Here is a 57,671-nt window from a genome sequence, read left to right as displayed (position 1 = left end):
TCTATAATCTGATTTTTTACGATAGAAATAGGATGACGGGAACCAATAATTACCGGTTCTGCAGCACGTGTTAAATCGCCAAAAATTCCTTTTGTTTCTTCTTTGCTTTCAAGTTCTTCCTGAATAACTCTTACTTTTTCTTCAGCAACAGCTTTTAACGTATTTATTACTTGTCCAAAGTCTTTTTTCTGGTCGTTTGGAATATTTTTAAATTCAGTAAAAAGTTCTTTCAATAAACCTTTACTTCCTAAATATTTAATACGGAATTGTTCTAACGATTCTTTATTTTTCTCATTAAAGGCTTTAGCTTCCTCTATATGTTGTTTGATCTTATCTATCATTTTCCTTCGATAATTGAGAGTACAAATTTAGTGTTTTTAGTTTAAAGTATACAGTCGCAGTCGCAGTTTTCGGTTTTCAGTTCAATCGACTGAAAACTGAGACTGCGACTGCAAACTAAAAATTACTCTATTAGTTTTCTTTCTAAAAAATAATTTACAATTGCTTCTTTCATTAAAACAGATTGTTCTCCGGCTTTTAATGCAGGCAATTGTTCTTTTACTTTGTAATGCGGCCAGCCTTCGGCATCAAAAAAATCAAATTCATAAAATCCATAAGGCTCAAGCAATCTACAGATTGCAATATGCATTAAGTTTAATTTTTCATCTTTTTTGAATTCACGGTGCACTTTTCCGAGTTCCTGAACTCCAATTAGGTAAATTATGGCATCTAAATCTAAATCTTCGCCTTGCGAAAATTGATTTGAAAGTATATCGACGAGCTTTTCCCAGCGCTCTTTTAGTTGTGTATCTCTAGACATTTTTATTTATGATTTTAGATTTTAGATTGCTGATTTAAAATCTAAAATCTGCAATCTGAAGTCTTAAATTAGAGCTGCAAAGATACACAGTTCAAATTTCAATCATACCAAAAATAAAAAATATAGAATTTTAAAATAAATATTACAGGAAGTCTGCTTTTTTATTGATATTCAATAACCGTTTTTGAAATTACAAAGTTATTTTGCTTTGCAATCTTTTTTATTTCTATTGGAAAGTCATCAGCATTATATGTTATTTCAAAATTATAATAAACAGGAGTTTCAGCAGTAACAGGATAATAATACTCTCTTGATGTAACATTATTATTAGATATTCCGTCAAAGCCTTCTGTCTCAAAAACAAGTCGATAATATTTATTCATAAATTTCATCGGATTGTTTTTATTATCATAAAAATATTTGCTTTTAGAAATTGTTTCAGGACCAAATAAAGAGGATCTCTCTGTAATTTCCGTCACATTTTTATTTTGATCAAAAGTATATACTGATTGTTCTTGAACTACAAAATTTTCACCCGTTAAGTAACCTGATTTTTGTAAAGCAAGAATTCCATCTTTATACCAATACTCAGTTCTCTCATCTTGATTTGCTCCTGATAAAGTATATTTTAAAAGATCTCCATCATAATTAAATGTTGTAGAACCATTTGCAATATCATTTTTAAAATAATTTACCTTACTGATTTTATCTCCGTTATATACAAATTCAGATCTGTTTTTACCAGAAGTAACACTTTTTAAAACATTATTTTCGTATGAAAAATTTAATGTTTGGGTTTCAGAATCGTTCGAAAAATAAATGGTTTCAGTTATTTTTTTTATCAGAATTGATTTTGGATCAACTGTATTATCTTTGTCCCCATTGTCGTTTGAACAAGATGTAAATAATATAACAGCTAAAATTTTGATTAACAGGTTTTTTCTCATTGTGGTATTTTTTACAAAAATAGAAATATAATCCATTTCATAACCTTACCATGAGTTTTTTTGATATTATCGTTGCCGCGCTTTTAATTTATAGTCTTTATAAAGGAATTAAAAACGGTCTTTTTGTAGAAGTTGCTTCTTTTATTTCACTGTTATTGGGAATTTATCTTGCGATTAAATTTTCTTCTTTAATAGCTGGCATGATTTCAAAACATGTTTCGTGGAATCCCACTAATATTCAAATTACGGCTTTTATACTAACTTTTATTCTGGTAGTAATTGGTGTTTATTTCCTTGCTAAAATATTAACCGGAATTGCTGATTTTGCAATGCTGGGCTGGATGAATAAGTTAGGCGGAGGATTTTTCAGAATCTTAAAAACAATCCTGATTTTAAGTATTTTTATTGCTCTGTTTGAGAAAATCAATTTCAATAATACTTTTGCCAAAAAAGAAACTTTAGATAAATCTATTTTCTATAATCCGGTGAAAAAAGTGGCTGCTTTTGTTTATCCTTCTATTGAAAAATGGTACGAAACTTTTAAAGAAAAACAGGCTGAAAAATCTGAAGAAGAAAAAAATACTTCTAAAGAAGAGTAATATTCTTTGTAAAAATAAACCCGACAGGTTTTTAAAACTTGTCGGGTTTACTCGTTTAAATGGGGCTTCGACTTCGCTCAGCCTGACATTCGTTTTCACAATAATATCTAGAATTTTACCTCTATACTTTCTCCTTTTTTCAGGATAATATCTTGTTTTTTATCTCCAAAAATTAAAGTTGTTTTTCCTCCTTTTTTCGAAGAAATAATAACTTTATTTAGATTTTTATTACTCCAAGTAATTTCTAATTCAAATCCGCCTCTTGCGCAGATTCCTTTTACGGAACCTTCTGACCAGGCATCTGGTAAAGCCGGAAGCAATCTAATTTCGTTTTCATTAGATTGTACTAACATTTCGGCAACAGCTGCGGCACCTCCAAAATTTCCATCAATTTGAAATGGCGGATGCGCATCGAATAAATTCGGATAAGTTCCTCCGCCTCTTCTTGGTTTGTCTGTTTTCTTTCCGTCCGGATCAACGTAACGCAATAATTCACGGAACATTTTATAAGCGCGGTTTCCGTCCCAAAGTCTTGCCCAAAGATTAATTCTCCAGCCTTTTGACCAGCCCGTTGTTTCATCGCCTTTTATTTCGAGTGTTTTTCTCGAAGCTTCGGCTAAATCTGGAGTTTTTAAAGGCGTAATATGATCTCCCGGAAAAAGTCCGAACAGCTGTGATTGATGACGATGTTTCGGATCATTATCTTCCCAGTCAAAATACCATTCCTGAAGGTTTCCTTTTTTACCAATTTGATACGGATACATTTTTGAAAGTGCTGTTTCTATTTTTTTTCTGAATTCAGCATCAACATTAAGAACTTTTGAAGCTTTAATGGTTTTATCAAAACATTCACGAATCATAGCTAAATCGGCAGTTCCTCCATATAATGTAGCACCGACAAAACCATCCGCTAGTTTATATTGATTTTCTGGTGAAGTTGATGGCGATGTAATTAAATTTCCATTTTTATCTGTTACCATCCAGCCCAAACAAAATTCGGCTGCACCTTTCATCAACGGATAACCTTCTTTCCTTAAATAAGCTTCATCCTGAGTAAAAATATAATGTTCCCAAATATGTGTACTCAGCCATGCGCCTGCTATTGGCCAGCAAGCCCACATTGGTTCTTCTTTACCGAAGTTTCCAACGGGGTTTGTCATTGCCCAAATATCAGAATTGTGCGCCGCCGCCCAGCCTTCGTTAACTCCATAAAAGGTCTTTGCTGTCACTTTTCCGGTTACCGAAAGATTTTTTATAAAACTCAAAAGCGGCAAATGCATTTCTGAAAGATTCGTGTTTTCTGCCAGCCAGTAATTTTCTTCGAGATTAATATTCATCGTATAATTACTGCTCCAAGGCGGATTCAAATACGGATTCCAAATTCCCTGCAAATTCGCCGGAACGCCCAATGTTCTTGAAGAACTGATTAACAAATAGCGTCCGTAATTAAAATAGAGAATCTCCAGGTTTTTATCTTCTTTCCCGTCAGCGTAGCGTAATAAACGTTCGTCTGTTGGTAAATCTGGTGCTGTGGTTTTGCCTAAATCTAACGTTACACGATTGTAGAATTTTTGATAATCGGCAATATGAGATTCTTTTAATTTATCGAAAGGTTTTGCAAACGCCTTGTTCAAATTTTGCAATGCAATGTTTACATCATCAGGACCTTCAGTTGCTGGATTTTTGTCAAAACCATTAAAGCTTGTGGCAACAGAAACATAAATAATCGCTTCCGTCGCATCTTTTAAAGTTAGTGTTTCTCTCGAACTTGTAATTTGTCCGTCCGTTTTTTTGATTTGGACTAAAGTCGTGAATTTTGTTCCTCTATCTTTTATTTCCAGATATTTTGGTGAAACAGTATATCCGGGATTTTCATGAATGGGGGCAGAACCGGTCATTACCAAAATATTATTTCTTACCTCTACATTTGACTGTAAAAGGCTTTTTAAATTGATATCAAAGTTTAAAGCTCCTTTTTGATCGGATGTTAATTTGATTGCCATAATTTGATCCGGAGCTGAGACAAAATATTCACGTGTATATTTTATTCCGGCCATTTCGTAGCTTACTTTCGAAATGGCATTCGAAATATCCAGTTCTCTATGATAATTTACCGCTTTTCCTTTTTCAGCATTGTTGATTTCTAATGTTCCTAAAGGTGCATAAGATTCTGAGTTTTTTCCCTGAACTTTTTTATTTAATTCTTCGGCTAGTTTGTAATTTTCATTTTTTAACGCTTCGCGAATTGCCGGAATGTTTTTATAAGCTTCCGGATTCATTTTAGCATTCACAGGTTCTCCCGACCAAAGCGTCGCATCATTCAAATAAATTTTATCTGAATTTGCACCTCCAAAAACCGTTGCACCCATTTTACCGTTTCCTAAAACTAAGCTTTCTTCAAAGAAATCTGCCGGTTTATCGTACCATAAAACATGTTTCGATTGTGCCGAAATGTTTGTGTAGTAAGATGTAAAAAGTAAAAGGAGAAATGTTTTTATGATTTTTGGATTCATAGGCTTATTGTTTTTGATCATGCTTTTACATTTGGTATTTCTGCAATCTTGTCATTCCTAGGAACGAGGAATCTTCGCAAGTAACTCGACAAAGATTGAGGATTTACTTTACGGAGTTTCTTGCGAAGATTCCTCGTTCCTCGGAATGACAAAACTATCGTGTTAGTCTTGCCCTACCAAGTAATTATTTACTCACTTTGTAAACTTCATTCGCCGTAATCATTTCCCAATTATCAGTTCTAAATGGCGATGCCGGAAATTTTTCTTTATTGAAAAGATTAATTTCGGTATCGTCATCTGCCCAGCCGTAATGAACCGCAACGGGATTTTGAACCTGATCGCTGGAAACAATTATTTTGTTGTCTTTTATTATCGCTTTCGCGGAATGAAAAACTTTGTCTGCACCTGCAATTTCGAATCCTTTTAGGTTTTCTGAATTATCTGAAGCCGTTAATCCCGAACCAATATTATCGAAAGTCAAAATAATTTGATTTCCTTTTATTTCTTGCGATTTATAAGTTGGTCCGCTGTAAACTTGTTTTTTGCCATAAATATTATTTAAAGCAACTGCCGCCAAACGCAATCCAATATCTTGTTTGTTTGTTGGATGAATATCTTTTGCATTTCCAATATCCGTCGTAACAGCCATTCCTGTATTTGGCAGTTTTAAAGTTTCAGACTGTGCTTCGCGAAGTTCTGCCCAGCGGCTTCCTGTTTTACTATTTCCATTAAACTCATTGAAAGTTGATAATTGAACAAAATAAAAAGGAAAATCACCTTGTTTAAATTTTGTTCGCCAATCAGTAATCATTAACGGAAATGCTTTTTTATACTGATTCGCTCTCCAAACATTGGCTTCGCCCTGATACCATAAAACGCCTTCAATAGCATACGGAACCAGTGGATTAACCATAGCATTGTATAACAACGACGGATAACTGTTTGGTGATAATGCTGTTTTTACAGTAATAACTTTGAATTTCCATTTTCCGTCAAGCGGAATATTTTTAGTTCCGAGAGCTAATTTTAAATCTGCAGATTCGCCGTAGATTCCACCGCCGCCGCCATTATCTACAATTCTAACCGAAATTACATTTTTTCCTTCTTTCAAAACATTTGACGGAATTTCATAAATACGTTTGAAATCGTATTGTGAGTTTTTACCAACTTCAATTCCGTTTACATACGTAATGTCTTCGTCGTCAATTTTTGAAAGATAAAGTGTTGCTTTGTTTTTAATATCTTCTGCAGAAAGTGTAATCGTTTTTCGCATCCAAACAACGCCGTCTAAATCACCTAAAGGCTGATTTTCCCATAAACTCGGCGTATTCAGTTCACCCCAAGATGAATCGTTGAATTCTGAATCCTTAAAAGTATTTTCATTATCTGTACTTACCGGAGTTCCCTGAATTTTTTCGACTCTTTCTTTCATGTTTTTGGCGTACAATTTCGAGATCGAATCTACATTTAGCGAAGGAACTTCAGCAATCATAGATTTGAAATCGTCGCTTTTTTGAAATGCTTCACGACTTGTCCAGGTTTCAACATTGGTTCCGCCCCAGGAAGTATTAATAATTCCAATTGGGATTTTTAATTCAGCATATAATTTTCTGGCGAAATAATATCCAACTGCTGTAAAATTACCAACCGTTTCTTTATTTGCTGCTTCCCATTTTCCGGCTTTTAAATCGTCTTTTGGTTTTCCGCTTAAATCTTGTGCAACTCCAAAATGACGAATCATTGGATAATCAGAATTTGCAATTTCTTTTTCAGAATTCATCGTTTTAAAAACCTGAAATTCCATATTCGATTGTCCGCTGCAAATCCAAACTTCACCAACCAAAACATTTTTGATCGTGATTTTATTTTTTCCAATAATGATTAATTCAAAAGGTCCGCCGGCTTTTTCAGAATTCAGATTTAAAGTCCATTTTCCGTTTTTATCGGCAGTTGTTTTTTGTATTTGTTTGTTAAAATGAACCTCTATTTTTTCATTTGCATCGGCAAAACCCCAAATCGGAATTTTTTTGTCACGCTGCAATACCATTCCGTCAGAAAACAACAAAGGCATTTTGACATTTGCATTAGCTAAAACATTTATTATCAGAAAAATAAATAAGATACTTTTTTTCATTCTTTCTAAATTTAAATTGTTTAAACCATATAAGTGATATAAGATAATTTAAGTTCAGTATCGACAAAAAACTTAATTTTACTTATATCACTTATATGGTTTATAAAAACTTTTTTACTGTAATCCTTCTTTCAAAGCGGTTAAGGCCTGAGTATCGAAAACGGTATTATTGGTTCTGTTAAAAATTCCAAAACCATTATTTCCTATGCTTCCTTCGTCCCAATAAAAAGGTAATAATCCATTTGCTTTTGCTGTTTTTACAACTGTTTTTAAATAATACGCTCTCGAAGCTAAATGTAAAGTTAAGGCATCTCCGGTTAAAGTCGTTCTGCGAATTGCTCCAAATTCTCCTAACAAAACCGGAATTCCTTTATCGACAAACTGGGTTTTCATTAATTTGAAATTTTTCTCTAAATCGGCTTCTTCTCCATAAGTTGCATTTCGTTCCGTATCTGTTGTTGAGTGATAATTTGCTCCCCAATAATAGAACATTTTTCCCCAGGTTTCATCTTTAGTTAATCCACCAAAATTCCACGGAGCATAATAATGAACCTCAACCATCATTCTGCTTGTCGAAGAATCTGTTGGCAAAGTAGTCATTAATTTGTTTGTTTTTTCGATATCTGTTGTTGGACCCTGAACTACTAAAGTACGATAGGCATTTTTTCCTCCCGTAGAACGAACTGCATTGATAAAAGTTTGATGATACGATGTTAAAACTGCCATTTGTACGGCATCTTCAACTGCTGGTTCGTTGGCACTTGCAAAAAGTAAATGTTCATCAAATCCGCGTAAATGTGTTGCGATTTGTTCCCAAAAAGCTTTTTGTTTGGCATTGTTTTCTACTTTTTTGGCTTCGGTAATATTATTTTCCAGCCAGCCGCCGTCCCAGTGAATATTCACTACAACGTACATATCATTGTCTACACAATACTGTACCACTTCTTTTACTCTGTCCAGCCATTCGGTTTTGATTTTCGCAGTTGAAGCATTTTCCAAATATTGATTCCACGAACAAGGAATTCTTATCGCATTAAATCCGTTTGCTTTTACAGCATCAATCAACGCTTTCGTAACTTTTGGATTTCCCCAAGCAGTTTCTCCTCCGGTTGCTTCTAAAGTATTACCGATATTCCAGCCCAATTTTATTTTTGCTGCTAATTGTACAGCGGTGCTTGACATTCCGGATTGATCTGCCGTAATTGGGTTTGTATTGTAACTTGGATATAAACTCGTAACAACCGTTGCGCCTGCCTGTGTAACTGCAATTTGTACAGATGGAGTTTCACCTGAGTTAATTGTAATTGTTGCCGTTCTTGCTTCGGTACTTGTATTTTCCAGAGCTGTTATTTTAACGGTAATAGTTCCCGAAGTTCCTCCCGCCTGACTTAACTGAAGCCAGCTTGAATTTGGGTTACTAATTGTCCACGCCGTAACATTTGTATTTATTTTTACGCTGGCTTCACTGCCTTTGCTTACAAAATCAATTTTATTGGTATCGATTGTAAGTGTTTTTGCCGCTGCTTTTTCTTCTTCTTTATCAGAACTGCAAGCCCAAATACTTAAAAATGAAAAGCATAAAAGCGTACTTAAAAAATAAGTTTTAATTGTGTTTTTCATCTTATTTCATTGTTACAGGAATTTCTTTTTTAATATCTCTTGAAGAATTCCCCACTTTTAAAGTGTATTTTCCTGGCTCAACTGTCCACTTTTTCGCAGCAACATCATAATAAGCTAATTCTTTTACAGGAACTTTAATAGTAACGGTTTGTGATTCTCCAGCTTTTACCAATACTTTTGCAAATCCTTTTAATTCCTGAGCTGCACGGGTAATTTTAGAACCTGATTTTGAAGCGTATAATTGAACGACTTCTTTTCCATCCACTTTTCCTGTGTTTTTTACTTCAACAGAAACTGAGATTGTTTCATTTTGAGCATAATCAGTTTTATCTGCTTTAGCATTTTCAAAACCAAATGTTGTATATGATAATCCGTAACCAAAAGGATATAAAGGCGCAATATTTTTAGTATCAAACCAACGGTATCCTATTAAAATTCCTTCGGCATAATTTACTGTTTTTCCTCCGGGGAAACTGTTTGTGGCGTGCGCAGGAGAATCCATAATCGCTTTAGGCATTGTCCAAGGTAATTTTCCAGATGGATTTACTTTTCCTAATAATACATCTGCTAAAGCATTTCCTCCTTCAGAACCGTTAAACCAAGACCAAACTACAGCTTGAGATTTTTTGCTGATATTTTCAATTTCAAAAGGTGCTCCGGCAACAAAAACTACAATTGTTTTTGGGTTTACAGCCAATACTTTCTGAATTAATTCTTCTTGTCCAAAAGGCAAATGCAAATCTCTACGGTCTGAAGCTTCTGTTTCGTAATCACGGTTTGAACCTGCAAAAATGATGGCAACATCAGAATTTTTAGCTGCTTCAACCGCTTCCTGAACTTTTGCCGGATCTAACTGATCGATCGTTACAGGGCCATTTGAAGTTATGTTTCCTAAATTTCCTTTATTTTTTTCGTCGTAACGCTCTAAATAACCTTCGGCATAATTGATTTTTATGGATGATGGAAGTCTGTTTTTTAAACCTTCAAGCGGTGTAATTTCTCTTTTTGTTTTCACTCCGGCACCAAATCCGCCAAGAGCGTTTTTCTTTGTGGCGTTGTTTCCAATTACGGCGATTGATTTAATTCCGTCTAGTTTTAAAGGTAATGCGTTGTTATCATTTTTTAATAGAACTACCGCTTCTGCAGCAATTTTGTAGGCATCTTGATAATGTGCTTCGGTTGCGATGCTTCCTTTTGCACGTTCGCCGCCGCCCATTGCTTTAACTTGGAATAAAACTCGTAAAATACGTTTTACATGAAGATCAATTTCTTTCTCAGAAACTTCTCCAGATTTAACCGCAGCAATTAATTTATCGGCTAAGAAAAATTCATTGAACGGTTTTGGTGTTCCCATTTCAATATCTAAACCATTTTTCAATGATTTTGCTGTAGAATGCACCGCAGCCCAGTCTGAAACCACAATTCCTTTAAATCCCCATTCATCACGAAGGATTTTATTGAGCATATAATCGTTCTCACATAAATATTCTCCTCTAAATTTATTGTAAGCGCCCATTATACTGTAGGCTTTGGCTTCTTTTACAGAAGCTTCAAAAGCAGGAAGATAAATTTCGCGAAGTGTACGCTCGTCAATTTGTACATCGACATAATCGCGATTGGTTTCCTGATTGTTTGCCGCAAAATGTTTTACACACGCCATTACATCTTTTTCCTGTAAACCTACAATTAAAGGCACGGCGATTTTTTTATTCAAAAACGGGTCTTCAGACATGTATTCGTAAGTTCTTCCTCCAAGCGGCGTTCTTACCATATTGATTGCCGGAGAAAGTAACATGTCTTTATCTCTCGCACGTAATTCTTCTCCTAAACTAGTTCCGAAAGTATGCGCCATTTCTGCATTCCATGTTGCTGCCAGAGCGCCGCCTGCCGGATAATAAGTTGCAAAATCGTTTGTCCATCCCGCCGGAGCCCAATTGTCACGAGAAATTTCTTCACGAACACCAAGCGGTCCGTCGGCCATTTTTAATTCCGGAATTCCTAAACGTTTTACACCTGTATTAGCGAACATACTATTACCGTGCAGCATTCCAATTTTTTCCTCAAGTGTCATTTGAGAAATTAATTTATCTATTTCGGCATCATGTTCTGTACCGATTTCTTTTCCTAAATATTCTTTCTGAGCTGATTCAGCATCTGAATTTTGTACTTCATTTTTGCACGAAACAAACAGCATCACTGCCAATGCTGCTGAGAAGTATATAAATTTGTTTTTCATTGATTGTGGTTTTTTAGTTTTTAGATTTTATAGTTAGTTTACTGTTTTACAAATCTAAACATATAAACATCATTTTCATTAATTGAAATATCTCTATTGAAGGTTCCTTTTGAATCTATTTTTATTTTTTCTGTAGAAAGCAGACAATCGTTATTTTTATCTTTAAGCAATTTTACCTGTTCTTTACTTAACTGTTTTGGACTTTTCATTCCCAGATAATCGGCATAAACATCGTGTGTTTTATAACCTACTTTATAGATTTCCAGATTATATTTTCCTTTTACCAGATTGTCTAATTCGATTTTTACAATTCCTTTTGGTTTTGATGGTAAATCCTGTAAATAATAGGTTTGATTTAAAACTTTATCGCCCGGATGTGTATTGGTAAAATCCCAGAATAAAAGCTGTACATCACCTTTTTCATTTTTAGTTATCCACGAATTTTTATCTGTGTTTTGAAGTTCTGTTTCTCCTAATTTGTTCATCAAATAATACGAGAAATAGGCTGGCTTTTTAATTCCCTGCGTATTCAATAATCCGAAACCGCCGTGAAAAGGTGTAAATCTTGGCCCGGCTTCTTCAAAAATATCGGTAAAAACCCAATACGACATGGAGTTTGCTGCATTACCAACTTGTTTTATTTTCTGCAAAATATACGCTGCGGAATGATAACTGTCGTGAATTGGATCTGCCGGAGTATATGAAGTGCTCCATTCTGTATAATGCAATTCCAGATTTGGTTTTGCCGAAGCTGCAATTTGTTTTCTTGAATTTAAAATATCTCCGCTTACGCTGAATTCATCCTGACTTAAAATTGTTCCCGAAGTTCCGAATTCATCCAAATATCCGTGTTTTACGCCATAAGTATGTGTTGAAATAAAATCGATTGGAACGTTATTCTTCGCACAAAAATCAATTGTTTCATGAACCCACGCCGCTCCCGCAGTAGCGGGACCGCCAACTTTGTATTCTTTATTTACATTTTTTACTGCACGCGCCGCATATTCATATAATTTGAAATAGTCGGCTTGTGTTCCTGTCCAGAAACCCGGTGATAAATTCGGTTCGTTCCAAACTTCAAAATACCATGTTTTTACTTCTTCTGCTCCGTAACGTTCTGTAAAATGCTGGGTCAAATTTTGAATTAAATCTTCCCATTTTTTATAATCTTTTGGAGGCGTTACATTTCCTTTCCACCAAAAAATGGTTTCTTTTCCGCTTGCTAAAGCATTTGGCATAAAACCTAATTCTACAAAAGGTTTCATTTTTAAGCTTACAATATAATCGAACAAAACATCGACATATTGAAAATTGTATTCGGGATTTCCTTTTTCATCTTCTCGATAAACGGCCATGTCATCGGTCAATAAACCGTGCATTCGGATGTATTTAAAATCGCATTCTTTTTTAACCAATGCTAATTGCTGCTGCCAGTCGGCACGTAAACCTTCGTTTGCTCTTCCGGCGCCGATGCATTCTTTAAACATGGTGTTTAATTTTCCTGCTTCTTTATTGTAGTCGACTTTTATGATTCGGTTTTCAGTATTGTTATTTTGTCCAATAATTTGGATTGAATGAATTAAAACCAGTAGTATAAAAATTCTTTTCATATCTGTTCGGAATTACGTTGTGTTAGACGCTGCTGTGCGTCTCTACGAATTTCGTTGCGTGTAATCGTTGTGTTGATAATGTTGAGTAAACCCGACAGGTTTAATCCCGATGCATCGGGAGATATTCTATATCTACAAATTACAGTTTTTTAAATCGAATTGCTGTTCCGCCCGCTCCGCCTAATTTTAATTTTAGCGAATCAGACGCTTTTACGGTTTTCTTCGAAATTGCTACTGCTTCGGGATTGTGTTTTTGATCTGTTCCTTCTGCATCAGCATAAATCTGAGCTTCGTATGTGGCGTTTTTATCTAAAAATGAAAGCGAAATTTCCAATTCTCTTGGATTTTCATTTGTGATACTTCCTAAAAACCAATCAGCGCTATTTCTATCTTTACGAGCAGTTGTGATGTATTGACCAATTTCTCCGTTTAATACTTTTGTATCTTCCCAATCTGTTGGAACATCTTTTAGGAATTGTAAAGCTGGTTTCCCTTCATAATTTTCAGGTAAATCTGCAAGCATTTGAATTGGAGAATAAGTAGTTACATAAATCGCCAATTGCTGACCAACTGTTCCCTGAATTCTTTTTCCAGGATAACCTTGTTTTACCTCAACATCAAAAATTCCCGGTGTAAAATCCATTGGTCCAGAAAGTAATCTTGTAAACGGAATGATACTTAAATGATTCGGTGGATTTCCTTCGCTCCACGCATTGTATTCTTGTCCGCGCGCTGCTTCTCTAGAAACCATGTTCGGGAAAGTTCTGCGTTCTCCGGTATCTTTTATCGATTCGTGATATAAAACAGCTAAATCATATTGTGCCGCTTTTTCTAAAATATATCTGAAATAATTTACTCCAAACTGCCCGAAGTGCATTTGTTTCATATTTAATTTTGAACCTACGTGACCAATTTTAACGGTATGAATTCCTAATTTTTTGTATAAAGCAAAACCTTCGTCAACTTGTTTTAAGTAATTAATCAGGTTTGAACCTGTTTCGTGATAACCAATTAATTCGATATTCTTTTTCTTTCCGTATTCAACTACTTTTTCTAAGTCAAAATTGTCTGCGTTTTGGGTAAAACTGAACATGTGCATTCTGTTTTCATACCAGCCCGGCGTCCAGCCTTTGTTCCAGCCTTCGATCAATAAATGATGGAACCCTTCTTTTGCCGTAAAATCAATATATTCTTCGGCGTGTTTTGTGGTTGCGCCTTGTTTATCGCTTTCCCAAAAAGTATATTTCCCAATATGCATTCCCCACCAAATTCCTAAGTATTTATAAGGTTTGAAATAGCTGTTTGTGTTTTTTAATTTGTTTGGTTCGTTTAGATTTAAAATCAAATAAGACATAATTAAATCTGCTGGTTTTTCACCAATTTGAATCGTTCTCCAAGATGAAGTAAAAGTATCTTTTACACGAACTTTTACACCGTCTGCCCAAGGAACTAAATCTGTTTTTAATTGTGTTCCTTCATTATTTACCAAAGTTGTGCTGGCATAATCAATCAAATTGGCTTCGTGAAAACTTAAGGCTAATCCGCTTTTGCTTTCTATTGTAAGCGGAGTTAAGACCGTGTCCAGTTTGCTAACCGGTGCAGCTTCAAATAAATATTCGTCACGGTTTTCTCTGTTTGCCGGAATCCACCATGCTTTTCCATCTTCTTTTAAATTAAAAGTCGTTTTTTCATCCATAATGAAAATACTGTCTTTTACATTTTGTTTTGGATATACATATCGAAAGGCAACTCCGTCATCGAAAGCTCTAAACTGAATTTCCAGTTTACGTTTGTTTCCTGTTTTTTGCTGTAATTCTACAGAAAGCTGATTGTAGTGATTCCTAATATTTTTCTTTTCTCCCCAAACTTGTTCCCAGGTTTCATCAAAAGTGGAGTTTTTGACATTTTTAATTTCAAAATTGGTACTAAAATCTTCATTTCCTTTCAGTAAAAATCCTAAATCTGATGGTGTAATAACTTCGGTTTTTCCGTGTGAAACGGCATATTTCGGAGCATTTTTTACTAACTCAAATTTGATTTTATTTTGCCCATTTGGCGATGCTAGTTCGTACGCATTTTTATTTTTCTGACTGTATCCAATCGAAACTGAAAGTAATAAAGCGGGAAGAATCAGGTGTTTTTTCATGATATTTTTCTTAATTCATTTTTTAATAAATCGGGCGTTGGCAAGGCTTTCGCCCGATTTAGAAACTCAACAAAAACTATTTTTATCCCTTGTTGGGATTGTTTTTTAGGCCACTCCCGATAGCTATCGGGATTCACAGATTAAAATGATTTTTTTTTAATTCTTTGTGTTTATTTTTTCACGCAGATTCTGCAGATTTAAACAGATTTTTTAATTCTTCTAATTTGTGACTGTTTTTTGCCACGAATTACACAAATTATCACAAATTTAATTCGTGGAAATTCGTGTAATTCGTGGCAAACTTTTTATTTTATCCACTCGGTTTTAAAAGTGGTTTTTCCGTTTAATGGGTTTGCAGTTACGTCAAAATTGTTTCCGTTTTTGGTCACTTTTATTTCCTGAACTGCTGTGTCATTTGGTAAAAATACTTTGGCTGTCGCCGAAGTTGTTTTGTCGCTTGCATAAACTTTCAACGTTAATTTACTCCAGTCCATATCTTTTGTAGACTGTGCTAAACCAATGTGAGGCAATGCTGTTCCGTCTTTTACCAAAACTACGATTGGCACTTCTCCGGCTTTAATTTTATGCCACCCAGATTGGTACACTTTTTTAGTTTGATAATCGATCCAAGTTCCTTCCGGAAGATAAACGTCTCTTTCCGTTACTTCTTCAAAAAGCGGAGCAACCAAAATACTTGAACCGAATAAATATTCATTATCCACTAACCAAGCTCCCGGATCGTTTGGATATTCTACAAATAAAGCACGCATCATTGGTAAACCTTTTTGAGAACTTTCTTTTGCCTGAGCGTAGATATACGGCATTAATTCGTAACGCATATTATCTGCTTTTCTAAATCCTTCTAAGAAATCTTTGCTGTATAACCAAGGCTCGCGCGGAGGCTCTCCGTGGCTTCTTACGTGTGAAGTAAACATTCCGAATGGTGCCCATCTTCGGTATAAATTCTCCGGAGATTTTGTAGCAAATCCTCCAACATCATGGCTCCAGAAACTGAATCCGCTTAGACCTAATGAAAGTCCACCGCGTAATTCTGCCGACATTGCTCCGTTTGAAGTTTCGGCATCTCCTCCCCAATGTAACGGATAACGCTGCGATCCTGCCCAAGTACTTCTTGCCCAGATTAAAGTATATCCTTTTTCTTTTTGTGTAATTTCGGCGACAGCCTTATTATATCGTAACGGATATAAATTGTGTTCGTAAAAACCTGTTCTTCCTGAATGGTAAATTCCGTCTGGTGGAGCTGCTTCTCCAAAATCAACTTTGAAAACTGAAACTCCTTCGTCAAATAATTTCTTCAATTTTCCCTGATACCAACTTACAGTTTCCGGATTTGAGAAATCTAAAACAGCATCTTCATAAGGAAGATTTCCTTTTCTATCTCTTACCGCAAGGTTCTTGTCCATGATTTCAGGGAACAAAGTATTCTTTGGTGTGAAATAAGGCAATTGCCATAAACACACATGAAAACCATCTTCTTTTAAATCAGACATCATTTTTGTTGCATCCGGGAAACGTGCTTTTGCAAACTCATAATTGTTTCTCCAGTCAACATCAAACCAACCTGTATCAAAATGAATTACATCGGTTGGGATTTTGTATTTACGCAAATCTTTAGCAACTTCTCTTCCTTCTTTTTCAGAGAAATAAGTAATACGGCTCATCCAAAAACCAAATGACCAAAGTGGCGGCATGGCAGCTTTTCCGGTTAAATTGGTGTATTGATCTAAAACGTCTTTTGGTTCTCCGATGAAGAAAAACAAATCAGCTTCGTCATCACCAATGTACATTTCGTTGGCACTTCCAAAATATTTTCCAAAATCAACTGTAATTGGTGTGGAATGATGCATGAAAACGCCGTAACCGCGGCTGCTCATGTAAAACGGAATTGGTTTGTACATGGTTTCATTCTGGATTCCGTTAGCATCATCTGTCCATAAAACTACTTTTTGTCCGCGTTTGTTGAATTGGGTAAATGATTCTCCACAGCCAAATATTTTTTCGTCTGGTTCTAAGCTGAAAGCTGCGCCCATACTTCTTGAATAATCGCTGTTTCTGCGAACGTAAGAAAACGGAAGTGTTGGCGTATAACTGTTTTTAAAATCAGTATCGTGAAGTGTGCTTGTCAGCAATTTTCCGTTTTCATCGTAGATTTTTACGTGCCACGGTTTGGTCAAAATTTCAACTTTTCCGTGTTTACTTGTGTAACTATGTCCGCCTTCGATTTTAGAATATTTCCACAATTCAGGATGATTTGGCGCAACGCCGTCAACTAGCATCAAGGATTCTTTTTGTGGATGAAACTGCGGACCCGAAGTAGTTTTTATTCTGATGGTTCTGTCTGAAACAAACTGGATTTCGAATGGTAAAATAGGAGATTCTTCATATTCTGTTGTTGGAAATTCGTTTGCTTTTTCCACATCTGGTTTCATCATCATGTTGTTGAAAGCCTGACGTGTTTTATAATTATATCTCAAATATTTTATAGTTCCTTTTCCAGTTGCAGGATCGAAAGAAGCCAGTTCATCGGCAAAATAAAACGTGTTCAGGTAATTCTGAAAGTCTTTGCTGATATCTATTGGAGCGTTTAACACATCTGCATTTTGGATTTGCGCCGATGCTTTTGGCATGACAAGAAATCCAAACATAAACGCAGAAAGTAATGTGGTTAGTTTTGAGTTTTTCATTGGTTACTTTATTTTTTGCCACAGATTAAAAGGATTAGAAAGGATTTTTTTTCTTTTCTCTTACAGATTTAAATCTTTTTAATCCTTTTAATCTGTGGCTATATTTAAAATTTCAAAAATTTATTCTGTTGTGATTACGATTGTTGCGGGTTTTAATCCGTTTGCTTTTGCTGTCAATTCCAGCCTTCCGGTTTTATCGCCAGACTGAACAATTACCAAACATTTCCCAGCCAAAGCAGTATGTTTATTTCCTTTGTACGATTCGTGACTTACTGGATCTCCGCTGCAAACTCCAACAATTTTTCCGTTTCCTGTTAATGAAAAGTTGATTTCGTTATTGGCATTTGGAACCAGGGTTTCTTTATCATCTAAAATATCTACGGTCACAAACGACAAATCATTTTTGTCAGCTTTAATGGTACTTCTGTCTGCAGTTAGTTTTAATTGGGAAGGATTTCCAGCTGTTTTGATTTCTTTTTCTAAAACTGTTTTTCCGTTTTTACGAGAAACTGCTTTTAATGTTCCCGCTTGAAAAGGAATTCTCCACATTACGTGTAAATCGTCTCCTTTTTTGCTTCTTTTTCCAACTGATTTTCCGTTTACGAAAAGTTCCACTTCATCGGCATTATTATAATATGCCCAAACGTCTACAGTTTGTCCGGCTTTCCAGTTCCAATGCGGAAAAATATGAAGCACGGTTTTATCTGTCCATTCACTTTGGTACATATAATAAACATCTTTTGGAAAACCGGCTAAATCTACAATTCCGAAATACGAACTTACCGATGGCCATTCGTATGGGGTTGGTTCTCCGATATAATCGAAGCCTGTCCAGATATACATTCCCGAAAGGAAATCGTGTTTTTTAATGACTTTCCAGGTTGCTTCGTGCGTTGAACCCCAAGGTGCCTGAACCTGATCGTAAGCTGAAACGGTGTTTCCGGGATTTCCTTCTGTAAATTTAAGATCCCATCTTACCGGCCATTTTTTTATAGTATCTGAAACGGCATCATAATAACCTCGAGTTTCTAAACCTGAAGTTGTTTCGGTTGCTATAAATGGTGTGTTTGGGAAATTCTTTTGATGATATTCATAGGTTTGATGCGCATAATTATATCCGATTAAATCTAAAATACCAGATTTTGCAATAGCATTAAACTGAACATTCTTCTTTTCGAATTGTAATGTTACGGCATCAATATTCATATTTACCGGCGGATTCATGGCTGCTGTAAGCGGGCGGGTTTTATCGTTTATACGAACAATTTCTGCCAATTCTTTTGCAATTTCAACTCCGGTTTCACTCCATTGTTCTGGAATTTCATTTCCAATACTCCATATAAAAATACTTGGATGATTACGGTCACGACGAAGCTGATCATTCAAATCTTGTCTATGCCATTTATCCCAATCATTTGCATAATCGTATTTGGTTTTGTTCTGTTTCCACATGTCAAAAGCTTCATCCATTACAATGAAACCCATTTTATCACATAAATCTAAAAGTTCGGGAGCAGGCGGATTATGAGAAGTTCTGATTCCGTTTACACCCATTTCTTTCAGAATTTCTAATTGACGTTCAATCGCGCGCGTATTGTTGGCAGAACCTAATGGACCTAACTCGTGGTGCATACAAACTCCTTTGATTTTGACTTGTTCTCCATTCAGAATAAAACCTTTGTTCAAATCAAATTTAAATTCTCTGATTCCGAAGTTAGTTTTGTATTGATCAACCACTTTATCGTCAACTAAAATTTCGGTAACTGCTGTGTACAATTCCGGTTTTTCATCTGACCATAAAATCGGATTTTCAACTTCAACCTTATCATTGAATAATAGGCCGCTTTTTGCAGTAAGTGTTATTTGCGAAGTAAATGAAGTTACTTTTGATTCGTCTTTATAAATAGTAGTTACAATTGTTGCTTTTTTCGAATCTGAATGATCATTTTGAATTCGAGTTTCAATATTTACCAAAGCTTTTTCAGCAGTAACTTTTGGAGTTGTAACATAAGTCCCCCAATTTTCAACATGTAATTTATCTGTAGTTTCTAACCAGACATTTCTAAAAATTCCCGAACCTGAATACCAACGAGAATTCGGTTGTTTTGAATTATCAACCTTTACAATTATTTCGTTGGTTTTTTCTCCATAATTTAAGTATGGCGAAAGTTCATATTGAAAGCCAATATATCCGTTTGGACGTTTTCCTAAATAATGTCCGTTTATCCAGACTTCACTGTTTTTATAAACGCCGTCAAAGGTTATTGCTATTTTTTTATTTATATCTTCTTTTGCTATTTTAAAAGTTTTTTTATACCAACCTAAACCTCCGTTTAGTGATCCACCTCCATACCCTGCTGGGCTTTCCTCATCAAATTTGCCTTCAATACTCCAATCATGCGGAACATCTAAAGTTCTCCATTTGGTTGAAGTTCCAATGGTATCTTTATCTGTTAAACTATCATTTAAATGAAAACTCCAGTCCGCATTAAAAGAGATTTTTCGGTTTGCAAAAGCATCTTCTTTTTTACTGCAGGAACTTAATAAAAACATCGCAGAAAAAATCAATATGGAAAATCTGCTTAGATATTTAAATGTGGTTTTCATAGATAGTAGTTTTTGTGGTTTGTATAACAAATATAAACATACCGATAGGTGTCTGTATCGATCCCCTACCGGTAGTTTTCTTTTTTATAATGTATTATGGTTTAGGCTTATAGTGAAAAACGATTAAACAAACACCTTCTCCGGTTCTGCTTTTATCTCTGATAACGGCTAAACGTAATGATGTTGCTGATAATTCTACCACTTTTACACTATACCAGTTGCTTACATCCCCATAATAATCTCCTCCGTAAAGCATTTCAACTCCTCCGTTAAAAGTTAGCTTGTTGTTTGCAATGTCGAAGTTATATGTTCCTGATTTAGTCGTTTGCTGTGCGCTTGCAAGTGCGGTTTGTATTACGGTTGTATTGTAACCTCCGTTTAGGTCAAAATGCATTTCGCCCCAGTTTTTATTTGGCATTACCCAAGAGTTGCTTGCATAATCCGGAAACCAGTTCCAGTTGTCTCCAGATGCTGCAGGATAATCTAAACCTGCCCATCCTACAGGATCTATAAAATCCAGAACCCAGTTTTTACCCGTTACTCCATTTGTCAGCATGCCCCATTTTGGGTTGCTGAAATATTCTTCATCATTTTCTGTTACGGTAACCTCAACCGGAGCGGCTTCTACAGAACCTCCTCTTGTATAAGCGGTGTAATAAACAGTATATTTTCCGGCAAATGGCAATGCAATTTTATCACTGCTTTTATTTGAATGTCCTAATTCGTTTCCGTTGCTGTCCACATATTTCCAATATGGAATTACTGATGGATCAGGATTTGTCAAAATAACTTCGTTGGTATTCGCAGGATTCTGCGTTACCGAAAACTTAAGCGTTGACGGTGTTAAAGTTACTGCAGGTAAACTGTCTCTGTCTTCTACAGGCTCGCATGAAAATAACGTCGAACCAATAGTTACTGCAGCTAATACTATATATAATATGCGTTTCATAATCATTTTGTTTTAAAGTTAATTCCAGCCTGGATTTTGAGTAATAGTTCCGTTTGAAAGTATTACCTGAGATTGCGGTAAAGGAAACCAGCCTTGCGTTTCTGTTCTGAAAGTCACATTAAACTGAGAATCTCCAGTGTTGTTATCAATAGCTTGTTTCGTTGCAGGCATTCCTTGTCTCAATAAATCGAAATAACGAAGTCCTTCAAGAGCCAATTCTAACTGACGCTCTTTCATGATGTTTGCTATATTAGCCGTAACTCTGTTTGTAGTGTTTTTAAATGCACGGTCACGAACTCTGTCTAAATCTGTCTGCGCTAAAGCCGGGTTTGATTCCAAGTTTAATTCAGCAGCCATTAATAATACATCGGCAAAACGAATAATCGCATAATCCTGATAGTTATCAATTTGGAAATTTCCTCCATTTGCTTCTACTACACTTGTTCCTGCTGCATTGGTTATTGGACAGTATTTTTTCCAGGAATATCCTGTGTACTGACGCTGCTCTCTAGCTTGTGCATCAAAATTTAGATTTTCACCCACATAATCAATGAACGAAGCTGCTTTTCTGGTGTCAGCTGCACTGTAGGCAGCAACCAGTTTTTGATTTACTGTTGCTCCTCCCCATCCAGTTGCATATTTTCCTATTGCTCCACCACGCGGTGCAATGTTTACCTGAAAACGGTTTCCTTCGTGTAAATCCCAGTTTCCTTTTCCTGAACCGTTAAAGCGAACTGCCCAAACCATTTCGGTATTATCTTCTCCAACAAAGTTTGCTAAAGAAGCGGCTAACCAAAGATTAGCAAAATCAGGCACTAAACCGTGTCCGCTGTTATTTACTGCATCATTAATATAAGTTACCACCTGCGCTTTTGTTACTACATCAGCTAAATCTGTTTTGTTGTAAACTCCTGTGTAGAATAAAAATGTTCTGGCTAAATATGCTTCGGCAGCCCATTTTGTGATACGTCCGAAATTAGCATTTCCGTTTTGAGAATAATTTTCAGGTCCTAAATTATCTGCTGCAAATTTTAAATCTCCTGCAATTAAAGCATACGTAACTTCCGGAGATTGTCTTGGTAATTCAAACTCACTTGTTGTTACGGTATGATCCAGCGGAATAATATCTCCAAACATTTTAGCTACTGTAAAATGAAAGTGTGCTCTTAAAAAACGAGCTTCTGCTTCGTAACGCGTTTTCAAAGCCGTGTCTGCTCCCCAGTTTACTTTGTCCAGATTTTCTAATAAAATGTTGGCTCTGTAAATTCCTAAATAAGCATTAGCCCAAATATCTTTATTCATATCTTTATCAGACACATATAAAAAACGGTCCCATTCAATATCGGCCTGACCGTCGGCAATTCCGTAACCTCCAAAACAATCGTCAGAAGCTTGTTCACTCACTAATAAAGGTCCGCCGTACGCTTCACGCTGCAATACATCATAAACAGCAACCAATCCTTCAAAAGCATCAGATGGAGTTTTATAAAAATTCTCGGTTACTTTATCTGTATATGGTTCATTTTCCAAAAAATCCTCCGAACAAGAACCTAACATAAATAGGCTTGAAAGAGCAAATAGTTTTATATATAGTTTCATTGTTTTCATAATTTAAAAGTTAACATTTAGACCCATCATGTACGTACGCGGCTGTGGGTAATATCCAACATCAATTCCTTTAGCCCAAGACTGGTTTACGTTTCCAAAACCAATTTCCGGATCCATTCCCTGATATTTTGTGAATGTGTAAATGTTATTTCCGGCAACATATAATCTGAATTTAGTGAAGAAACTAAGTTTGTTTGTCAGCTTTGTTAAGTCACATCCAATTGTAGCATTTTTGATTCTGAAGAAATCAGAATTCTGAATGTACAAATCAGAGAATTTAGTATAGTTTCCGTTAGCGTCAGTTCCGTAAGTAACTCTTGGTATTCTGTTTGAAGATCCTTCCGTTGTCCATCTGTTTAAGATATCAGTTGTATTGTTGGTATAAGCACGAGTATAATCGTGAACTCCAAAAACGTTTTGTCCTCCGGCAATTCCGTAAGTATTAATAGAGAAATCAAAAGCTTTGTATGAAACTTCAAGATTTACACCATAATTGATATCCGGATTTGGATTTCCAACTTCAGTTTTATCATTGGCGTCAATTTTTCCGTCATTGTTCAAATCCACAAAACGAACATCTCCCGGCTGTGCATTTGGCTGAACGCCCGCTGCAACTTCTGCCGCATTCTGGAAAATTCCGTCGGTTTTTAATCCGTAGAAATAACCCATTGGTTTTCCAACCTCAACACGGTTCATTTCGTCTAAACCTTGAAACAATACATTTGTTTCTCCGTGAATAATTCCTTCGTTGTTCGCAATTCTAAGCACTTTATTTTGGTTACGCGAAAGGTTTGCATTGATTCCGAAGTTCCAGTCTTTTCCAATATGAGTTCTATATCCTAAACCAATTTCAAAACCTTTATTGCTCACATCTCCACCATTAATATAAGGTGCAGTTGCTCCAGCGTAAGTTGGAATTGAAGCCAAAACTAACCAGTCTTTTGTTTTTTTATCGTAATAATCGAATGTTAAAGTAAAGTTGTTAAACAATACTGCATCAAAACCTAAGTCTAACTGCTCTGAAGTTTCCCATTTTATATCACGGTTTGCTAATTGATCCGGGCTTGAACCTACTAATAAAGTTTCATCACCAGTTCCGAAATGATATGTTTTGTCTGTTGAATTTACGGTTGACATGTATGCAAAACGTCTTGCAAACTGATCGTTACCATTTTGTCCCCAGCTTCCTCTAAATTTTAAAGTATTTAAACCATTTTTTTCTGCGAATAAAAAGGACAAGAAGTTTTCTTTGTCAAGATTCCAACCTGCAGAGAAAGATGGAAAAACAGCATATTTGTTATTTGGTCCAAATTCTGAAGATCCGTCACGGCGAACTGTTGCAGACAACAGGTATTTATTATTATAATCGTATAACAAACGTCCGAAGTAAGACTGAATCGCATAATCTTTACGATTTCCTTTTACCACATTCGATGTTGGATCTTTGGCATTATCCAGATAGGCATGTTCGAAATCATCAAAAATTAAATTTCTTCCTTGCCCTTCCATATAATCAGAAGTATTCTTTTTTGCCGATGTTCCTACTAAAACATCAAAGTTGTGAGCGTTTGCAATTGTAATTTTATACTGCAAAGTGTTTTCAAAAATCCATCCTGAACTTTTCGTAGCGCTTTGAGTTACGCTCGAAACGGTGTTATTATCGTTTGAAGAAAGAGAATAAACAGGTCTGAAAGAACGGAAATTACTATCCGTCATATCAACACCAAAACTAGTTCTGAAAGTAAAATCTTTGAAGAATTTTAATTCTGCGAAAATGTTCCCAACATAACGATTGTTCTTCGTTTGATTGAAGTTGTTATAGTATAAAGATCCAACCGGATTGCTGATATCTGCTGAAATAACAGAATGTGCAAAATCTCCGTTTGCATCATACGCGGCATCGATTGGCGCTGCGTTTAAGAAGCTTCTGATTCCGTTACTGTAAATTCCGTCATCCGCAATTCCGCTGCTTTTTACATTTGCAAAAGTGAAGTTTTCTCCAATTTTCAAATGATTTTCAATAACTTCTGAAGTTGAGTTTACACTAAAAGTAATACGATCATATTGTGATTGATTGGCTACTCCGCCAATCATTCCTTCTTGTCCGTAGTAAGATAGTCCCGTTGCGATAGTCGATTTTTTATCTCCTCCGGTAATTAAAAGGGAATGATTTTGTTTGATTGCTCCTTCATTAAACAAATCATCCTGCCAGTCGTGATTAGGAAATGCAGCAATTTGTGCTTGTGTGTATAATGGCGCATAACCAGAATTTACACGAGCTTCGTTTGCAATTGTGGTGTATTCCTGCGTATTCATTAAATCCAGTTTTTTAGCAACTTGCTGAAAACCTGTATATGAATTTAGGGAAACATTCATTTTTCCGTCTTTTCCTTTTTTGGTTGTTACCAAAATAACTCCGTTTGCTGCTCTTGCACCGTAAATAGAAGCCGCCGAAGCATCTTTAAGAACATCAACCCTTTCAATAACTGACGGATCTAAATATCCAATTCCGTTATCAACAACAACTCCATCGACAACATATAGCGGATCGCTGTTTCCTGCTGTACCCGCACCACGAATGTTTACCACCATGTTGGCTCCGGGCTGCCCAGAAGATGAAGTTACAGAAACCCCAGATGCCTGCCCTTGTAAAGCATTTACAACATCAAGACTGGCAACCTGCTGAATATCTTTTCCTGAAACTAATGAAGTTGCGGCAGTATTTACCTTTTTCTTTTGTGTTCCGTACCCGATAACTACAATTTCTTTCAATTCTGCTGTTTCTTCCTGTAAGGTAACATTGATAGTTTTTTGAGCTCCTACTGTTACTTTCTGTGTTTTAAATCCTATAAAAGTAAAAACAAGAACATCTCCTGCTTTTGCTTCTATTTTATAATTTCCATCAAAATCGGTTGCGGCGCCAATTTTTGTTCCTTCTACAGAGACCGATGCTCCGGGAACGCCCATTCCGTCAACAGCCGATGTTACAATTCCATTCACAGATCGGGATTGTGCCTGAGCAAAAGCCGACTGCATCATAAATAAGCTAAACAACAGCGTCGTGCAAAACGAGAGCATTGTTGTTTTAATACAATATTTGCTTTTCATAGTAAATAAGAGTTGGTTTAAATTAAGTTAGTTACGTTTATTGTGATCAAAGTGTAAGTTTCTTTTCTCTATAATTTACCTGATAAGACTATTTTAAAAATTGATTTTTTAAACTTATAGTCATTTTGAAAATATCTTATGGTAAATTTGACTACAAGTGTAAAACTTTTTTTCTATTTTAGCAAAATATTAAGGTTATTTTTTTTCTATTCTGATTTATGGGGATTCATTTTTGTCAATCCGATAAGATTAAAGATTAAAACGAAATAAAAAATATCAAAAAAATAACGCTATAGCGTTTTGACAATCAATCGTTTAAAAGATTTTTATTTGTAATTTGATTTTTCATTGTAATTTCAATCAACTGATTATCAATTTTTTGATCTGTTAAAAAAATATTAAGTAATCAAAAAAGACAGTTATGCATTTTATTTGTTTAATTTGTCAAAATTTATTTCGCATATGGATAAAAAAGTAGATGCCGACTCTGTTGCAAAAAGCGAACAAAATGCAATGAATGCAATCACAATTGACTGCGTTGTTTTTGGTTTTGATGAAGGAAGTCTGGAAGTACTTTTAGTCCAGCACGCAGAAGGTATCAGTAAAGGAAAATGGGGTTTACCCGGCGGATGGATTTATAAAAAAGAAAGTACAGATGATGCCGCACATCGTTTATTAAACGAACTTACTGGTTTGGATAATATTTATCTGGAGCAGTTAAAGGCTTTTGGAGATCCGGATCGTTTCCCACTTCGACGTGTTATCACGATTGGTTATTATGCGCTTGTAAAAAGAGAAGATTATAATATTAAAGCCGGTTTTACAGCTTCTGATGCTAAATGGTATAAGATCAACAGCATTCCTGATTTGATTTACGATCACAACGAAATTTTATCTTATAGCATACAAAATCTTCGCAACCGCGTTCGTCAGGCGCCTATTGGATTTAATCTTTTGCCGGAAAAATTTACTTTACTACAATTGATGCATCTTTATGAAGAAATTTTGGGAATTGAAATGGATAAATCTAATTTCCGCCGAAAAATTCTGCACATGAAATTATTGGTTGCTTTAGATGAAAAACAACAAGATGTTTCACACAGAGCGGCAAAATTATATAAGTTCGATCCGGAGATTTACAAAAAACTGACTGAAAAAGGTTTCAATTTTGAATTTTAAAAAACAAGCATAAAGGCTAAAATGACAAGAGTATCTTCTACAAAAACTTCTAAAACCGAAAGCACATCTGCTTTAAATAATGCGACGGCAATTGACGGAATTTCAATTGACTGTGTCATTTTTGGTTTTAAAAAAGAAAGCCTAGAAGTACTATTGGTTCAGCATGCCGGCGGAGAAAGTGAAGGAAGCTGGGGCGTATTAGGAGGCTGGCTGAAAAGGGAAGAAAGTGCCGATGATGCTGCACAGCGAATTTTGTATGAACTTACAAGTCTGGATAATATATATCTGGAGCAGTTAAAAGCTTTTACAAACCCGGGTCGTGTTCACGATCGCCGCATTGTAACTATTGGATATTACACCCTTGTAAATCAGGAAGATTATAATGTTAGAGCAAGTATAGCGGTTCGTGAAGCAAAGTGGTGCAAAATAAATGAGGTTCCTAATTTAATTTTTGACCATAATGAGATTTTAAATTTCAGCTTACTACAGCTTAGAAACCGCGTTCGTCAGGCGCCAATTGGTTTTAATCTTTTACCTGAAAAATTTACTTTATTACAATTAATGCATCTTTATGAAGAAATCCTGGGAATTGAATTGGATAAGTCTAATTTCCGTCGAAAAATTCTTCATATGAAATTGCTTTTGGCACTCGATGAAAAACAGCAGGATGTATCGCACAGAGCTGCAAAACTATATAAATTTGATGCCGAAATCTACAAGAAACTGACTGAAAAAGGATTCAATTTTGAGTTTTAATTAAAAAATTGAATTCTACGATTTAACTATCCATCGCACATCATTCCAGAATCCAAAACTTTGCGCTATCTTTGCCCCTTAATAAGATGCTATGAAACAATTGTTATAGCGCAATTTGCATCCAAAAAAATACTAAAAATCGATTAGAGAACTGATATATTAAAATGAAGAAGATACGTAACTTTTGCATTATTGCACACATTGACCACGGTAAAAGTACATTGGCAGACCGATTATTGGGCGCTACTCAAACTGTTACAGCTCGTGAGGAAAAAGCACAATTGCTTGACAACATGGACTTGGAGCGCGAGCGCGGTATTACCATTAAAAGTCACGCCATACAAATGGAATATACTTATAAAGGTGAAGAATATATCTTAAACTTAATCGATACTCCGGGGCACGTTGACTTTTCATACGAAGTTTCAAGATCGATTGCTGCCTGCGAAGGTGCGCTTTTGATTGTTGACGCGGCACAAAGTATTCAGGCGCAGACTATTTCTAACTTGTATTTGGCTTTAGAGAATGATTTGGAAATTATTCCGGTTTTAAATAAAGTTGATTTACCAAGTGCTAATCCAGAAGAAGTAAGCGACGATATTATTGATTTATTAGGATGTAAATTAGAAGATATTATTCACGCTTCCGGAAAAACCGGTTTTGGTGTTGAAAATATTTTGGCAGCAATTATCGAAAAAATCCCAGCTCCAAAAGGAAATCCTGAAGAACCATTACAGGCTTTGATTTTTGACTCGGTTTATAATCCGTTTCGTGGAATCGAAGTAATCTTTAGAGTTGTAAATGGTGAAATTAAAAAAGGTCAGAAAATTAAATTCATGGCTACGGACAATGAATATTTTGCTGATGAAATTGGAACTTTAAAGTTAAATCAGGTTCCTAAAAGTGTAGTTTCTGCCGGAGATGTTGGTTATTTGATTTCTGGAATTAAAGAAGCGCGCGAAGTAAAAGTTGGTGATACAATTACGGATGCAAAAGTTCCGACTACAAATATGATTACTGGTTTTGAGGACGTAAAACCAATGGTATTTGCCGGAATTTATCCTGTTGATACAGAAGATTATGAAGATTTGCGTTCTTCAATGGAGAAATTACAATTGAATGATGCTTCGTTAGTTTTTGCTCCTGAAAGTTCTGCAGCATTAGGATTTGGTTTCCGTTGCGGATTCTTAGGAATGCTTCACATGGAAATTATTCAGGAACGTTTAGAGCGTGAGTTCGACATGACTGTAATTACTACAGTTCCTAACGTTTCGTATTTGGCTTATACCAAAAAACATCCGGAAACGGCATTAGTTGTAAATAATCCTTCAGATTTGCCAGAACCTTCAAAACTGGACAGAGTTGAAGAACCTTATATTAAAGCTACTATTATTACTAAATCTGACTTTGTTGGAAACGTAATGAGTTTATGTATCGAAAAACGTGGTTTAATTACCAACCAAACGTATTTAACGACTGAAAGAGTTGAGTTGAATTTTGATATGCCTTTGGCAGAAATTGTATTCGATTTTTACGATCGTTTAAAAACAGTTTCTAAAGGTTATGCTTCTTTTGATTATTCTCCTATTGGAATGAGAACTTCGAAATTAGTTAAACTTGACGTTCTTTTAAATGCTCAAACGGTTGATGCGCTTTCTGCATTGATTCACGAAGATAACGCATACAACATCGGTAAAAAAATGACCGAGAAATTACGCGAGTTAATCCCAAGACAGCAATTCGATATTCCGATTCAGGCTGCAATTGGTGCTAAAATTATTGCTCGTGAAACGATTAAAGCACTTCGTAAAGACGTTACCGCAAAATGTTACGGTGGAGATATTTCGCGTAAGCGTAAATTGCTGGAAAAACAGAAAAAAGGTAAAAAACGTATGCGTCAGGTAGGAAATGTTGAAATTCCACAAGAGGCGTTTATGGCTGTTTTGAAACTTAACGATTAGTTTTTTTTAGAAGAAAGAATAAAGAGAATAGAATATAGATAAAACCCGATGACTTAATGTTATCGGGTTTTTTGTTTTTTATCGTTGTGGATTTTGATGACGTAGACGCACTGTCTCTACATATATACTTTGTGAAAATATATTTCTAAAACATCCAATTTCTCCACACAGATTGGGTAGAGACGCACAGCAGTGCGTCTACGCAAAGTATGTCGACAACAGCAAAAACCAAACGGAATAAAATATGGATTTACGAGACGTAGACGCACTGCTGTGCGTCTCTACAGATGCAAATTGTGGATAATTTAACCTATGAATCTGTCCTAATTTGGGACAGATTTTTTGTTTCTTTAAACTCTGAACCTTTGTATCTTTGAACTTTGTAACTTTTCAAAAAACCTCTGAACCTCCAAAAGAAAAAAAAATGCTCGACGAAAGCCCAAAACGATTTGACCGAATTGTTGCCATCCTGATCCAATTACAATCTAAAAAAATTGTAAAAGCACAGGAATTGGCAGATCGTTTTGATTGTAGTCTGAGAACTATTTATCGAGATATTCGAACACTGGAAGCTTCGGGCGTTCCTATTTACAGCGAAGCCGGAGTTGGATATGCATTGATGGAAGGTTACCGACTTCCGCCTGTAATGTTCACGCGCGAAGAAGTAAGTAGTTTTATTGCAGCAGAGAAATTAATGCAGAAATTTACTGATCCATCTTTAGGAAGTCATTATGCATCGGCGATGTATAAACTGAAATCGGTTTTGCGAAGTACGGATAAAGATTGGGTTTCGAATATAGAATCCCGTGTTGTTATGCAGACAGCTGAACCCATGTTTAATGATAATTCACCCAATACTTTAGCGCTTCTTTTTGAAGGTATTGCCGAAAAGAAACAAATTTTACTTTCGTACAAAACGTATGAAACAGATGCAACTACGCAAAGAAACATAGAGCCTGTGGGCGTTTTTCACGATAATAACAATTGGTATTTTTTAGGATATTGCCATTTACGACAAGATTATCGTCAGTTTAGAACAGACAGAATTCAGGGTATTCGAAAAACAGACTGCGATTTTACAATCGAACATGATGCTTTAGAAACTTATTTAAATAAAACCGAAACTTGCCCAACGACAAAAGTCCGCATTTTAATTGAAAAGAAAATTGCAAGATATTTATCAACCGAGAAAAAATATCATGGTTTTATTTCTGAAAAAGAAATCGATGGGAAAATAGAAATGACATTTATGTGCCGAGATATCGACAGTGGTTTTCCGCGCTGGTTTTTAATGTTTGGAGATCATGCTGAAATTCTGGAACCGCAAATTTTAAAAACGCGAACTTTAGAATTACTGGAAATCAACAGACAAAGACTTTTATAAAAAAACTCCCGAGAGATTATCTTCGGGAGTTTTTTATTTTATTTCTGCTTTACAACATTATAAAAATTATAATCTGTATTTGAGGCATCTGTAATTCCAATGTTTCGTCCCATTGTTACAATCTGGCCCCTGTGATAGGTTCCATGATTAATAACCTGAATCAAATAATCAGCAATTGGCAGTTCGCATTCAAACCACGGATTAATGATTTTAACTTCTTTTGATAAATCTTCTTCTGATAATGAATTGATAAGATGTTTCAATTTTGTCGATGAATTTAATAAGCCTGCAAAGATTTCTTCTTTAGACAATTCGGTTTCCGGTTTCTTTGCTGACATATCGGTTTCAGCAATAATAGAAAACCAATATTCTTCGGTAGACCAAATATGATCTAGTGTTTTTACAATAGTTGAAAAACTTGAAGGTACTTCTGTATACAATAATTCATCAGACTTCGGCGAAAGCCAATTCACAAATTGCTGGTTTACCCATAAATTATAATCTGCATAATTGGTCATTATCTTTTTTAAACTCATAGCCATTAATTTTAGATTTACTCAATAAAGTTACAATTTTATCAGATTATCTTTCCCAAAAAAATGGTGGTTCGATATTTAAAGCTCTTAAATATACATAAGCCTGCCCACGGTGGTGAACTTCATTATCAATAAAATACAAGATGTTTTGAATAACAGGAAACTCATATTGTCCAAAAAGATTAAAGGTTTCGCTGAAATCTTCAATAGACAATTGTTCCCAATATTTATTGATTTCTGCTGTCGCTTCGTCCCATTTTTCAAGATACTGCGCTTTAAAAATCAATTTTTCTGCTCCTTCTGAAAATGGTGCGGTTTCTTTAGTTACAATTCCTTTCAAACCTGGAACCGCAATTGCTAAAAGTTCATCAACTAATTTTGCAAAAGGACGCATTCCGCCAATCGAAAATTCAAAGAAATCTTTCTCTGGAAACAATTCAATTAAACGACGTGTAAGGGCACGGTGACCTTGCCAGTGTTTTAATAAATCTTCTGATGTAATTACTTGTGCTTCTAAAGTTTTCATAATTTTTAAGTTTTTAAATTTCTATACTTCAAAAGTAAAATGGGCTGGTGACAACAGTTTGTCAGCAGGAAAAAAATATTTTAAAATATTTTTTTCCTGCTGCATAAACACACGGTAGAGGCGCATTGTAGAGACGCACTGCAGTGCATCTCTACAATACATTTGTACCGAATAAATACGCTGGAAAAAAACTTAGCATCTTAGAATTTCAGTCCCGATAGCTATTGGGATAGCATCTTTAAAAAAAACCTTTGTACCTTTGCCCCTCACAAACTTTGGAACTCAGAAAAAATGATCGAAGATAAAAATCCGCAGCGTACCAGTTTAGCACAATTAGGCGAGTTTGGCTTAATTGACCACTTAACCCGAAATTTTGATGTTACTCAGGAATCTACTTTAAAAAGTATTGGCGATGATGCCGCAGTTCTTGATTTTGCAGCTAAAAAAGCCATTATTTCTACAGACTTACTAATCGAAGGCGTACATTTTGATTTGGCTTATATGCCATTGAAACACTTAGGTTACAAATCGGTGGTGGTAAATCTGTCTGATATTTGCGCGATGAATGCGAAACCAACTCAAATTACGGTTTCTGTTGCGGTTTCTAATCGTTTTCCGTTAGAAGCATTAGAAGAATTATTTGAAGGGATTACACACGCTGCAAAAGAATATAAAGTAGATGTTATTGGCGGCGATACAACCTCATCTCAAAAAGGATTAATTATTAGTATTACGGCAATTGGTGAAGCAGATGAAAATGAAATCGTTTACAGAAACGGTGCAAAACAAACTGATTTATTAGTTGTAACCGGAGATATTGGTGCTGCTTATATGGGATTACAGGTTTTGGAACGTGAAAAACAGGTTTTTCAGGTAAACCCAAACAGCCAGCCAGATTTAGATCCTTATACGTATTTGGTCGAAAGACAATTAAAACCAGAAGCCAGAACAGACGTTCGTACACTTTTACATGCTCTTGAAATTAAACCAACTTCGATGATTGATATTTCTGATGGATTATCTTCAGAGATTATTCATTTGTGTAAACAGTCAAAAGTGGGTTGTAATTTATATGAAGATAAACTACCGTTAGATCCGCAGTTTATTTCGACTTGCGAAGAATTTAATATCGACAGTACAACGGTTGCTATTAATGGCGGAGAAGATTATGAACTTCTTTTTACAATTGACATTAAAGATTTTGATAAAATTAAAGGAAATCCAAACTTTTCAATAATTGGGCACATGGCCGATGAAAGCGAAGGCGTTCATTTAGTAACTCGTGCCAATACTAAAATTGCTTTAAAAGCTCGTGGCTGGGACGCTTTGAGTGAGTAGTTTTCAGTCACAGTATTTAGTCTCAGTTAAATTTATACTAAAAAAAAATATCCTAATGAGTTTTTATAACTCATTAGGATATTTTTTTAGTACGGTTCTTTAAATCTAAAATCTGCACTCTAAAATCTAAAACCCTAGAAAAGTCCTTTACTTTTTGCTTCTTTTACTAAATCATCATCAGAACCTGATTTTATTTTAAGTAGTTCTTTCAGGCTGATTCTGCGTTTCTCGATTTCGGTTAAGGAAATCGGAATGTATTGCGGCATTTCCTCAATTTCAGTTCCTTTTGATAAGTGAAATAAAATCTGTTTATCAAATTCATCAATTTCTATTGAATTGTGCGGCGATTGATTCAGCATTTTTACGACAGACTGACTGTAATATTTCTCGCTTTTCATTACTTTATCAAATGCAAAAAGCAATTCGTCAAAAGTCAGATCGTTTTTAATAATTAATCCGTTTGGGTTAATTGTTCTTATGATTGTTTTGATTTTGAGCAGTTCTGTGTACATGGTCAATAAAACAATCTTACAGTATGGCATTTTTTTCAGGATTATTTTTGCCAGATCTTCACCAGAAAAAAGGTTTTTTTCTTCATAAGCCGGCATACTGATATCTAAAAAAGCAATGTCAAACTGCGGGGTATTTTCATCTTCTAATATATCATAAGCCGATTTACAATCGTGTGCCTGTGCAATTATAAATTCATATTCTTTTGGATTATACCGCGTTATTGCATTTTTATATCCTTCGATGATAAAAGGGTGATCATCAACAATTAAAATGTTAGGTTGAATTAATTCCGAATTTGGGGCTTTGAAATTAAGTGTCATTTGTCTGTAGGTTTATTTTTTGATCAATTGGAACTTTTATAACTAAGAGTGTTCCTTCTCCTTTAGCAGATTTTATGGCAACCGTGCCTTTACATTCTGCCGCTCGATATTCAATATTATGCAATCCAATACCATTTTTGGTGCGCTTGGTATTAAATCCAATTCCGTTATCCATGATTGACAAAACCAGATGATCAATTTCGCTTTTAAACTCCACCGTAATCATGTCTGCTTTTGCGTATTTATTACAATTTTGAAGTGCTTCCTGAACAATTCGGTACAAATTAATTTTAACCATATTGTTTACGAGCTCCCATTTTATATGGGAATCAAAAGATGTTACCAGTTTTGACGGATAGGTATTTCTCTGGCTCTCAAATAGTTTTTTTAATATTACAACAAAGTTATTTATTAATTCAGATTTTTCTCTATTTAGGTCATGCGAAATTTCCCTAATATCTTCTTCAATATGTTTTAGTTCTGCCAGATATTTTTTTCGTTTTGCAGCGGCTTGTTCTTCATCCATTTTATCTAAACTATCCAAGCTTATGCGAATACCGAACATTCGGCCCAAAACACCGTCGTGTAGTTCCTGGGCTACTTTTTTCTTTTCTTTTATTCGGGTCGATTCAATTTCATTTTGCTGAGAAATCATCAAATTATAAATGTCTTCATTTGCAATTTGCTGCTGCTGTTTAAACAGTAATTCCCTATTTTTAGCCTGCTGTGTTTTATAAACATAAAAGAATAAGCCCAGTAAAGTACAAATACTAAAAACATAAACCAGCGTTTTATTTTTTTCCTGTAAATTCGAGTTTTGGTCTTTTATTTCATTGGTTTCGTATTCTATACGAGAGAATTTTTCTCCCATCTTACGTTCTGCTTTCAGCATTTTATCATTAAGCTGAATATATTCTTTAGAATATTTAGATGCATTTTTAGGATCAACAATAGCTGTTTGTTTAAGCGCTTCTAAAGTGTTTATTAATTTACTGTTTGTTCGCGATAATGCTAAGGCTTGTTTTGACAACTGCAATGCTTTAAAAGTGTCCTTTTTAAAAGCAAAATACTCAGACAAATGTATTTTACTCGAAACTACTCCTGATGTAAGTCCAAGACTATCCCGGATTTTTAAAGATTCATAAAACAAATCAGGTAATTTATTTGATTCTTTTAGCTTGAATTTGGAATAACCCAGATTATCAAGCAAAATTGCATACAAACTTGCTCTGTCTTCAAATAGTTTATCTTGTTTTAAACCTCTTTCAAAAAAAACTTTTGCCTGTTTATAATTTCTCATGTTCATATATATAAAGCCGACATTGTTTAATGAAGCTGCTTTATATTGAAATATTGAGGGTATGGATTTGTCTTCTAAGGTTTCTAAAGCTTTATTTTGAAACTCTAATGCTTTTGTATATTCTTCTCTTTCATTGTACAATATTCCTAACAAATTATAGCTTTCGTAATAAAGATCATTTGCTTTTTGCTGTTTCTTCAAGCTGCTCAAAGCTTTAAAAACAGCTATTTCGCTTTCAAAAAAATCACCTTCGTTATATTGCAGACTTGCTTTATTTAAAAATGTTTTCGCCAGATTGTACTGATCATTCAATTTTAAATAAAGTTTTTCTGCTTTATAATAATGCATAAAAGCACTGTCTGAAACAGATTGTGAAGCATAATAATCTCCTAAATAGGTATAGGCTTTCGCCATATGCAGAGAATCTTTAGATTTTTGGGTTCGATCTAAAATCAGTTTAGTCGTTTTCAGATAATCTTTCCAATCGCTCATATTGTAATAGCGATTGGCAACTTTAAACAGATTTACTTTATTAAGCGAATCATCTTTCTGGCTTAAAATTATGTTTAATGCTCTTTGATTATAATTTTGTTTAATATTTAAAGGGAGGTTATTTTCATTTGCTAATGAAAGATAGGTCGAAAGGCTATCTACTGAAGAAATTGTATTTTTATCTAATTCTGTTTTCTGGTTACAAGCCATAAAAACAAGGACTAGAAGTAATAGTATTTTACAATTTTTTTTCAATTGCGATTTTGTGTTTTTATCAAAAATACTAAAACTATAGACACAAAAAAAGGCTGCCAAAAAATTGGCAGCCTCAATGCTTATTCAAAATGTAGTTAGTCTACTTTTTTATCTGTTCCGATAGATTGATTAACACTCGAAAAATCTAGTTGTTTATTTTTGTTTACTGCATGAAAATCACTTTTCTTTTGTCCTCCTGTTGCTCCTCCGTCAATTGGTGGTATTCTTAATTTTTCACTTGAAACAATATTTGGGTTTGCAAATGAAGTTGCTACTGCTACTAAAGAAAATAATCCGAATGTTAAAGCTGTCTTTTTCATAACTTGATGTGTTTAATTTGATTTTTTGTATTTGGGGTTTTCGATTGCTTTGGTGAGCTAATCTGGGTGTAAAACTAACACCATAACAAAAAAAAATCTATATGAAAAAATAGCTTCGTGGTAGAACGTACCCAATTGATAGTCAATGGACACCAAATTTATGTAACCAGCTAATTACTAGATCTCTAGATAATTACCTTTAGAAAAATCAGCAATAATTAAGTCGACGTTTGCTTTGTAGGTTTTTGAAAAAGGAATCTTCTTTGTGGAGTTTTTTATATAACAAACTGAGTTTCCGTTATGAATTCTTGCAATGTAGTTGCGATTAATAATATAACTGTTATGAATTCGAATAAACGGATAGCTTAAAACCTGTTCAAAATGTTTCAATGTTTTGAACGCAGTTACCATATCTCCTGAATTCAAATAGATATCAGTTGAATTGTTATCGGCTTGAAAATAACAAATATCATCTGCATTTATATAGCGATGATCACCGTATGATTTAATGCAGATTACAAGTGGCTTATAAAGCTCTTGATTTGTGTTTTGATCTGGAATTACTACAGGAATGTTTTCAGCCTTTAAAACCGGAATTTCATTAGCAGTACTTATCTCAGATCTGGTTTCTATAGATCGTGCCTCTTTTGTCTCTAAAAGGGTCTTTTCGAACTTTAAAAGCGTTTTTACTAAATCTACATGTGTTAATGGTTTAATGATGTAATCAAAAACGTTGTACTGGATTGCTTCAAAAGCCAAATCTTTTTTAGTCGTGGTAACTATGATTTTTGGAATAATTGATAAATACCGATATAATTCGCCAATAAATGAAAGTGATAAATGACTTAGAGAATCCTGAGGATCGATTTCTAAAAACACAAATGAAGGACGATGTTCTAAAACCAAATTAAGTCCCTGAAGGTAATTCGTAGCCGAAGCAATAAAAGTTAATTCTGAAAAACCTTCTGCAACGATTCTGGTTTTCAAAACACTTTCAGCGTCATTATCAACAATAATATACGAATACTTCTTCAACTTTAACTTTTATTGATTTTTCATAACTTCCTGACAACGTTTTTTGAACGCTTTAAAAAAAATATTTTAGGCGTAGAAAATGCCCAATTAAATTTAAGCATTTCAATTATCCAAACATTCTATTGTTGATAGATTAATCGATTATGTTAATACATAAGGATGAAATGCTAAAATAGTCGTTGAAACGTATGGTTTAAAATTAAAAAAATCCCAAACTCCACAGAGGAATTTGGGATATTTTATATCATGTTAATTAAAAAATTACATTTTCATCAACCAGTTTTTCATCGAAACTTCGTTTTCAATAATACCTCTTAATTCAGATATCTTAACGCGATCTTGTTTCATTGTATCTCTATGACGAATTGTTACTGTCTCGTCTTCAAGAGTTTGATGATCTACTGTAATACAAAATGGTGTTCCTAATGCATCTTGTCTTCTGTAACGACGGCCTACTGCATCTTTCTCATCATACGCCACATTGAAATCCCATTTTAGATCTTCGATGATTTTTTTAGAAATTTCCGGTAAACCATCTTTTTTAACCAATGGCAATACCGCTGCCTTTGTAGGCGCTAAAACTGCTGGTAATTTTAGTACTGTTCTCTCAGAACCATCTTCTAAAGTTTCCTCTTGCAACGATGTTGCAAAAACCGCTAAAAACATACGATCAAGACCTACAGACGTTTCTACTACGTATGGCACGTAGTTTTCGTTTAGTTCAGGATCAAAGTACTGAAGCTTTCTTCCTGAATATTGTTCGTGTGCTTTTAAGTCAAAATCGGTACGAGAGTGAATACCTTCTAATTCTTTGAAACCGAACGGGAAGTTAAATTCAATATCTGCAGCTGCATTTGCGTAATGCGCTAATTTTTCGTGATCGTGAAAACGGTAATTCTCTTTTCCTAATCCTAAAGATAAATGCCATTTTAAACGTGTTTCTTTCCAATAATGGTACCATTGCATTTCTTCTCCCGGACGCACGAAAAACTGCATTTCCATTTGTTCGAATTCACGCATACGGAAAATGAATTGTCTTGCCACAATTTCATTTCTAAACGCTTTACCCGTTTGAGCAATTCCAAAAGGAACTTTCATACGACCTGATTTCTGAACATTTAAAAAGTTCACAAAAATACCCTGCGCTGTTTCCGGACGCAAATATAAATCCATTGCAGATTCTGCAGAAGCACCAAGCTTAGTTCCAAACATTAAATTGAATTGCTTTACATCTGTCCAGTTTTTTGAACCAGTTTCAGGATCAGCGATTCCTAATTCTTCGATTAAAGCTTTCACATCCTGAAGATCATCAGTCATACCTTTTGCAAGCCTTTCCAGAATTTCTTTTCTCTTCGAAAGATATTCTACAACGCGTGCATTTGTTGTAATAAATTCTTCTTCATTAAAAGCATCACCAAAACGAGCTTTTGCTTTTTCAATTTCTTTTTGAGCTTTTATATTTATCTTTTCAGCATACTCTTCTACTAAAACATCTGCTCTATATCTTTTTTTCGAATCTTTATTGTCAATTAACGGATCATTAAATGCATCAACGTGGCCCGAAGCTTTCCAGGTTGTTGGGTGCATCAATATTGCAGCATCAAGGCCGACAATATTCTCATTCATCTGAACCATTGATTTCCACCAATATTCACGGATATTCTTTTTTAATTCGACGCCATTTTGTGCATAATCATACACTGCACTCAATCCATCGTAAACTTCGCTTGACGGAAAAATAAATCCGTACTCTTTTGCGTGCGAAACCACATTCTTAAATAAATCTTCTTGTTTTGCCATAGTAATGCAAAAATATAAAAAGTACTTATAAAAAAAAGAAAAATAAAAAAGATTGAAGTTTAAATTTGGTTAGTTTTGTAACTAAATTCTTTCTATTTGTGTTTAATTTTATAATTGATCTCTTTTTCCCTAAAGTTTGCTCTGGCTGTCGTGCCGTTTTAATGACAAACGAAACTGTTTTATGCACGAACTGCCGTCATGAACTACCTCTAACTCAATATCATTTAGATTCAAATAACGAAGCCGTCAAAAAGTTTTACGGCAAAATAGAAACCGAACACGTTTCTGCCTTTATTTATTTTATCAAAAAAGGAATTGTTCAGGAACTAATTCATAACCTGAAATATAAAGGCCACGAAGAAATTGGAACTGTTTTAGGAGATTGGTATGTAGAGGATTTAAAAGAACTGAAACTTGATTTACCTTTTGATGCAGTAATTCCGGTTCCTTTACATCCGCGAAAATTTAAGGAGCGCGGTTACAATCAGGTTACCACTTTTGGAAAGGCTTTAGCCGAAGGTTTGAAAATCCCGTATAATAGTTCAGTTTTATATCGAAAGAAATATTCTAAAACACAATCAAAAAAGAATCTCCTGGGAAGATCTGAAAACATCGAAAATATCTTTGATGTAATTTCAACTGAAGAAAATCACAACAAACATTTTTTGATTGTCGATGATGTTCTTACAACCGGAGCAACACTCGAAGCATGTTCCAGAGCATTATTAAAAATTCCGGGAGCAAAAATCAGTATTGTCTGTATGGCGATGGCGAACTCTTAAAAAGGGAAAATTCCAATAAAAAGAAAAATCCCAAATTCCAATTTAAAGATTTTGGGATTTGGGATTTTTATATTGAATTTTAAAATTTTAATTGACTATTATTTTCTTAACTGTTCTTCTGTTTCCATCAATAACGGTTACTAAATAAATTCCTGCGGAAACATTAGGAAGCTGAATATTTTGATTAAAATCTCCAGATGCTTCGAATGTTTTTGTGTAAACACTTTTTCCTAAAATATCGTGCACAAAAACCTGAACATTATTTGATTCACTTGCAAATTGAACTGTAAAACTTCCTTTATTTGGATTTGGATAAAGTGCAAAATCTATCGTTTCAAAATCATCTGTTCCTAAAGTAAATGTTTTGGTACAGATGTTTACTGATGCTGAATTTATTGTTCCAAACATTCCTGAAACATTATCACGAACTCTAAATGTCCATGTTCCTTGCTGTGTCTGACCATTGAATGCGCGTAATTCATCAACTGGAATAACAATTTGTTCTGTTATTTTACTGCAATCTAAAGCATTTCCGGAATCATCAAAATTAAGAATCAATGTTGAGTTTAAACTTGGACATGATTTATTAAACAAACGAACTGTTGTTCCCTGCGGACTCACGATTTGGATTTCAAGATCTGATAATCTTTCGTGCGTAACATTTACCAAAACATTTACATCTGAAATTGTTCCTGTTGCACTTGGTACACTTACTGCTTTTGTTGTATAACTTGTTGAAGCTAGAATATTAAAAGAATTACCAAAACTATACGTATTACAGCTTGTTGTTGTTGTATACCCAATAGCAAACGGTTTACTGTTTAAAGTATAATAGATATTTGCCGTTGGTTCAATAAGAAGTCTGCAATTTGTAGACGAAGGAATACTAGCGGGCAGAGCAATAACTTCTGAACCATCATTTGGTGTATTAGCCGCTAAAGTTGTTGGAAAAGTTAATCCGCCGTCTGTAGAAAGTTTGATATTTACTAACGAAGAACCCTGCAGGTTATTGGTATTATTAACACTCCACGTAATTGTTTGACTTGAACCTTGCTGCCAGCTCACATTATCGCCATTATGCGATGTTATGGCAAAAGGTCCGGCTGTAGCAACCACATTCACTGCCATTGCACTTGTATTGGTTTGAGCTGTACCTAAAGCCGCATTATCTCTCCCGGTTAAAGTAAAATTTAATGTTCTGGCGATAGACGAAACAGATTCCCAAGTTGTGGTCAATTTATTTTGTAATACCGAATCATAACTTGGAAAATAACGAATAGGTGAAGTTGTTGGAGCAAACGATCTGAACAAAGGCCCGTCTGGTTTTGTTGGGTAGGCAATACTATTTCCTTCAGATGTTGTAGTAGCATTATCATATTCTTCCCAAGTGTACGTGATAATATCTCCTTCGGGATCTGAACCGGTACCTTTTAAAACAAATGGCGTACTAATTGGGATCGTATAATTATTTCCTGCACTAATTACAGGCGGGTTGTTTGTTAAATTCGTACTAACCGGACAGCTTTTTCCGGCAAGCGTATTCTGGATCTGTAAAATACTTGCATAAGCAAAATAGTCATCGGAATTATTTTGAATATCATAATCTCCTGTAACTCCGGCATATCCCATTATTGTAGAGCCACTTCCCGGTTCAACATTTACAGAAGTTCTTTCGCCTGAATCGTACGAAAAAGTATGATTTGCACCCAATTGATGTCCAAATTCATGTATTACAAAATCAATATCAAAAGTATCCCCCTCTGGTTTTCCATCAGAAGGAGAAGTAAAAGCACTTCCTTTTGCTAAAGGATCCCCAGTTGTTGGGTTTGAACAAATACAGCCTATACAACCGGCATTTCCTCCACCGCCAGAAGCCCCAAATAAATGTCCAATATCATAATTATTATTCCCAATTATATTTGTCAACGTTGTTTGAACTTCCTGATTCCATGCACCATCTGCACCATCTGAAGCTTTAGAATAAGGCTGTGTCGCAACATTGGTATAAATTACAGCATCATTATTGGCAATCAAAACCAGTTTCAATGCCAGGTCTTTATTTAAAACGCCATTCACTCTTGTTAGTGTTGCATTCATTCCGGCTAAAGCTCCCGCTTTTGTGCCCCCAAAATACGCTGTATATTCTGCTGTACAGGATAATGCTAAACGAAGCGTTTTAAAAACTTTATTATTAGATGCCGTTTTTGCAGTCTTTCCTTCTTTATTATTTACAACTGCATCAATAGTTTTACATACTAGTTTTGCTTTTGAAGCTGCATCTTTTGAAGAAAACAAAACATATTCTGCTTTATTATCTGGGTTTTGCTCGATAAACTCAGTCGCTTTATCAGCTCTAAAAAGCATGGTTTGAATTCCTCTTGGTGAAAGACTAAAATGTATTTTTGCCGATTTATCGTCTAAACCGCTTCCTTCGTAAGCTCTAATTTCCGGATATTTTGCTTGTAATTCAGGATCAAAATTTGAAGATTCCCAAACCTGAAATCTTTCTAAAACTCCTTTTGCATTAGGAATTGTAATTTCGGCATTGGAACTTAAAGAAGATTTCTGCGTTGTTTTGGCCAATTTTGCTGCTAAAGATTCTGTATTTAATTTATAATACAGTTTTTCAGAATCAGTTACTGAAGCTTTTTTTCCAGACACTGAAACCGAATTAACTTTTTGCCACAGGTCGTCACTTTGGGCATGAAGTTTTACAAATGAAAAGATAATCAGAAAATAAAGTAATTGTTTCTTCATGCTTAGTGATATTTTTTATGAAATCAAATTTAGTCGAATTAAATCAAATTCTTACATCTAAACGACATTTAACGTTTTTTAGTCGACGAATCCGTGATTTTTTCGACAAAAGAAGTATAATGTTCCTAAAAAATCAATTGAGCTTAGTACAAAATTTAAAATAGATAGTATAAATTTGCAGCATCTTAAATAATTTGTTTTGAAGCTCTTTCATTCTATAAACGATTTCCATTCGACCAAGAAAACAATTTTAACTCTTGGTACTTTTGATGGCGTACATATTGGTCATAAAAAAATTCTGGAAAGAATTACTCAAAACACGGAAAATGGAAAATACGAAAGTTTAGTACTTACATTTTTTCCGCATCCGAGAATGGTTTTACAAGAAAAATCAGAAATAAAACTTCTTAATACTATTGCTGAAAAAACAAAACTTTTAGAAGCAACCGGAATTGAAAATTTAGTTATTCACCCATTTAACGAAAGTTTCTCAAGGTTAACTGCCGAAGAATTTGTGAGCACCATTTTGGTTGACCAGTTTCATATTCAAAAAATAATTATTGGCCACGATCATCGTTTTGGAAGAAACAGAACGGCCAACATTGATAATTTAATTGCTTTTGGTGCTGAATATGGTTTTGAAGTGGAACAAATTTCTGCAGAAGAAATACAAGATGTTTCTGTTAGTTCTACTAAAATCAGAAAAGCTTTGGACGAAGGAAATATGGAATTAGCCAATGAATATTTAGGTTACGACTATTTTTTGAGCGGTGAAGTTGTCAAAGGAAAACAGTTAGGAAGAACAATTGGTTTTCCAACAGCAAATATTCAAATTGAAGAAGAATACAAATTAATTCCAAAAAATGGGGTTTATGTTGTGAAAGCTTTGATTGATAATTTGGAAGTTTTCGGAATGATGAATATCGGTTTCAATCCAACTGTAAATGGTCAGAAACAAACTATTGAAGTAAACCTTTTTGATTTTGATGCTGATATTTACGGCAAAAAAATTGAGGTTTCATTATTGCAATACCTTCGCGGAGAACAAAAATTTGGTTCAATCGATTTGCTTAAAGCTCAATTAAATCAGGACAAACAGGATTCTTTGGATTTTGTGAGTAAGCATCAGTAAAAAATGTATAGTCCCTACGGGACAAAATAAATACCTGAAAATATATTCTACCGATATTAAATCTCTATGAGATATTCCATATACTCCGTTAAGAGTTTAATATCGGTAGCGAAAAAATACCACACCAGCATTCATGTCCTGTAAGGACTTCACACATTTCAACAAAACATTCTTCCAAAACGTTATTTCTTGATCTATAAGATTTTACCAATTTTAGATCATCGTAGTTATTTTTTTAGTAAATTTGATATAGGACTCTGTTTCCCAAACATTTACTATTAACTTCTTTAAAAATAACCACTATGAAATTACCTAAAGAAATAACAAACGGTTTTTTAATATTCCTCGGAATTGGCATTTATTTTTTATTGATGAATTTATTAGGTCTGGCAGATTTGTTTTACCTGCGTACGCTGAATGTGTTTTTTATATTTTATGGCGTAAACAGAACCATGCAAATGAATCTAAATGAGGGAGAAACCGGTTTTGTATCAAATGCTGTGTCGGCCATGACAACTTCTGTTGTGGGGGTATCACTAAGTGTTTTAGGATTATTAATTTACAGCTATGCACGAGGCGGAGATGCTTATGTAGGAACATTGTCTGAAGCTTTTATGTTTGGAGGAAATCCTTCTGTACCAACTTATTGCATTTGTCTGCTTTTTGAAGGGCTTGCTTCATCGGTAATTGTTACCTTAATGATGATGTTATATTGGAACAATAAATATGCCGCCGATTAATTATTCAAAATAAAAATAACCATTTAAGCGCTCAAAAATCATAAAAACCTATAATTTTATGATTTTTGAGCGCTTCTTTTTTAAAAGACTTGCCAAATATTCAATTACAACAATCAGTGTTGTTGGTTACTACAATTTAATTACTTTTAAAACTTCAAAAAAAATTGTATCCATGAGCATAACAAAACACAATTGGACAAAAGACGAAATAATAGCAATCTATAATAAACCACTAATGGATTTGCTTTATGAAGCTGCAACAATTCACAGACAAAAACACGATCCAAACGTCGTTCAGGTTTCTACTTTATTATCAATAAAAACAGGCGGATGTCCTGAAGACTGTGGTTATTGCCCACAAGCTGCGAGGTATAATACCGGAGTTGAAGGAAATGACTTAATGACGGTGAGCCATGTAAAAGCTCAGGCATTAAGAGCAAAATCCAGCGGATCTTCCCGCGTTTGTATGGGAGCTGCCTGGAGAAATGTAAAAGATGGCGAAGAGTTTGATCAGGTTTTAGAAATGGTTCGTACGATCAATAAACTTGATATGGAAGTTTGCTGTACTTTAGGTATGCTTACTGAAAATCAGGCACAGCGTTTAGCCGAAGCCGGTTTATATGCTTACAATCATAATTTAGATACTTCTGAAGAATATTATAAAGATGTAATTTCTACGCGCGGTTTTGAAGACCGTTTACAAACTATCGAAAATGTTCGTAAAACAAATGTTACGGTTTGCAGCGGTGGAATTATTGGAATGGGAGAAAGCATTGAAGACAGAGCCGGAATGCTTGTTGCGCTTTCGACTTTAAACCCGCAGCCTGAATCTGTTCCAATTAATGCTTTAGTTGCAGTTGAAGGAACTCCGATGGAAGAAGAAAAACCGGTTGAAATCTGGGAAATGATTCGTATGGTTGCTACAACCAGAATTGTAATGCCGGAAACTCAGGTTCGTTTATCTGCCGGAAGAACAAATATGACTCGTGAAGGTCAGGCAATGTGCTTTTTTGCAGGAGCAAATTCAATTTTTGCCGGAGATAAATTATTGACTACTCCAAACCCTGATGTTAATGAGGACATGAAAATGTTTGAAATGTTAGGATTGGTTCCGCAAAAGCCTTTTATAAAAGTTTCTCAGCCAAAAACTGTAGAAGCAGAAGATTCTCAATTTAATTCTTTAGGCGAAAAACCTAGATGGTCAAGACCCGGACATACAATTGAAAGAAACGTTGAAGCTTCGATCAAATCAAAAATTTAGCTAAAAGAGTTAAAAAACTTCAATAAAATTTTTTAAATTGCTTATGACACAGAGTTATAAGCAATTTTTTTATTTATAAAAATGAAGTTAAAACAAATCCAAAGGGTTAAAAAAATCTCTAAGGAAGATTTTATTTCCCAATATGTAAAAAAGCAAATTCCGGTTGTTGTTGAAGAACTAACGGAAGACTGGCCCGCTTATCAAAAATGGAAATTATCTTATATTAATGATATTGCAGGTGATATTACGGTTCCTTTATATGATGATAGGCCTGTAAACCATGAAGAAGGTTTTAATGAAGCTCATATGACAATGAAAATGAGCGACTACATTAATCTTTTAGAATCAAAACCTACCAATTACCGCATTTTTCTTTATAATTTAATGAAAGAAGTGCCTCGGTTAAAAAATGATTTTTTATGGCCAGATATTGGACTAAAACTTGTTAAGCAATTACCGATGCTGTTTTTTGGAGGTGAAAATGCCAGAGTATTTATGCATTACGACATTGATTACTCGAACATTCTGCATTTTCATTTTCATGGAGAAAAACAATGTATGATTTTTGCGCCAGACCAGTCAAAGTATATGTATAAGGTTCCGCATGCTTTGATTTCGAGGGAAGACATTGATTTTGACAATCCTGATTATGAAAAATTTCCTGCGCTTAAAAATGCTGAGGGATACATCACTAATCTTAAACATGGAGAAATGTTGTATATGCCCGAAGGTTACTGGCATTATATGAAATATTTGACTCCGGGATTTTCGATGAGTCTGAGGGCTTTTCCAAGAAACATTGCGAACTTATCCAAAGCGGCATACAATGTTTTGATTATGCGCCATTTTGATATTATGATGCGGAAATTTAAAGGGCAGAAATGGATTGACTATAAAAATGAAAAGGCAATTCAAAACACACATGAAAACCTTCGAAAGAGTGCTTAATAAAAAATTAAAAGCCGGCTGCAGAATTAATTTTGCAGCCGGCTTTTTATTTCCGTTTATAATTTAATGAAAGGTAATTTTTCTGGTTGCTGTTTTTCCGTTTTCAAAAGTTACTTTCACAATCAAAACCTGATCTCCCGACTGTAGATTTGGAATCTGTAATTCGGTATTTTCAATCTTTTTATTGTTGTAAATTAATTTTCCTGAAATATCAAAAATGGAAACTTCTTTTATAAAATCATGTGTTGAATTTACTTTAATGTTTTTATTCTTAACTGAAACAAAAAGATTCTGTTCCTGATTTTCAAAATCATCAACACCTAAATTTACTGCAGCATATTTCAAAACAAAACGATCTAAAAAAGTTCCTATTGAGGTAGTAAAAGTATATTTACCTGTTTGCAGATTATGTGTTGTATTGTTCCATTTATCTTCTAAATAAATAGCATGATTTGCTAAATCACCATCTGAATGATCTATTGCTATTGAAAATTCTCCTTCGATTCCAGCTCTGTACCCTAAAGGAACAACATCTGACTCTTCAAAAGGTATGGCTCGACCCTGAACTGTTAATTTTCTTCCTTCATTAATACTATAAAAATCTACATATATATTTCCATTTATAGTAACTCCGTCGTAATTATTGTCCCAGGTATTGGTTGCTCCTTCTATGTAACCTACTAACAACTGTTTAAAAAGTCCTTGAGTATTTGTCATATTAAGCCAGACTCTGTGTTTTTCAATCGCTTCTTTATTACTTTCGGTTGTTTTAAAAAACTGGCTGTTGTTTCCGGGAATTCTCATTGAATTTGTAAAAACAGCGTTTCCTGTAGTTTTTGCTTTTACAAAGAAGGCCTGACCAGCTGCTATATAGCCTAAAGGAGCATTTTGATTTCCGGGTGTTCCTGCTCCTTCTCCAGTCATCCCGCCTACATTTGTGCTGCCTGTTAAATTATAAATAGCATAATCATCACTATTATAATTAAATTGAGCATCGCCGGGAACAGAGCTGCTTGGAGCGGAGTTATGTGTCCAAAAGTATAATGTCCCATATAAATTGGCTGCATTATCAAAAATAAATTGATCCGCATATATTGCTGATGGATATGGATTACCTAGTAAATGAGATTTCTCTGCAGCTAATAAAGGGACGGTAATTGTACCATTATTAGGCACTCCTTCTAAAAATGAGTTATAAACTGAAGGAGAAGCAATATCAAAATTTTGAGGCGCTCTAACAATATATCCTGAACCCGGACTCATTTCCATCGTTCCATTATAATTTATTATCCATCCGGTAATCGCACTATGATTATAGTACTTATCTGCTAGTGTGTTTGGTGACAAATCGTGCAATGTATAAGGCGGTGTACGCACAATTGGCGAAGACCAATACGTAAAATCATATCTTCGAACTGGTGTGGTATTTCGTTTATATATAATATTTCCTGTATTTACAACATTATTAACCTGCATTAAACTGGCATTATTTTCAAAAGTCAGCAAACCTCCATTATTGTTAACTGAATTTGTAATTGTTAATGTATGATTAGAATTTACTGTAACATTAGCCCCAGGATCAACAACACATGAGCAGCCGCTCAAATCACCTGTTGTTGAATAATTGCCTGAAAACCGAACTGCATCTGTAACTATTGGCGGACTTCCTTTCGACCAGCTTGTACCATTCCAAATATTTGTAACCGGAGCTTTTATCTCCAGATTAATAGTGGGTAAAGAAGGACAGATATTAATATCGTGTATCGTAAAAGTATAATTTCCGGGAGCCAGATTTGTTATGGTATAACTAGTTCCTGATGAACTATAGGTTTGAGAAACTGTTCCGTTTTGCGTAATTGTCCAATTTGGTGATGCCAGTAAACCAGTCAGATGTACGCTTCCGTTTGGATTAACACAAGTTGGCTGCGTAATAATTGCTAATATTGGTGTAGAAGGTTTTGGCTCCACATCAATTCTTGTTTCTATTGCAAATTCTTCCGGACAGGTTCCGTTTTTAACTACAGCTCTATAACTGGTACTTGTTGTTAATACTCCTGGCTGAAAAGTATTTGAAGTGTTAGCAAAAGGCTGCCATACATACGGTATAGATTCGGCATATTCCCATCTTACAATTGTTCCCGTATAATCTGTTAAAGTCAATAACGGACTTGGATCTCCTTCACAAATATGATTTCCTCCATGTACAGCTCCTCGTTCTGTTTTTGTTACTGCTGTAGTATTGCTTGCGCTTGTACTTGAAACACATCCAATTGAAGTATAACCAACAGTTACTGTTTTGTTTCCAGCTGTCAGCCATTGTAATGTTACGGTATTACTCGACGCAGATAAATCTCCTGAGGTAATAATATAATCTGTATTCAAAACTCCCGGAACATTCCAAACATAATTTGATTGTCCGGTTTGAGTCGTATACGTAACATCTGTATTTACACAAACCGAAGCTGCTGGCTGTGTTGTAAATGTTGGTGTCGGAATTGGGTTAATTGTTATTGTTGCTGAACTTCCAGTAAAACCAGAACTTCTAGCGCAGGTATTTGCTCCCGTTACTGAAACTAAAGTATAAGTCGTCGTTACGGTAACCGGAGTTGTAAAAGTTGCAAATGAGGTTCCGCTTACAATTCCTGAAGCAGTACGGTCTGCTCCACCATTTTCTTTATAAATGATTGTATATGGACCAGTACCAGATGTTGCTGTAAATGTCAATTGTCCGGAACCTGTTGCACAAAACGGACCGTTAGCTGTTAAACTTCCTTGTGGTAATGTATTTACTGTTATTGTTGCTGAGCTTCCTGTAAAACCAGAACTTCTAACACAGGTATTTGATCCCGTAACAGAAACTAAAGTATAAGTTGTTGTTCCTGTAACTGGAGTGGTAACAACGGCAAATGGGGTTCCACTTACAACTCCTGTAGCTGTGCGGTCTGCTCCACCGTTTTCTTTATAAACTATCGTATATGGTCCTGTTCCGGCTGTAGCTGTAAAAGTTAATTGCCCGGAACCTGTTACACAAAAAGGTCCATTTGCTGTTAAACTTCCCTGCGGTAATGGATTGATGGTTATTGTTGCTGAGCCTCCTGTAAAACCAGAACTTCTAATGCAGGTATTTGCATCAGTAACCGAAACTAATGTATAAGTTGTCGTTGTAGTAACTGGGGTTGTAAAAGTGGCAAAAGGTGTTCCGCTTACTATTCCCGTTGCTGTACGATCTGCTCCGCCATTTTCTTTATAAACTACTGTATATGGTCCAGTTCCTGATGTCGCTGTAAAAGTTAACTGTCCTGAACCTGTTACACAAAATGGACCATTTGCTGTTAAACTTCCCTGTGGTAATGGGTTTACTGTTATTGTTGCTGAACCTGTTGTAAAACCAAAATTTCTAACACAGGTATTTGATCCGGTAACCGAAACCAATGTATAAGTTGTTGTTCCTGTAACTGGAGTTGTAAAAGTAGCAAATGGAGTTCCGCTCACAACGCCTGTTGCTGTTTGGTCTGCTCCACCATTTTCTTTATAAACAATTGTATATGGACCAGTTCCTGCAGTGGCAATAAAAGTTAACTGTCCAGAACCTGTTACACAAAATGGACCATTTGCTGTTAAACTTCCTTGTGGTAATGGATTTACTGTTATTGTTGCTGAACCTGCTGTAAAACCAGAACTTCTAACGCAGGTATTTGATCCGGTAACTGAAACTAAAGTATACGTTGTTGTTCCTGTAACTGGAGTAGTAACAACGGCAAATGGGGTTCCACTTACAACTCCTGTAGCTGTGCGGTCTGCTCCACCGTTTTCTTTATAAACTACCGTATATGGTCCTGTTCCGGCTGTAGCTGTAAAAGTTAATTGCCCGGAACCTGTTACACAAAAAGGTCCATTTGCTGTTAAACTTCCCTGCGGTAATAGGTTGATAGTTATTGTTGCTGAGCCTCCTGTAAAACCCGAACTTCTAATGCAGGTATTTGCATCAGTAACCGAAACTAATGTATAAGTTGTCGTTGTAGTAACTGGGGTTGTAAAAGTAGCAAAAGGTGTTCCGCTTACTATTCCCGTTGCTGTACGATCTGCTCCGCCATTTTCTTTATAAACTACTGTATATGGTCCTGTTCCTGATGTCGCTGTAAAAGTTAACTGTCCTGAACCAGTTTCACAAAACGGACCATTCGCAGTCAAACTTCCCTGCGGTAATGGATTAACCGTTATCGTTGCGGAACCTGTTGTAAAACCAGTACTTCTAATGCAGGTATTTGATCCGGTAACAGAAACTAAAGTATACGTTGTCGTACCTGTAATTGTGGATGTAAAAGGTGCAAAAGGAGTTCCGCTTACTACTCCGGTTGCAGTTCGATCTGCTCCGCCGTTTTCTTTATAAACAACTGTATATGGACCCGTTCCCACTGTTGCAGTAAAAGTTAAAAACCCGGAACCAGTTGCGCAAAAAGGTCCATTTGTTGTTAAACTTCCCTGCGGTAATGGGTTGATAGTTATTGTTGCTGAGCCTCCAGTAAAACCTGAGCTTCTCGAACAAGTATTTGCTCCGGTTACTGAAACTAAAGTATAAGTTGTTGTTCCTGTAACTGGAGTTGTAACAACGGCAAATGGTGTTCCGCTGACAACTCCGGTAGCGGCGCGATCTACTCCTCCATTTTCTTTATAAACTACTGTATATGGTCCTGTTCCGGCTGTAGCTGTAAAAGTTAACATTCCGGAACCTGTTACACAAAAAGGACCATTTGCTGACAATGTTCCTTGTGGCAGTGGATTTACTGTTACGGTTGTAGCTATAGAATTTGCAGCTGTACAAACTCCATTCTGAACAACAGCTCTAAATTCAGTTGTTTCACTAAGTGGTCCAGAAGTATAACTATTTGTTGTATTCGCAATATCAGTCCAGGTTGAAAATGGAGCTATTGAATATTGCCATTTTTGAATTGTACCTGTTTGTCCTGCTAAAGATAAAGCAGCGCTTGTTGCCCCAGCACAAATTGTTGTTCCACCTGAAACTGTTCCACCAGCTGAAGGAGCAAAAATTGTAACTGTTGTAACGTTTGAAGTAGATATAGCTGAAGAACAAACTCCGGATGTTAAATTAGTAACAGTAATATTACTTGTTCCAACGGTATTTAAACCTACTGCTGTAAATGTTCCTGTTCCGGCAGTAGTTACAGTCATTGTTGCTGTAAGTCCTGTCGCATTTGGAAGGCTTCGACTGTATGTTACGGTATAAGTTCCCGTTGGTAAAGACGCAGCAGATGATGTTAATGTTACAACCGAAGTAGTTCCAAGATTACTGCAAACATTTACTGCTGAGATTCCTGTAATACTATAAATGGGGCAAGTATAAGTAACTATAACCTGACCATGTGCTCCTGATCCTCCGGGCTGAGCGGCAGCAAGAGCAGAACTCATTGAACCGCTACCTCCTCCTCCTGGGGCAACACCGGGATTTCCTACTGCGGTTCCAAGAACTAAACTTGGCACCGATGCTCCTCCAAGTCCACCTCCCGGACTTGCTCCATTTCCTCCTTTTCCGGAACTTAACAAAAGTGCGGCTAGAACATTTCCTCCAGCACCTCCTGCTTCACCAGCAGCTTTTGTAGTACCAAAAGAAGCTGTTGTAGATCCACCAGCACCTCCCGCAGGTGTACCACCTGCATTGTTAGCCAAACCTCCTGCTCCACCTGCAGCATAAATAATGTTTTCAAAACCGGTAATAGTTGAATGTCCGCCTGCAGCACCATTATTTACTGTTCCTGCTACTGTACCGGCAACTACAACATTTAGAGTATTGCTGGCAACCACAGTTATATTGCTTCTTGCGTAGGCACCACCTCCACCTCCACTTCCGCTTCGTCCTTCAAGTAAACCTGAGCCGCCTGCGCCACCACCGGCACCGCCGCCACCCCAAGCCTGAACATCCATTACCGTAACACCCGCAGGAACTACTATAGTTCCATTAGCTGTTAATGTATGTGGGGGCTGCGCCCATAATGAAAAACAAAAAAATGAAAATAAGAGCGAGAGCTTCATTTTTTTTGATAAAAAGTTCTCTTGGCATTCATTGAATAAAGAAAAACACCGAATAAAAAATTGAGGTAAGATTAGGAAGATTGGTAATTTTTTTTTCATCGCACTATTTTTTAATTAAAAGAAAAAGATTCACCAGTGAGAGAAAGTCTGGTTTGGTTTAATTTCTAAATACCTCAAAAAATAACATTGACTTCAAGAAATGATTTGAAACCAAAAGCAAAGAATATTAGTAAATGTTGCTTTTTTTGGTATTTAAACAAAGCATTAAATAGTATTTGGCAGATAAAAAATAAGTTACATTTTGTTTAAGGGGTTTTGAAAATGTATATTAACGGCTTTTATGTTATGTTCGTCGAATGACTCTTATAACAAGGTACGATTTTTTTTACATAAGATAAAGAGGGAAGATGTTAAATATTGTAGATTTAACACTTTTAACCTGATAATTTAAAAATTGTGTAGGTTATGTTAATTACTATAAAATACTGATTAAATGATTTTTACATTTAAAAAAGTTACTAAAAAACAAAAATCCGCCTTACATATATATGCTGGCGGATTATCTACATTGATAAAAATCCTGTTTTAGAAAATTATCTTTTTTGTTTTAGAAAAACCATCTTCTAAAATTACTTTCACTAGCATGATTTGATGAACAATTCTTAAATTTGATATTACTAATTCAAAGTCGTCAAGTTTTCTCTTTTCGAAAAGTAATTTTCCAGTAATATCATAAAGCAGGACATTTTTTAGTTTATGATTTTTCGATTTTATATTGATTATTTTATCATTTGATGAAACCAAAATTTCATTTTTAGTGTTCCGGAAATCTTTAACACTTAAATTTTTATACGTAAAATGAAGTATGAATCTGTCTGTAAAAGATCCTATTTCACTATGAAAAGTATAATCTTTTATGGTCAGATTGGAAATACTATTCATCAGTTTATCTTCTAAATAAATTGCCTGACCCGACAAATTACCATCAGAATGATCTATCGCTATTGTAAAAGTATCGGCGATTACTGTCTTATATCCTAAATTAATTTCATCAGAATCCTGAAAAGGTAAAGCTCGTCCCTGAATTACTAATTTTTTGCTTTCACTTATACTATAAAAATCTACAAACTGATTTCCGTTTAAAGTTTCTGCATCATAATTTAGATCATATGAATTTGTTGCGCCTGGCAGGTATCCAATTAAAATCTGTTTAAAAGCACCATTATCGTTTTTAAGATTCAACCATAATCTATGTTTGGCTGTTTCTTCTTTAGCCTCTGTTTCTCTTTTTGCAGGTTTAAAAAACTTATTGTTAGTTCCGGAAATTCGCATACTATTATTAAATTCCAAGAATCCTTTCTGATTACTTTTGACAAAAAAACCTTGTCCGGACGCTATTTTACCATCGGGAATTGTTTCATTAATACCGTTAGAAATTGCTTTTGTTCCTACTCCGCCAACTAAATTATAAACGGCGTAGTCATCTGATGTATATTCTAAATTTATTATTGGTGTATTATGTGTCCAAAAATAAAGTGCTCCTTTGGTTTTAAATTCGTTTTCACTCAAAAAACTGTCTCCATCAATAGCTGATGGATATGGATTTCCAATTAGATAAAACCTATTGTTTTCCTGTAAATCAACTTCAATTTTCCCATTATTTAGAACACCTGTAAAAAGTCCTTCGTATATTGATCGCTCAAACTGAGAAAATTCCTGAGGAGATCTGATTATATATCCTTTCCCTAAAGACATATAACTGGACGGTTCTTCAATTTTCCAGCCTGGCAGTGCAGAATTATACGACAGATATTTATCTGATAATGTGTGAGGTGAAAGATCAATTAGTTTTTGATTATCAACAGGAGAAGACCAATAGGTGTAATCAAACTTTACAACGGGATTTGTTTTTCTTTTCATCTGTATAATTCCAGAATTTACCATATCGTCATCTGATTGATATAAACTGGCTGAATCTTCTAAAACTAATGTTCCTAATCCTGAATATGAAAATTCAATTCCTAAAGTATTTCCACTTAAAAGTGTAACTCTTTTTCCTTCTTCAATGCTGCAGCTGCAAACATTCGATGAATTTAAATTCGGAAAATCTTCTTTAAAAAATACTTCTTTCCCTCCAGATGGATAACCATTTGACCAAGAACGTCCATCCCAAATTGTTGATTCGAAACAAAGTTTTAACCGACAAATTCTATGTTTTGAAAATCCTGAAACAGAATTAAAATTTCCTCCAATTAAAAGTCCAAAATCAGATGTAATACTTAATGCAAAAATTTTGTTGTTAGCCGATGCATTGAAACTGTTATCTACATCTCCTGTTTTTAGCAATCTTATTAATCGCAAAGAAGTGTAATTTTTATAAGTTCCTGAAAAGGCTCCGCCCACTAAAATACGATCATCTGGCTGTATCAAAATTGCGCGAACATCTCCTTTATTAAAACCAATTCCGGAATCAAAACTGGTATCTAAATTTCCGTTTGAATTTAAACGAAGAATGCGTTTTTGTGAACTTTTATTAAATGTTAAAAAAGAACCTCCGACAATTATTTTTCCATCCGATTGTGATGCTATTGAGTAGACATTCTTATCAAAACCATCTCCAATATTAAAACTCGTATCGATACTTCCATCTGCATTTAATCGAACCAAGTGCTGGTATGATTGTTTATTAAATGTTGTAAATCTTCCTCCAACCAAAATTTTCCCATCAGGCTGAATTAAAATATCGTCTATAATGGCATCGGCACTAAAACCTGCATTAAAAGTTGGATCATGCGAACCATCTGGCAGTAACCTTACCATTCTAATTATTGAAGTATCGCCGTTATAACGTTCAAAGTTTCCTGCTACAATAATTTTATTATCGGATTGCAATGCCATAGCATAAATTTGGCTATTGAATCCTGAACCAATATTGAATGAATTATCAATTAAACCGTCTGGAAAAATTCTAACAATTCTATTATAAAGCTGATCATTATACTTGGTAAAATTTCCGCCCAATATAATTTTACCGTCTGTTTGGAGAATAGCTGTTTTTATTAAGTTATTTGCTCCCGTTTGTCCTGTATTGAAATTGGGGTCAAAAGATCCGTCTTCTAACAATCTTGCAATTCTAAAAGCAGGATTATTATTAAATTTGGTAAAGTTTCCGAGTACAATTGTTTTTTGATTCTCTAATGGGATTATTTTAAAAACAGAATTATCAAAACCAATTCCAGATGCTAAATAACCGGTATCTTGTTCTCCTTCAAAATTAACTTTTGCCAATCTGCCCTGATTTTGCCCATCGAAAACAGAAAATGTTCCTCCAATAAACCATGATCCTTCTGAGTCATTTGTGAGAGTCCAAACAGTAGATGCTGGTCCTGTACCCGTATCAAAATCAGGTTTTATAGTTCCGTCTGAATTTAAAAGAACAACTCTATTAACAGATACCCCATCGTAGCGACTGTTGAAAGATCCTCCTGCCATGAGGTTACCTGCATTATTAATTTTAATAACTTGTATAGCACCATTACTAAAACCAGATCCGAGGAAACTAAAATCACGAGTGCCATCTGGATTTAACCGCACAATTCTATTGGCAGTAATTTCATTGTATGACGTAAAACTTCCTCCTAAGAGTATCTTACCATCTGGCTGGACTTCAATAGCACTTACATTATCATCAAAACCAGTCCCAATATTAAAATCCCGATCAGCACTTCCATCCGAATTTAACATGATAATTCGATTAGAAATTACTTCATTAAAAGATGTAAAATTGCCTACAACTAAAATTTTACCATTAGGCAAAACCCTAACTTTTGAAATCTGTAAAGCTGAACCTATACCTATTTTAAATGAAGTGTCAATTAAGCCGTTTGGCAGCATTCGTGCAATCCTGTTTACTGCTGTATTACCATATTTTGTAAAAGTACCAACAATTATAATTTTCCCATCGGGCTGTAAATCTATATCATGAATAATTCCTGCACCTGAGCTAGCAGCAACGACTGTATTAAAAGATGAATCATATGAACCGTCGTTATTAAGACGAACAAGCCCTCCCGCACTCCTTCCATTATAAGCTGAGAAATTTCCTCCGGCAAGTATTTTACCATCGGGCTGAACATTAGAAGAATAAACTTTACCATTAAAACCAGTTCCTATATCAAAACTTTCATCTATTGTTCCGTCAGGTTTTAAACGGGTTAAATATGCCGAAGGAATTCCGTGTAGACTTGTATAATCACCCCCAACAATTAGGTTATTATCTGGCTGCAAGAATAGAGTTCGAACAATTGCGTTAAATCCATCTCCTTTTGAGCCGTCATCAATAGTATTAAAAGTGTTATCAACTTTTCCCTGTTGGGCAATAAGGATGCTTGTAGAAGGTAAAAAAACAATAAATAGTGTATAAAGTATATTTTTTATCAAAATCGTAAAGTGGTAAATTATTATTTGTAAGAATTAACCGAAATTAATCGACTTTGCTAAATGTCGCAATACCCACTTTTGGTGATTTTTCTATTTATCAAAAAACAAAAAAACCATTCCGAAAACGGAATGGTTTTTTTTATTGAATGGATTTTTTTTCTATTTAAAGATAATCTTTCTTGTTACTTCAGCTTTGTTTTCAAGAGTTACTTTTACCAGTAAAACCTGCTCTGCTACCTGAAGATT

35 protein-coding genes (1 of these 35 running past the window's edge) are annotated in these 57,671 nt (G+C 35.0%); 11 read left to right on the top strand and 24 right to left on the bottom strand.

Annotation, left to right across the window (positions count from 1 at the left end; genetic code table 11):
• From pheS to J2Y38_RS15070, 3 genes are all read right to left on the bottom strand, one after another.
• Positions 1 to 341, bottom strand: the start of a protein-coding gene (gene pheS, locus J2Y38_RS15080; protein ID WP_309844034.1) for a phenylalanine--tRNA ligase subunit alpha. It extends 679 nt beyond the left edge of the window; 341 of the gene's 1,020 nt are visible here — the first part of the coding sequence; the start codon lies at positions 339 to 341; its stop codon lies off the left edge, out of view.
• Between the two features lie 122 nt (positions 342 to 463).
• Complete coding sequence (locus J2Y38_RS15075; protein WP_276171780.1) at positions 464 to 820, bottom strand: hypothetical protein; 357 nt, start codon at positions 818 to 820, stop codon at positions 464 to 466.
• Positions 821 to 981: 161 nt separating this feature from the next.
• Positions 982 to 1,767: a hypothetical protein gene (locus tag J2Y38_RS15070; protein ID WP_309844030.1), complete on the bottom strand. Its 786-nt coding sequence runs from the start codon at positions 1,765 to 1,767 to the stop codon at positions 982 to 984.
• A gap of 50 nt (positions 1,768 to 1,817) precedes the next feature.
• Between J2Y38_RS15070 and J2Y38_RS15065 the strand changes: the two genes are divergently transcribed.
• Positions 1,818 to 2,366 (top strand): CvpA family protein, encoded by a 549-nt coding sequence (locus J2Y38_RS15065; protein ID WP_309844028.1) that lies wholly within the window; start codon positions 1,818 to 1,820, stop codon positions 2,364 to 2,366.
• Between the two features lie 107 nt (positions 2,367 to 2,473).
• Here the strand turns inward: J2Y38_RS15065 and J2Y38_RS15060 are convergent, their stop codons facing one another.
• The 11 genes from J2Y38_RS15060 to J2Y38_RS15010 all read right to left on the bottom strand — a co-directional run bounded on the left by J2Y38_RS15060 (position 2,474) and on the right by J2Y38_RS15010 (position 25,602).
• The gene (locus J2Y38_RS15060) at positions 2,474 to 4,879 is read right to left on the bottom strand and encodes a glycoside hydrolase family 95 protein (protein ID WP_309844026.1); all 2,406 of its coding nucleotides are present in this window, start codon (positions 4,877 to 4,879) and stop codon (positions 2,474 to 2,476) included.
• A 184-nt stretch (positions 4,880 to 5,063) separates the two neighbouring features.
• Positions 5,064 to 7,013 (bottom strand): sialate O-acetylesterase, encoded by a 1,950-nt coding sequence (locus J2Y38_RS15055; RefSeq protein ID WP_309844023.1) that lies wholly within the window; start codon positions 7,011 to 7,013, stop codon positions 5,064 to 5,066.
• A 114-nt stretch (positions 7,014 to 7,127) separates the two neighbouring features.
• Positions 7,128 to 8,633, bottom strand: a complete 1,506-nt coding sequence (locus J2Y38_RS15050; protein ID WP_309844021.1) for a cellulase family glycosylhydrolase — start codon at positions 8,631 to 8,633, stop codon at positions 7,128 to 7,130.
• Position 8,634: 1 nt separating this feature from the next.
• Complete coding sequence (locus J2Y38_RS15045; RefSeq protein WP_309844018.1) at positions 8,635 to 10,869, bottom strand: glycoside hydrolase family 3 C-terminal domain-containing protein; 2,235 nt, start codon at positions 10,867 to 10,869, stop codon at positions 8,635 to 8,637.
• 38 nt (positions 10,870 to 10,907) lie between these two features.
• Positions 10,908 to 12,479, bottom strand: coding sequence for a GH39 family glycosyl hydrolase (locus J2Y38_RS15040; RefSeq protein WP_309844015.1), 1,572 nt, complete (start codon positions 12,477 to 12,479; stop codon positions 10,908 to 10,910).
• A gap of 139 nt (positions 12,480 to 12,618) precedes the next feature.
• On the bottom strand, positions 12,619 to 14,625 hold the full coding sequence (locus J2Y38_RS15035) for a glycoside hydrolase family 97 protein (RefSeq protein WP_256636349.1): 2,007 nt from the start codon (positions 14,623 to 14,625) through the stop codon (positions 12,619 to 12,621).
• A gap of 305 nt (positions 14,626 to 14,930) precedes the next feature.
• Positions 14,931 to 17,330 carry a TIM-barrel domain-containing protein gene (locus tag J2Y38_RS15030; RefSeq protein WP_309844013.1) on the bottom strand — a complete coding sequence of 800 codons (2,400 nt, stop codon included), beginning with the start codon at positions 17,328 to 17,330 and terminating at the stop codon, positions 14,931 to 14,933.
• 120 nt (positions 17,331 to 17,450) lie between these two features.
• Positions 17,451 to 19,937 (bottom strand): glycoside hydrolase family 2 TIM barrel-domain containing protein, encoded by a 2,487-nt coding sequence (locus J2Y38_RS15025; protein ID WP_409025144.1) that lies wholly within the window; start codon positions 19,935 to 19,937, stop codon positions 17,451 to 17,453.
• A gap of 94 nt (positions 19,938 to 20,031) precedes the next feature.
• A complete protein-coding gene (locus tag J2Y38_RS15020; RefSeq protein WP_309844010.1) occupies positions 20,032 to 20,886 on the bottom strand; it encodes a hypothetical protein in 855 nt (284 codons plus the stop codon).
• 18 nt (positions 20,887 to 20,904) lie between these two features.
• Positions 20,905 to 22,485, bottom strand: a complete 1,581-nt coding sequence (locus J2Y38_RS15015) for a RagB/SusD family nutrient uptake outer membrane protein (protein WP_309844009.1) — start codon at positions 22,483 to 22,485, stop codon at positions 20,905 to 20,907.
• Positions 22,486 to 22,497: 12 nt separating this feature from the next.
• The gene (locus J2Y38_RS15010; protein WP_309844005.1) at positions 22,498 to 25,602 is read right to left on the bottom strand and encodes a TonB-dependent receptor; all 3,105 of its coding nucleotides are present in this window, start codon (positions 25,600 to 25,602) and stop codon (positions 22,498 to 22,500) included.
• A gap of 462 nt (positions 25,603 to 26,064) precedes the next feature.
• Here J2Y38_RS15010 and J2Y38_RS15005 point away from each other — a divergent pair, with 462 nt between their 5' ends.
• The 4 genes from J2Y38_RS15005 (at position 26,065) to J2Y38_RS14990 (ending at position 30,882) form a co-directional block, all read left to right on the top strand.
• Positions 26,065 to 26,781, top strand: a complete 717-nt coding sequence (locus tag J2Y38_RS15005; RefSeq protein ID WP_309844002.1) for an NrtR DNA-binding winged helix domain-containing protein — start codon at positions 26,065 to 26,067, stop codon at positions 26,779 to 26,781.
• Between the two features lie 21 nt (positions 26,782 to 26,802).
• Entirely contained in the window at positions 26,803 to 27,537 is a 735-nt protein-coding gene (locus tag J2Y38_RS15000) for an NrtR DNA-binding winged helix domain-containing protein (RefSeq protein WP_309844000.1), read from the top strand.
• Between the two features lie 164 nt (positions 27,538 to 27,701).
• Entirely contained in the window at positions 27,702 to 29,498 is a 1,797-nt protein-coding gene (gene lepA, locus J2Y38_RS14995) for a translation elongation factor 4 (RefSeq protein WP_309843998.1), read from the top strand.
• A gap of 424 nt (positions 29,499 to 29,922) precedes the next feature.
• Positions 29,923 to 30,882: a YafY family protein gene (locus tag J2Y38_RS14990; protein WP_309843995.1), complete on the top strand. Its 960-nt coding sequence runs from the start codon at positions 29,923 to 29,925 to the stop codon at positions 30,880 to 30,882.
• Positions 30,883 to 30,920: 38 nt separating this feature from the next.
• Here J2Y38_RS14990 and J2Y38_RS14985 read toward each other — a convergent pair whose 3' ends face one another.
• Together J2Y38_RS14985 and J2Y38_RS14980 are read right to left on the bottom strand one after the other, a co-directional pair.
• The gene (locus tag J2Y38_RS14985; protein WP_309843993.1) at positions 30,921 to 31,418 is read right to left on the bottom strand and encodes a DinB family protein; all 498 of its coding nucleotides are present in this window, start codon (positions 31,416 to 31,418) and stop codon (positions 30,921 to 30,923) included.
• 46 nt (positions 31,419 to 31,464) lie between these two features.
• Positions 31,465 to 31,944 carry a DinB family protein gene (locus tag J2Y38_RS14980; protein ID WP_071635547.1) on the bottom strand — a complete coding sequence of 160 codons (480 nt, stop codon included), beginning with the start codon at positions 31,942 to 31,944 and terminating at the stop codon, positions 31,465 to 31,467.
• Between the two features lie 291 nt (positions 31,945 to 32,235).
• On the opposite strand from J2Y38_RS14980, the gene thiL reads away from it, so the two are divergent.
• On the top strand, positions 32,236 to 33,282 hold the full coding sequence (thiL, locus tag J2Y38_RS14975; protein ID WP_309843989.1) for a thiamine-phosphate kinase: 1,047 nt from the start codon (positions 32,236 to 32,238) through the stop codon (positions 33,280 to 33,282).
• Positions 33,283 to 33,416: 134 nt separating this feature from the next.
• On the opposite strand, the gene J2Y38_RS14970 is transcribed toward thiL, so the two are convergent.
• The 5 genes from J2Y38_RS14970 to J2Y38_RS14950 form a co-directional block, all read right to left on the bottom strand.
• A complete protein-coding gene (locus J2Y38_RS14970) occupies positions 33,417 to 34,115 on the bottom strand; it encodes a response regulator (protein ID WP_309843987.1) in 699 nt (232 codons plus the stop codon).
• Complete coding sequence (locus J2Y38_RS14965) at positions 34,105 to 36,117, bottom strand: ATP-binding protein (protein ID WP_309843984.1); 2,013 nt, start codon at positions 36,115 to 36,117, stop codon at positions 34,105 to 34,107. The genes J2Y38_RS14970 and J2Y38_RS14965 overlap by 11 nt, the downstream gene beginning before the upstream one ends.
• Positions 36,118 to 36,257: 140 nt before the next feature.
• On the bottom strand, positions 36,258 to 36,482 hold the full coding sequence (locus J2Y38_RS14960) for a hypothetical protein (RefSeq protein ID WP_309843983.1): 225 nt from the start codon (positions 36,480 to 36,482) through the stop codon (positions 36,258 to 36,260).
• Positions 36,483 to 36,659: 177 nt separating this feature from the next.
• Entirely contained in the window at positions 36,660 to 37,517 is an 858-nt protein-coding gene (locus J2Y38_RS14955; protein WP_309843981.1) for a LytTR family transcriptional regulator DNA-binding domain-containing protein, read from the bottom strand.
• A gap of 261 nt (positions 37,518 to 37,778) precedes the next feature.
• Positions 37,779 to 39,317 carry a glycine--tRNA ligase gene (locus J2Y38_RS14950; RefSeq protein ID WP_309843979.1) on the bottom strand — a complete coding sequence of 513 codons (1,539 nt, stop codon included), beginning with the start codon at positions 39,315 to 39,317 and terminating at the stop codon, positions 37,779 to 37,781.
• Positions 39,318 to 39,478: 161 nt separating this feature from the next.
• Between J2Y38_RS14950 and J2Y38_RS14945 the strand changes: the two genes are divergently transcribed.
• Positions 39,479 to 40,099 carry a ComF family protein gene (locus tag J2Y38_RS14945; RefSeq protein ID WP_409025145.1) on the top strand — a complete coding sequence of 207 codons (621 nt, stop codon included), beginning with the start codon at positions 39,479 to 39,481 and terminating at the stop codon, positions 40,097 to 40,099.
• A gap of 87 nt (positions 40,100 to 40,186) precedes the next feature.
• Here the strand turns inward: J2Y38_RS14945 and J2Y38_RS14940 are convergent, their stop codons facing one another.
• Positions 40,187 to 42,856 carry a reprolysin-like metallopeptidase gene (locus tag J2Y38_RS14940; protein WP_309843976.1) on the bottom strand — a complete coding sequence of 890 codons (2,670 nt, stop codon included), beginning with the start codon at positions 42,854 to 42,856 and terminating at the stop codon, positions 40,187 to 40,189.
• Between the two features lie 199 nt (positions 42,857 to 43,055).
• On the opposite strand from J2Y38_RS14940, the gene J2Y38_RS14935 reads away from it, so the two are divergent.
• The 4 genes from J2Y38_RS14935 (at position 43,056) to J2Y38_RS14920 (ending at position 46,937) form a co-directional block, all read left to right on the top strand.
• Positions 43,056 to 43,988, top strand: coding sequence for a bifunctional riboflavin kinase/FAD synthetase (locus J2Y38_RS14935; protein ID WP_309843973.1), 933 nt, complete (start codon positions 43,056 to 43,058; stop codon positions 43,986 to 43,988).
• A gap of 302 nt (positions 43,989 to 44,290) precedes the next feature.
• Entirely contained in the window at positions 44,291 to 44,728 is a 438-nt protein-coding gene (locus tag J2Y38_RS14930; protein WP_309843970.1) for a hypothetical protein, read from the top strand.
• A gap of 172 nt (positions 44,729 to 44,900) precedes the next feature.
• Entirely contained in the window at positions 44,901 to 45,989 is a 1,089-nt protein-coding gene (gene bioB / locus J2Y38_RS14925) for a biotin synthase BioB (RefSeq protein ID WP_309843968.1), read from the top strand.
• Positions 45,990 to 46,070: 81 nt separating this feature from the next.
• Positions 46,071 to 46,937: a cupin-like domain-containing protein gene (locus tag J2Y38_RS14920; protein WP_309843966.1), complete on the top strand. Its 867-nt coding sequence runs from the start codon at positions 46,071 to 46,073 to the stop codon at positions 46,935 to 46,937.
• Positions 46,938 to 47,000: 63 nt separating this feature from the next.
• Here the strand turns inward: J2Y38_RS14920 and J2Y38_RS14915 are convergent, their stop codons facing one another.
• Both J2Y38_RS14915 and J2Y38_RS14910 read right to left on the bottom strand, forming a co-directional pair.
• Entirely contained in the window at positions 47,001 to 52,985 is a 5,985-nt protein-coding gene (locus tag J2Y38_RS14915) for a T9SS sorting signal type C domain-containing protein (RefSeq protein WP_309843964.1), read from the bottom strand.
• Between the two features lie 585 nt (positions 52,986 to 53,570).
• Complete coding sequence (locus J2Y38_RS14910; RefSeq protein WP_309843963.1) at positions 53,571 to 57,425, bottom strand: T9SS sorting signal type C domain-containing protein; 3,855 nt, start codon at positions 57,423 to 57,425, stop codon at positions 53,571 to 53,573.
• Positions 57,426 to 57,671: the final 246 nt, after the last annotated feature.

This window comes from Flavobacterium sp. 2755, assembly GCF_031455715.1.
In the GTDB taxonomy this organism is placed as follows: Bacteria; Bacteroidota; Bacteroidia; order Flavobacteriales; family Flavobacteriaceae; genus Flavobacterium.
The sequence above is the reverse complement of the archived record's forward strand: the minus strand, read 5'-3'. Positions and strand labels throughout refer to the sequence as shown.

Bases quoted from the DNA above. Each gene is read 5' to 3' on its own strand.
- J2Y38_RS15075 (WP_276171780.1), bottom strand. From the start codon at position 820: ATGTCTAGAGATACACAACTAAAAGAGCGCTGGGAAAAGCTCGTCGAT.
- J2Y38_RS15070 (WP_309844030.1), bottom strand. From the start codon at position 1,767: ATGAGAAAAAACCTGTTAATCAAAATTTTAGCTGTTATATTATTTACA.
- J2Y38_RS15065 (WP_309844028.1), top strand. From the start codon at position 1,818: ATGAGTTTTTTTGATATTATCGTTGCCGCGCTTTTAATTTATAGTCTT.
- J2Y38_RS15060 (WP_309844026.1), bottom strand. From the start codon at position 4,879: ATGAATCCAAAAATCATAAAAACATTTCTCCTTTTACTTTTTACATCT.
- J2Y38_RS15055 (WP_309844023.1), bottom strand. From the start codon at position 7,013: ATGAAAAAAAGTATCTTATTTATTTTTCTGATAATAAATGTTTTAGCT.
- J2Y38_RS15050 (WP_309844021.1), bottom strand. From the start codon at position 8,633: ATGAAAAACACAATTAAAACTTATTTTTTAAGTACGCTTTTATGCTTT.
- J2Y38_RS15045 (WP_309844018.1), bottom strand. From the start codon at position 10,869: ATGAAAAACAAATTTATATACTTCTCAGCAGCATTGGCAGTGATGCTG.
- J2Y38_RS15040 (WP_309844015.1), bottom strand. From the start codon at position 12,479: ATGAAAAGAATTTTTATACTACTGGTTTTAATTCATTCAATCCAAATT.
- J2Y38_RS15035 (WP_256636349.1), bottom strand. From the start codon at position 14,625: ATGAAAAAACACCTGATTCTTCCCGCTTTATTACTTTCAGTTTCGATT.
- J2Y38_RS15030 (WP_309844013.1), bottom strand. From the start codon at position 17,330: ATGAAAAACTCAAAACTAACCACATTACTTTCTGCGTTTATGTTTGGA.
- J2Y38_RS15025 (WP_409025144.1), bottom strand. From the start codon at position 19,937: ATGAAAACCACATTTAAATATCTAAGCAGATTTTCCATATTGATTTTT.
- J2Y38_RS15020 (WP_309844010.1), bottom strand. From the start codon at position 20,886: ATGAAACGCATATTATATATAGTATTAGCTGCAGTAACTATTGGTTCG.
- J2Y38_RS15015 (WP_309844009.1), bottom strand. From the start codon at position 22,485: ATGAAACTATATATAAAACTATTTGCTCTTTCAAGCCTATTTATGTTA.
- J2Y38_RS15010 (WP_309844005.1), bottom strand. From the start codon at position 25,602: ATGAAAAGCAAATATTGTATTAAAACAACAATGCTCTCGTTTTGCACG.
- J2Y38_RS15005 (WP_309844002.1), top strand. From the start codon at position 26,065: ATGGATAAAAAAGTAGATGCCGACTCTGTTGCAAAAAGCGAACAAAAT.
- J2Y38_RS15000 (WP_309844000.1), top strand. From the start codon at position 26,803: ATGACAAGAGTATCTTCTACAAAAACTTCTAAAACCGAAAGCACATCT.
- lepA (WP_309843998.1), top strand. From the start codon at position 27,702: ATGAAGAAGATACGTAACTTTTGCATTATTGCACACATTGACCACGGT.
- J2Y38_RS14990 (WP_309843995.1), top strand. From the start codon at position 29,923: ATGCTCGACGAAAGCCCAAAACGATTTGACCGAATTGTTGCCATCCTG.
- J2Y38_RS14985 (WP_309843993.1), bottom strand. From the start codon at position 31,418: ATGAGTTTAAAAAAGATAATGACCAATTATGCAGATTATAATTTATGG.
- J2Y38_RS14980 (WP_071635547.1), bottom strand. From the start codon at position 31,944: ATGAAAACTTTAGAAGCACAAGTAATTACATCAGAAGATTTATTAAAA.
- thiL (WP_309843989.1), top strand. From the start codon at position 32,236: ATGATCGAAGATAAAAATCCGCAGCGTACCAGTTTAGCACAATTAGGC.
- J2Y38_RS14970 (WP_309843987.1), bottom strand. From the start codon at position 34,115: ATGACACTTAATTTCAAAGCCCCAAATTCGGAATTAATTCAACCTAAC.
- J2Y38_RS14965 (WP_309843984.1), bottom strand. From the start codon at position 36,117: ATGGCTTGTAACCAGAAAACAGAATTAGATAAAAATACAATTTCTTCA.
- J2Y38_RS14960 (WP_309843983.1), bottom strand. From the start codon at position 36,482: ATGAAAAAGACAGCTTTAACATTCGGATTATTTTCTTTAGTAGCAGTA.
- J2Y38_RS14950 (WP_309843979.1), bottom strand. From the start codon at position 39,317: ATGGCAAAACAAGAAGATTTATTTAAGAATGTGGTTTCGCACGCAAAA.
- J2Y38_RS14945 (WP_409025145.1), top strand. From the start codon at position 39,479: ATGACAAACGAAACTGTTTTATGCACGAACTGCCGTCATGAACTACCT.
- J2Y38_RS14940 (WP_309843976.1), bottom strand. From the start codon at position 42,856: ATGAAGAAACAATTACTTTATTTTCTGATTATCTTTTCATTTGTAAAA.
- J2Y38_RS14930 (WP_309843970.1), top strand. From the start codon at position 44,291: ATGAAATTACCTAAAGAAATAACAAACGGTTTTTTAATATTCCTCGGA.
- bioB (WP_309843968.1), top strand. From the start codon at position 44,901: ATGAGCATAACAAAACACAATTGGACAAAAGACGAAATAATAGCAATC.
- J2Y38_RS14920 (WP_309843966.1), top strand. From the start codon at position 46,071: ATGAAGTTAAAACAAATCCAAAGGGTTAAAAAAATCTCTAAGGAAGAT.
- J2Y38_RS14915 (WP_309843964.1), bottom strand. From the start codon at position 52,985: ATGAAGCTCTCGCTCTTATTTTCATTTTTTTGTTTTTCATTATGGGCG.